We start from the raw sequence: 57671 nt of genomic DNA, 5'->3' as shown, positions 1-57671 counted from the left end.
GGCACGTACTTCCCGATCGGCGGCATCATCGCCAACGCGATTTCCAACCCGCCCGGCTCGCGCGCCTGTGACGAGGGCGGCAACTGCGGCGTGCCCGGCCTGGTGGCGATGGCGCAGTCAACCAATGCCTCGGCCCATAATGTGAACGCAATTCAAACAGGCCAGATGGAAGCGGGCCTCTCCGGTGCTGCAACCCTGCATTTCGCCTATCACGGTACGGGCAAATTCGAAGGCAACGCCAAGCCCGATCTGCGGGTCATTGCCAACCTGTTCCCGGAAGACCTGCATCTGGTGCTGCCCGACGGCCACAAGCTGGACGGTCTCGCCGACCTGAAGGGCAAGCGCGTGGGCATTGCCCAGGCCGGTTCCGGCACCCAGATCGCGGTGGAGCTGATCCTGGACGACCACGGTGTCAACCGCGACAACATCGACGAGGCCGAACTGAACAACGCCCAATCCGCCGAACGTATCGCCGACGGTCAGCTGGACGCCTATTTCTATGCTGGCGGCACCCCGATTGCGGCGATGATCCAGCTGGACAACACCAAGGGGATGGAGCTGCACAACTGGTCGGCGGAAGAGATCAAACAAGCCAACACCACTGTGCCCTACTACATCCCGTCGACCATTCCGGCAGGCACCTATCCGGGTGTGGACTATGACGTGAACACCGTGGCGGTTTCCGGCATGCTGGTCACCAATGCCAATATGGATGAAGAGCTGATCTATGGCATCACCAAGGCGATGTGGTCCGACACGGCCCGTAAGCTGCTGGACAACGGCCACCCCAAAGGCAAGGCGATCACCCTGGAAACCGCGCTGGAAGGCGTGGAGGGCATCGGTGTGCCGCTGCACCCGGGGGCGGAGCGGTTTTACCGCGAAGTTGGCATGCTGAAGTAACGCCTCCCCCCCCTGAACTGCGGCAGCAAGGTCCGCCATGCTGCCGCCCTTTGATTCCCGGCTCCCCTGCCCGCCTGCAACCTGAAAAGGCGCGGATGCATGCGGCACGCGCCGTTGACACTACTAGACTGGAAACCCCGATGTCACTGGACACTCACCTTGACACTAAAGCGCTGGAAGAGCTGGAGAAACAGTATGACTCCGCTCTGAACACGCGCAGCAACGGACCCAGGCTGACGGGGTTCATCTATTGGGCCAGCATTGCCTTTGCGCTGTATCACCTGTGGACGGCCGGGTTCGGCACTCCGGTGGACCATGTGCATATGGGCATTCACCTAGCAGGGCTGTTTCTGTTCATCTTTGTCGGCTTCCCGCTGATCAGGTCCGCCCGCAGCCTGGAATGGCGCGGCCCCAACCCGCTGCGCCCCGGCAACGTGCCGCTGTATGACTGGGCACTGACCGGCTTCAGCATGGCTGCCGCACTGTTCCTGTGGGTCAGCTGGCGCGGTTTTGACATGTTCGGGTTCGACATTGCCGAACAGGCGCTGCGGCAGGGCAACCCGTCCAGCCTGGATGTGTTCTTTGGTTCGGTGCTGATCCTGACGGTGCTGGAGATCGCGCGGCGCACCATCGGCTTTGTGCTGCCGCTGATCATCCTGGTGTTCATGGTCTATGCGCTGTTCGGCCCCTATATGCCGGCGCAGATCCTCAAGCATCCGGGCGTCAACTGGCAGCAGTTCGTCAACAACATGTACTTCCCCTCCGAAGGCATATTCGGCGTGACGCTGTGGGTGGTGTCCACCGTGGTGTTCCACTTTGTGCTGTTCGGCGTGGTGGCGCAGCGGATGGGGCTGGGGCAGTTCTTTGTCGACAATGCGATGATCATGGCAGGCCGCTACACCGGCGGCCCGGCCAAAGTGTCGGTTGTCTCCTCGGCTTTCTTCGGCACGATCTCGGGGTCTTCGATTGCCAACACCGTTTCCACCGGCTCGCTCACCATCCCCAACATGAAGAAAATGGGCTATCCCGGCCATTTCGCAGGCGGGGTCGAGGCCGCGGCCTCGGCAGGCGGGCAGATCACCCCGCCGATCATGGGGGCGGCGTCTTTCCTGATGGCCGAGTATCTGGAGGTGCCTTACACAACCATCGTGATTGCAGCGATTGTGCCGGCGATGATGCATTACATCGGGGTGATCTCGATCGTGCATTTCACTGCCAAGAAGCTGGGCCTGACCGCCTATCCCAAGGAACAGCTGCCGAAGTTCCTGGCCGTGTGGAAAGACGGCTGGTACACTATTGTGCCGCTGATAGCACTGCTGTTGGTGCTGTTCTCGGGATATTCGCCCAACATGGCGGCCTTTATCGGCCTCAGTCTGTGTGTCGTGGTCGGGTTCTGCGCCTTTGACAAACCGGCAACCTTGCTGGTGCCGCTGGCCTTGCTCGGGTTCATATTCTGGAAGGCTTCGCCTTATTCCGGCGAGGGCTACACACCGGTGATGGCCGGGATGCTGGCGGCGCTGACGTTCATCGGCTGCCTGCACCGCAACGAACGGCAGAGCTTCCGCGACCTGTTCGACAGCTTCCATGTCGGCGTGCAATACGCGCTGGCGGTCGGCGCGGCCTCGGCTGCTGTGGGCATCGTGGTGGGTGTGATCAACACCACCGGCGTCGGCTTCCGCCTCGGCTTCATGGTCACCGGTGGAGCCGAGGATATGGCAACGGCGATTGCGCCGCTGCTGGATTGGACCAGCATCGGGGCGTTCAGCCAGCCGTCGATCCAGCAGTTCCTGTCGCTGGTGCTGATCGCAATGGCCTGTATCCTGATGGGGGCCGGCCTGCCGACCACTGCGCTGTACATCATGCTGGTCGCGGTTGCGACGCCGGCCCTCAGCCAGCTGGGCGTGCCGCCGCTGGCGACCCATATGTTCGTGCTCTACTACGGTGTGATTTCCGAGATCACCCCGCCGGTCTGCGCCTCGGCCTATGCGGCGGCGGGGATTGCCGGCTCCAACCCGTTCCGCACCGGCCTCAATGCCTTCACTCTGGGGCTGGGCAAGCTGATGGTTCCGATGGTGTTTGTCTATGCGCCCACCATGCTGATCGTGCTGCCGGAGCATTTCACCCTGCTGAGCTTCACCCAGGTCACAGTGACCTGCGCGGCTGGCGTTTTTGCCATCGCCACCGCCGTGTCGGCTTACTTCCTGGCCCCGCTTAGCGGCATCTGGCGGCTGCTGATGGCCATCGGCGGCCTGTTGCTGGTGGCGCCCTCTGGCGGTTCCGACCTCACGGCCCTGGTGGTGATGGCGCCAGTGCTGGTGCAGCAGCTGGGCCAGCAGCGCAAACTGCAGACTGAGACGGCGCGATGAGCACTTCAGCCACCCCCGATGTGACGGTCCTGGGGGCGGGGATCGTCGGCATCTGCTCGGCCCTGTCCCTGGCCGGGCGGGGCCTGCGGGTCCGGCTGATCGACCGGGACGCACCCGGTCAGGCGACCTCTTACGGCAATGCCGGGATCATCTCCCCCTGGTCGGTGGTGCCGCAATCGATGCCGGGGCTGTGGAAGAAAGTTCCGGGCTGGCTGCTGGACCCGCTGGGGCCGGTCACGGTGAAGCCCGGCTACCTGCCCAAGATGGCGCCCTGGGGACTGCGGTTCCTGTCGGAGGGGCGCGCGGGCCGGATCCAGCGGATCTCGGAGGCGATGGGGTTCCTGTGCGGGGATTGCGTGGACAGCTACCGTCTGCATCTGGCGGGCACCGGCCATGAGGATCTGGTGCAGGACAGCTATTACATCCACGCCTCCCGCAATCCGGAAGAGGCTGATCTGAACAGCACCGGCAACCGGCTGCGGGCGGCACAGGGGGCGGAGATGGAACGCATCGGCGCCGCCGAGCTACGCGCACTGGAACCGGCGCTGACGCCTGAGTTCCAGGCCGCGGTGCTGATCAAAGGCCAGGCACGGGCGACGTCACCGGGGCGGATCGGCACTGTTCTGGCGGAAAAGTTCCAGTCCATCGGCGGCGAAATCCTGACCCGGACCGTGCGGGGCATCCTGCCGTCCGAGACCGGCGGCTGGACTTACACCACCGGCGCGGGCCAGGAATGGACGCCCAAGCTGGTGCTGGCGATGGGGGTCTGGTCCGGTGAGCTGCTGAAACCGCTTGGCATCAGCATCCCGATGGAATCCGAGCGCGGCTACCATGTGTCGTTCCGGAACCCGGGGGTCGCGCTCAATCATTCGGTCATGGATATGGATATGAAATTCGTGGCCTCCTCGATGTTGGAAGGTCTTCGGGTCGCCGGTACTGCGGAATTTGCAGGCCTCGATCAGCCCGTGAACCAGAAACGGCTGGACGGGCTGGTGCAGCTGGCCCGCGCGCTGCTGCCTGATCTGCAGGCGGGCGATCTGGACACCTGGTCCGGCCAGCGCCCCAGCCTGCCCGACAGCCTGCCCTGCATCGGCGAGGTGGAGGGCTTCCCCGATCTGATCGCCGCCTTCGGCCACAGCCACTATGGCCTGATGATGGCGCCGAAAACCGGGCGGCTGGTGGCGGATATCGTGAGCCGCACCGCAATCAACGCAGACCTCTCGCCGTTCCGCACGCGGCGGTATGAAAGGATCAGGACATGACCATTCACCCCGGCGGGCAGAATATCTGCGGCGTCTCCATCGGCGTTCTGGCGCTGGAAAGCTATTTCCCCAAACCCCCCGGCCATATCAAGAACCCCTCCAGCCTCGGCTTCACCACGCTTTATGAGATGCTGGACGGGATCACCGTTCCGAAACTTCTGGCCAACCCGACGGGTGAGATGAAGGACCGGCTGATCGGCGCCGCCAAACGGCTGGAAGACAAAGGCGTGCGGGCGATCACCGGCTCCTGCGGGTTTCTGGCGATTTTCCAGCGGGAGATCGCGGCGGCGGTGAACGTGCCGGTGTTTGTCTCCTCGCTGATCCAGGTGCCGCTGGCGCATCAGATGACCGGGCGCCCGGTTGGTGTGATCACCGCCTCCGCCGCCAGCCTGACCCGGGCGCACCTGCAAGGCGCGGGTGCAGAACACACGCCGATAGTGGTGCAGGGGCTGGATGAGGCTGAGGAGTTTACCACCGTGATCCTGCGCAATGAACGCACCGCGATGGATCTGGCCAAGGTCGAAGCGGAGCTTCTGGCCGCAGCCAGGGGTATGATCACGCGCAACCCGGAGATCGGCCCGATCGTGCTGGAATGCACCGATCTGCCGCCTTATGCCCATGCCCTGCAGGCCGAGCTGAAACGGCCGGTGTTCGACATCATCACGCTGTCGGAGATGGTGCACCGGGCGGCCCTGCGCGCGCCGTTTCCAGGGTTCATCACCTAAATTTGAGCTAGGATTGTTTCCACCAACCAAGGGCAGCGTCCGACCCAGGGCTCCGGCGAAGCGCCTTCCATTGGGGAGGGTCGGGCGCTGCCCGGCGGTGGCGCCGGGCGGTTCCTTCCTCTATCGCAGGCTCAAGCGGCAGCCACAGAATTTTCCGCTTCTCAGCCTGTGAATTTATTGCATGCTCCCGCCTCGCAACAGCCCTACTGTAGCGGCAAATTGAACTCTTGCCCGGTTGGACATGCTATGACCCAGATCACCGACACCCTGTTGGACAAAATCCGCGCCCGCTTTACCCAAGTTGACACCTGCCCGCAGCAGGGCAGCCGCATCTTCTTTGAAAACGCCGGCGGCGCGCTGACGCTGAACTCGGTGGTGGAAACCTCCGCCCGCTATGCCGCGATCGCCGACAACCAGGGCCGCGACAACCCCGGCAGCCACGAGCTGGTGCGGGTCATCGCCAAGGCCAAGGACGATATGCGCGTTTTCATGAACGCGGCGGGCGGCCAGTTCTTTGCCGGCGAAAGCGGCACCGAGCTGTTGTTCCGCCTGATCATGAACGCCTGTCTCGGCTCGCCTGAGGGCGGCACCGTTCTGGGTTCGACGCTGGAGCATCCGGCCACCCGCTCCGCCTGTGCCCGCTGGGCCGGGGTGGCGCGGCAGAACCATGTGCTGATCCCGCATGACAACGCCACCGGCACCATCACTGCAGAGGCCTACGCCCAGGCGGTCACCCCGGAAACGGTTGTCGCCACCATCGTCCATACCTCCCCCGTGACGGGGATGGGCGTCGACCTTGCCGCCTGCGCCGCCGCCATCCGCGAGGTGGCGCCGGACTGTCTGATCATCGTCGACGGCATCCAGCATGCCGCCCATGGCCGCATTGACCTGACGGCCTACGGCGCCGACGGCTATGTGATCTCGCCCTACAAGATGTTTTCGCGCCACGGCTACGGGCTGGCCTGGATCTCCGATCGGCTGACCAAGCTGCCGCACAATTCGCTGATCGACGGACCGGAGGACAACTGGGAAATGGGCACCCGCGACACCGGCAGCTATGCAACTCTCTCCGATGTGGCCGATTACCTGGAATGGCTCGGCGGCGAAGTCAGCGGTGCCACGGACCGGCGCGAAAAATTCGTGGCCGCGGGCGAAGCAATCCATGCCCATGAAAAGGCACTGACCGATGCAATGATCCATGGCACCGGCAACCTGCCCGGCCTGGCGGAGATAGAGGGCGTCACCATTCTGGGCGGCGCAGATAACCCGGCGCGCGAAGGGCTGGTATCGCTTGCTGTGGATACTGTGCCATCGGTGGAGGTGGTGAAGCGCCTGAACGAGCAGGGCATCCGCACCCATTTGCGCAAGGCGGATCACTACTCGGGCAATATCCTGACACCGCTTGGCATGGAGGCTTGCGTCCGCGTCTCCATGTGCCACTACAACAGCATCGGTGAAGTGGCGAAGTTCCTCGCCGTGATGAAAGAGATTGCAGGTTAGCGTCTCCCAATTTTGCTGAGGGCAGCGCATTCCCAGGGGAGGGCCAGACGCAGCCCGGCCTCTCTTTCAGCAGGAAGTGCCCCGCGCTCCGATGACCCATCGAATCCGGGGCCATTGGGTTTGAATTCTTCACGGGTCATCCCATCCGCTCGCAGCTAGGGTCGCCACGACAGAATTGGCGGCTCTCCCCAGCCTGCGGGGCGAGCCGTGCCAGAGGCGCAGGCAAGGGAAACAGACGCATGAAAACCCATGCACAGGCAGTTGTCATCGGCGGGGGCCTGGTCGGCTGCTCGATCCTCTACCATCTGGCCAAACTCGGCTGGACCGATGTTGTCCTGCTGGAGCGCGACGAGCTGACCGCCGGCTCCACCTGGCACGCCGCGGCCAACATCCACGGGCTGCACGACAACAACAACGTGACCCGCGTCCAGCACTATACCATGAACCTGTATAAGGAGCTGGAAAAGGAAACCGGCCAGGGCTGCGGCGTGTTCCAGCCGGGTTCGCTGTATCTTGCCAAGACCGAACAGCGCGAGCATCAGCTGCGCCTGCAGGAGGCCAAGGCAAAATACTACGGCCTGAACTTCCATGAGGTCAGCCGTGAACAGGCCAAGGAGCTGCACCCGCTGGCCCAGTTCGACGACATCCGCTGCATCATGTTCGAACCCGATGGCGGCAATGTGGACCCCTCGGGCGTCACCATGGCCTATGCGGCCGGCGCCCGCGCCATGGGGGCGCAAATCGAACGGTTCTGCCCGGTGATCGGCACCGAGCAGCAGCCTGACGGCAGCTGGATCGTGAAAACCGAAACGGGCGACATCCACACCCAGTGGGTGGTGAACGCAGGCGGCCTCTGGGGCCGCGAGGTGGCGGCGATGGCGGGGCTCACCCTGCCGCTGCAGCCAACCGAGCACCAGTATTTCGTCACCGAATCCATCAGCGAGGTTGCCAATCTGGGCCGCCGCCTGCCCTCGATCGCCGACCGCGACGGCGAATACTATTTCCGCCAGGAAGGCAACGGCTTCCTGATCGGCGCCTATGAAAAAGACATGCGCTTCTGGGCCGAAAACGGCACCCCGCTGGACTTTGCCCATGAGCTGTTCCCGGACGATCTGGACCGGATCATGGAAAACGTGATCCGCGCCACCGAGCGGGTGCCCTGCGCCGAAACCGCGGGTGTCAAACGCGTCATCAACGGCCCGATGATCTGGTCGCCCGACTCCAACGCCATCTGGGGTCCGGTGCCGGAGCTGAAGAATTACTTCTGCTGCACCGGCATCATCCCCGGATTCTCGCAGTCCGGCGGCCTTGGCCTGCTGGCAGCCCAGTGGATGATCGAGGGCGAGCCGCAATACGACATGTTCGCCTGGGATCTGGCGCGCTTTGGCGACTGGGCAGACAAGGCGTTCACCAAATCCCGCGTCGCGGACCAGTACGCGCACCGTTTCGCCATCCATTTCCCGAACGAGGAACGCAGCGCCGGCCGCCCGGCCCGTGTGCGCCCGGTGTATGAGCTGCAAAAGGAACTGGGCTGCGTATTCGGTCTGAACTGCGGCTGGGAGCATCCCTTGTGGTTCTCCGGCACCCCCGGCACCCAGGACACCAACAGCTTCAACCGCCAGAACTGGTGGGAGCCGGTGGGCCGCGAAGTCAGCATGCTGCGCGAAAACGTCGGCGTGATCGACATCTCGAACTTCGCCAACTACGTTATCAAAGGCCCCGGCGCGTTTGACTGGCTGGACAAGCTGGTCGCCAACAAGGTGCCCACTGAGGTTGGCCGTTCCTGCCTGACCCCGCTGATCTCGGTCCGTGGCGGCGTGGCCGGCGACTTCACCATCACCAAGGTGGCGGATGACGAGTACATGATGGTCGGCTCCGGCATGGCGGAACGCTATCACCAGCGCTTCTTCAACATGGTGGAGCTGCCGGAGGGCACTACATTCGAGGTCGCCACCAACCGCATCGCGGGCTTCAACGTCGCCGGTCCAAAATCGCGCGGCATGCTGCAGCGGCTGACCAATGCCGATCTGTCGAACGAATCCTTCCGCTTCATGCGCTCGCGCACCATCGACGTGGCGGAGGTGGAATGCCTGGCGATCCGCGTGTCCTTCACCGGCGATCTGGGCTGGGAGCTTCACTGTGCCGAAGAGGACCAGGTCAAGCTCTACGCGGCCCTTCTGGAAGCCGCAAAAGAGTTCGGCGGCGGTCCGGTCGGCGGCCGTGCGCTTGGCTCCTTGCGGATCGAAAAGGGCTATGGCTCCTGGGGCCGCGAATACAGCCAGGAATACTGGCCGCAGGAGGTTGGCCTGGCCGGGCTCATCAAGCTGGACAAGGACTTCCTCAACAAGGACGCCTATCTGAAAGTAAAGGACAACGCCCCGCGCGAGATGCTGTCGGCCTTTGAGATCGACGCGGTGAATGATGCCGATGCCTCCGGCGGCGAGCCGATCTTCACCCCGGACGGCCAGCCGGCAGGCCGGGTCACCTCGGGCGCTTATGGCTATTCGGTCGGCAAGTCGCTGGCGCTGGGATATGCCAACCCGGCGGTTGCCAAGCCGGGCGATGAGGTCGAGGTCTTCATTCTCGGCAAACCGCACAAGGCACGGATCCTGGAAGCGGCCCCCTTCGACCCCAAGGGCACACGCCTGCGGGCCTGAAACCACACGGGTCAGGTAAACCAAAACACCAAGGGCAGCGCCCGGTCCTGGGTGGGTGCGAAAGCGCCCTCCCACGTTTGCCAGAGGCAAACCTGCGGTTTGACGGGAGGATCGGGCGCTGCCCGGCCTTGGTCCGGGCGGTGCTTTCCTGTCAGTGCAGAGTTATACCGGCTGCATCCCAGCCGTCAGCCAAGCTGCAAATGCCACTTCATCCACATCTCCGGTGGCGAGGTCTTCCATCATCCGGACACCCTCCACCGGATCGGGGCGGAACTGAAAGCCGTTCAAGCGCAAGAAGGTGACGGCAGTCACAAAAGCCGTGCGCTTGTTGCCATCCACGAACGCATGCGCCTTGGCGATCCCGAACGCATAGGCCGCAGCGACCTCGGCAACGCCGGCGTCCGAATAGGCCGCAAGGTTCATCGCCCGGGCGCAGCCCATCTCCAAAAGCGCCTTGTCCCGCATCCCCGCCGCGCCCCCATGGCGGGCAATCTGCCGGTCATGAAAGACAATCACGGCTGCCAGCGGCACCCATTTATATGTGCTCACGCCAAGGCCTGAAGCAGGTCGCGGTTCTCATCCATCACAATCTCAGCCGCGGCCAGCGCCTCGGCCACCGAGGGATCATGCGCCATGACCCTGAGGCTGCCGTCATCGCCGCGCACCACAAACAGCGTGTCGCCTTCCTTGGCGTCCAGCATGGTGAGCATCTCTGTCGTCAGGGTGATGACAGCAGAGTTCCCGACTTTTCTGATCTTGGTTTCAATCATCGATGCGCCTTCCGTATATATGCATGTATATACGCGCAGACGGACAGGAAATCAATGCGAACTGCCGTTTCCGCCTGCCCTCACAGCTCCATCTCCGCCGCCGCCTTCAGCAGCCAGGTCTTGAAATGCTTAACCGAAGGCGTCGCCGCCTTGTCCTTGAAGGTGGCGAAATAGGTCCAGGGGCAATCTAGATCAAAGTCGAACGGCTCCATCAGCCGCCCGGCCTCCACATGCGAACGCACCAGCGATTTCGGCAGCACCACACAGCCAAGCGCATTGACCGCAAATTCCAGCCCCATGTTGGACGAATTGGTCTGCAAGCCGCCCTTCAGCTCGATCCCGGACAGCCCGTAATGCTTGGCGATCTTTTCCCAATAGACCGGGCGGCCCAGGATGTGGATCAGCTTGGCCTCCGCCAGCTGTTCCGGTCTGCTCAGCGGCTCACCGGCTACCCGGAACTCCGGCGAGCAGACAAGCGCCAGCTTTTCATCCCACAGCTTGACCGCCGGCCCCATCACATCGTCGACATGGTTGATGGTGATCGCAATGTCCGAAACGTTGGTCTCAACATCGACCCAGATGGTGCTGTGAATGGTCAGATCGATATCGGGGTGCGCCTTGGTGAAATCCTCGATCACGTCGATCAGCCATTTCTCCGCCAGGCTGACCGGGCAGGAAATCACCACTTCCCGTTTGTGGCTTTGCGAGATCAAGAGCTGGGTGGCGCTGTCGATCTCCTGCAGCGCGTGACGCACCGAGGGCAGATAGGCCTCGCCCACATCTGTCAGCGACAAGGACCGTGGATGGCGCACAAACAGCGGCCGGCCGATGAATTCTTCCAAGCTGCGCACATGGTTGGAGACCGCCGACTGGGTGCAGTTCAACTCATCCGCCGCCGAGGTGAAGCTGAGGTAGCGCGCCGCGGCCTCGAACGAGCGCAGGAATGTCAGATGAGGCAGGTTTTTCATGGAACGGTCCGCTGGCGGTTTCGGGGCCATGATCCCATGCTTTGGAATGGGCTGCAATTCCCAGAAGTTAGCGGCCCGGAGAGGTCAGAAAGCGACGCCAAGCGCAGCATTCACGAAATATTCCGCTCCTCAGACCCCCTTTAATTTGTGTGTCACCTGCCGCCATCGAGCCTAGCCTGTTGCGGAAACCGCCCTGCGAGAGAACCGCCATGACCGCCACATTCGACCGCGCCGCCGATTTCACCTTCGGCCTTACCCCCGGCGACCTGCCGGAAACCACCCGCCAGGCCGCGGCGCTGATGTTTCTCGACACCCTGGGGATCACCATCGGCGCCACCCCGATGGAGGCCGGCCGTATCGCCCGCGAAACCGCGGTGGCGCTCTATGGCTGCGGTGAGGACAGCTACGCTGCGCGGATGCTGTTCGATGGCCGCAAGGTCAGCGTGGCCGGTGCCGCCTATGCCGCCGCCACCGCCACCGACAATCTCGACGGCCACGACGGTTACTACCCGACCAAGGGCCATATCGGCGTGGTGGTGATCCCGGCAATTGCCGCACTGGCGGAAACCGTGCCGGATTTTTCGGGACCTGAAGCGCTGGCCATCACCACGCTGGGCTATGAGCTGGCGGGCCGCGCCGCCCTGTCGCTGCACGCCACTGTCAGCGATTACCACACCTCGGGCGCATGGAACGCGCTGGGGGTGGCGGCGATGGCGGCCCGGATGCGCGGCCTCAGCCGGACGCAATTGCGCGAGGCGCTGGGGATTGCCGAGTTCCACGGCCCGCGCAGCCAGATGATGCGCGAGATTGCCAAACCCTCGATGCTGCATGACGGCTCCGGCTGGGGTGCGATGGTTGGGATGTCGGCGGCGGTCTTGGCAGAGAAAGGTTTCACCGGCGCCCCGGCGATCACCCTTGAGGAAGACCGGGTGGCGGAACACTGGGAGGACCTCGGCAGCTTCTGGCAGATGGAGCATCAGTATGTGAAACCCTACCCGATCTGCCGCTGGGCCCATGCGCCGATCGACGCGCTGCGGCAGGTGATGCTGCAGCACGATCTGAGCCACGAACAGCTTGCCAGGATCCGCATCAATACCTTCCACGAAAGCGCCTGCCTCTACCCCGGCATGCCTTCGACCACCAGCCAGGCTCAGTATTCACTGGGCTTTGCGGTGGCGGTGCAGGCCGCCTATGGCCGCATCGGGGTCGGGCATATCTCGGGCGCAGGTCTGGCCGACCCGCTGGTGGCCTCGATCCACGAGCGGATCTCCGTGTCCGAAGCCGCGCGCCATTCGGTGCGCTTCCCCGCCTGCCGGGTGGCTGATGTGGTGGTGACGCTGACCGACGGCCGGGTGATCGAATCCGGCGATGTGCATGCGCGCGGCGGCCCCGAGGCGCCATTCTCTCAGGAAAGCGTGGTTGGCAAATTCATGGAGTTCGCGGCGCCTTCGCTGGGGGATGCGCGGGCCGGCGAAATCCGTGATGCAGTGCTGGGGTTCACCAGCGGAGACAGCAGTTTCTCCGATCTCGGCCGTCTGATCTACGACGCGCCGGAACATTAAGCCTGCAAGCCAACCTGAAAGGCGAACGATATGGCACGCGACAGACGCGGCGGCGGACGCCGCGGGAAATCCAGCCGATCCGGCGGCAGCATCGAACAGCTGCCGTGGCAACAGGTGAAGAACACCTATCCGCCATCTGGACACCTATCTGGCCAATCTGACCTATTCGGACCTGGCCTTCCACTGTTCTGCCATCGGCCGCGGCCGGGCGCTGGACGGGATTGGCATGATGGCGATTTCCCGCGGCCAGGCGCCGGACCAGATCAAGGAGGATCCGGGCATCATCACCATCAACTCGGTGAACTCGCCGCGGCTGTTTGACGATGCGATGGGCAATGGGCTGATTGCCATGGCGGAAGACGGGCAGCCGGTGACGGTGACGCCGTTCACCCTGATGGGGGCGATGACCCCGGTGGACCTGCAGGCGGCCTATGAAACCATGATGGCCACCTGGGGGGCCGTTCTGGGCGGCGCCAATACCGTCTATCACGCGGCCGGCTGGCTGGAGGCGGCCAAGCGGAAGGAAGAAATCGGCTCCGGCGACCCCTGAGAGGGCAGGTACGAGGGGCCGGCCCCTCGCCCTCCCCGGAGTATTTTCACCCAGAAAGAAGCACCCCTTTCCAAACCGGCGCGGGCGGTGCAGAGCGGACCAATCAACGCGGTCCGAAATACTCTGCCAGATGGTCGATCAAAGCGCGGATCCGCGCTGTCAGATGGCGGCTGGACGGATAAACCGCGTAGAGCGTGATCGGATCGGTTTCCTGTTTTTCGAACAGCACTTGCAGCCTGCTGTCCTGCAGAAACGGCAGTGCAGTATAGTGCGGGCAGCGGGCAATCCCGAGGCCGCTGGCGGCCATATGAGCCACAGCGCGCGGTGAATTGGCACGAAAGGTGCCGCCGACATTGATGGTCCGCTGCCGGTCCTTGCGTCCGAAGGTCCAGGCATCCGGCTGCAGCGAGGTCATCTGCAGCAGGCAGTTGCGGGTAGCCAGCGCCTCGGGTTCGGCGGGGGTTCCCTGCGCCGCCAGATAGGCCGGCGACGCCACCACCACCAGCCGCATGGCACAAAGCTTGCGCGCGACCAGCGTCGAATCCTTGAGGGCCCCAAAACGGACCGCCAGATCCACGCCTTCCTCCAAGATAGGCAGGTGGCGGTCGGACAGCAGCAGTTCAACCGCCACCTTAGGATGCATCTGCTGGAACGGCTGCAAGGCTTCGACCAGCTCCCGGCTGCCAAAGCCGGTAGGTGCAGTGATCCGGACCGGGCCGCCCAGTTCCTGCTGCCGCAGCTGCACCACGTCCTCCAGCTCGTCGAACTGATCCAGCAGCGGCAGGCAGCGCTCCAGATAGGCGCGGCCCGTGTCGGTAAGGGTTACCTTGCGGGTGGTGCGGTTCAACAGCTGCGCACCCAGCTGTTCCTCCAGCCGGGCCACATATTTGCTGGCCAGTTTGGTGCTGATCCCCAGCTGCAAGGCGCCGCTGGTAAAGGAGCTTTGCGCCGCAACAGCCGCAAAGGCGCGCATGCAGTCCAATTTGTCCATCGCGCCCCTCCCGGTGCCTTATGTTATGAACACAGCATACATAATCATTCGCCGAAGTGGAGTATTATCGCCCCCGTGTTCGGCCACTATCTTGCCGGTGTCATCAATAACGCACGGCACATGCCGTACAGAAGGATCCCAGACATGCCGCATTCCATCCGCATTCACAGCTTCCCCCTCTCCGGCCACGCCCACCGGGTGGAGCTGTTCGCCAGTCTCGCCGGCATCGCCCATGAGGTGATCAACGTCGACCTTGCCAGCGGTGAACACAAACTGCCCGCGTTTCTGGCGCTGAACCCCGCAGGCCAGGTTCCGGTGATCGAGGACGGCGCAACCGTCTTGTCCGATTCCAACGCCATCCTGGTCTATCTCGCCCGCAAATACGCGCCGTCCTGGCTGCCATCCGATCCGGTTCTGGAGGCGGAAGTGCAGAAATTCCTGACCCTGGCGGCGGGCGAAATTGCCTTCGGCCCGGCTGCAGCACGGCTGATCACCGTCTTCAACGCGCCGCTGGACGCGGAGTTCTGCGCCACCGTCGCCGCCCGTGTGCTGGGTAAGATCGATGCCCATATGGAGGGCCGCGGCTTCCTGGCCGGCGACACCCCCACAATCGCCGACGTGGCGGTCTACTCCTATCTGGCCCACGCGCCCGAGGGCGGAATCCCGCTGGAACCCTACCCGAATGTGCGCGCCCTCCTGGCCCGCATCGAAGGTCTGGAAGGCTTCAAGCCGATGCCCGCCACCAAGGTTGGCCTGGCGGCCTGATCCCTTGCGCGGCGGCGGCTCTGGCCGCCGCCTGTTTCCTTGAGACAACAGGAGGTGTCCATGACTCCCTTTGACGCAGACAGCCCCTCGCCTTTTCATGAAGGCGAGCAGGAAATGCAGCGCCGCGCAGGCAAGCGTGATGCAATGGAAGCCTTCGCCCGCCGGGTGATCCGCCCCTTCATGCCGGACCAGCACCGCGCGTTCTATGCGCAGCTGCCGTTTCTGGCGGCAGGCGCGGTGGACCATCAGGGCTGGCCCTGGGCGACCCTGCTGAGCGGTCCGCCCGGGTTTGCTGCCACGCCGGATGCGCAGCATATGCATGTATCACTAAGCGGCGGCACGGAGGATCCCGTCCATGCTGCCATCCGCAAAGGCGTTCCATTTGGGATTTTGGGGATCGAACTGCACAGCCGCCGCCGCAACCGGGTCAACGGGCGCGTCATTGCCGCCGCGCGCAACGGGTTTACTCTGCGCGTCGATCAGTCCTTTGGCAATTGCCCGCAATATATCCAGCTGCGCGAATTGAAACCTGCAGAACCGCGAATAGCTGCCAAGCCGCAGCGCTTTGCCAGGTTTGACAGCGCCCACACCGCTCTGATTTCCGATGCCGACATGTTCTTTGTTGCCAGCCACGTGCCTGCGGCGGCGCACCCGGAACGCGAAGGCGTCGATGTCTCGCACCGGGGCGGGCGGCCCGGCTTTGTCCGCGTCGACGGCAACACCCTCGTCATCCCCGACTTCCCCGGCAACAACCATTTTAACACCCTGGGAAATTTCCTGCTGAACCCGCGCGCGGGCCTGGCGTTTGCGGACTTCACAACAGGCAGCCTGCTGCTGCTGACCGGCACGGTTGAGCTGCTGGGCGAAGACCACCCTGAGATCACCGCCTTTCAGGGCGCTGAGCGCGGCTGGCGGTTCACCCTGCACCAAGGCATCTGGCTGGAGGGTGTTCTGCCCTTCCGCGCCGAGCGCGGTGATTTTTCACCCAACGCGATGATGACGGATACTTGGCCCGAGTCTGAGGCCCGCAAAACCCTGGAAACACAACGCAGCGCCTGGCGCCGCTTTCAAGTTGCGCGGGCCGAACAGGAAAGCACCGCGATCCGCTCCTTTTATCTGCAGCCTGAGGACGGCGGTCCGCTGCTGCCGTTTGAGGCCGGCCAGTTCCTGACCCTCCGCGCCGCGCCGCCCGGCGCAGAAAGGCCGCTGGTGCGGACTTACACGGTCTCCTCAGCCCCTGGCGAAGGCCACTACCGCATCTCGGTCAAACGCGAGGAGAACGGCACCCTGTCCCGCCTGCTTCATGACACCCTGCAGCCCGGCACGGTGATTGAGGCCAAGGCCCCGCGCGGCGCCTTCTTTCTGGACCCGTCGCAGATGCGTCCGGCAGTGCTGATCGCCGGCGGCGTGGGGATCACGCCAATGATTGCCATGGCCCGCCACGCCTTGCGCGAAGGGCTGCGCACCCGCCATCAGCGCCCGCTTATCCTTTTGCACGCGGTGCGCAGCGTCCAGGACCGCGCCTTTGCCAGTGAACTGCGCAGGCTTGAGCAGGCCGCCGGCGGCATGTTCCGGTATGTTTCGCTGATCAGCAAACCTGCCGCGGATGAGGTGGCAGGCAGGGATTTCGATCTGACAGGCCGCGTCAATGCCGGAATCCTGCAGCGGCTGCTGCCGCAGCAAGGGGCTGATGTCTACCTCTGCGGTCCCGGCGGGTTCATGCAGGCCGCCTATGACAGCCTCCTCAGCCTTGGTGTCCAGGACGCAGACATCCACGCCGAGGCCTTCGGGCCATCCGCATTGGCGCGCACCGCAGATACCCCGCGCCTAAAGGATACCGTGCCAGAAGCCGCAACCGCCATCGTCCGCTTCACCAGATCCGGATTTGAACAGCCGTGGACCCCCGCAGATGGAACCCTGCTTGAGCTGGCCGAAACCCATGGGCTGACGCCGGAATTCAGCTGCCGCGCTGGTAACTGCGGCAGCTGCAGCACCCGGATCGGCGCAGGCAAACTGTCCTACCGCCGCGCGCCATCGGCTGCGCCTGCGAAGGGGGAAACTCTGATCTGCTGCGCCGTCCCTGCGTCAGACACAATCGAGCTGGATTTGTGACCCTGACCCGCTGCTGCCGCCTCTGCCCTCTATCATCCGGCACTTCGTGATGACCGGCCCGTACGGGCAGCAGCCCGTTGCAGACGGCGCCTGCCTGCTCAGATATGACCCGCTCATTCTGCCGCTGGGGCGCCAGCTATGGCCTGAAAGTGCCGCTCTATTCCGCGCCCTCCGCGAATACGGCTTCATCGCGCTCCTCAGCTTGCGGCTGGATCGATGCCGCGGATGCGCTGCGCCCGAAGGCGGTCACCGCCATGTTCATCCGGCACGGGTAATCACCCTATGAGGCCGGCACCCGCGCGCGGATCCTGTATTTCATGCAATGCGGCTGTCACACGCTGGAGGTCCGCGAGCCGATGCAGGAACGCAGCGCCTGGCCGGAGGAATTTACCTCGGCTCCCCGGGGCAGAGCCTGATCCAGCGGCAGTGACGGCGGCCCGGGCGTTCGCAGAAGGGTTACTGAAGCGCTGAGAGCGCAGCCCTTGCTGCAAAGGAAGGAGCGAGGGGCCGGCCCCTCGCGCTCCCCGGAGTATTTCGGACCAGAAAGAGACAGTCGGCGCGGCCGCAACCAGATCGATGCCCGCCACCTCGCCGCGCGTGGCGAGCCCCTGCAGGTCCTTCTTCACGCCGTGTTCAATGTTGGCGTGGCTTTCCTCGGTCTTGGTGTGGATGATATCGGCGCCGCCCAGATCGACGATGCGCACGTTATCGCCCCGGTAGGTCGCGTCATCCTCGTGGTCAGAGGCACCGGCACGGCCGGAGCTGAACAGCGTCGAAGCTTCGCGCACCGCTTGCGGGCCAAAGCGGGCGCTGAAGCGGAATTGGCATCCGAAATCAAACGGCGCGCCGGGGATCGCAACATCGGCGCTGATGTTATCCCGATCCTCGACATAGGGTTTTTTGCCAAAGGTGGCGATGCCGGAAAAGGCCAGGTTCAGGCGGCCGGCTTCGTAACCGTGTCCAGACATAGGCGTCTCTAAATAGGCTTCTCCATAACGCGTCTGGCGGCTGCCGCCTGCCGGCCCGCCGCATCCGCAGGCTGGACAAGGTTCCACCCGTTGCCGCAGTATCCGGGTATTGGCCCGCCGTGCGGAACCATTGCGCACGGCCGCACGTTCTCATTGGGGACAGCATCTTGCCCGCCCCTGCGGCTCCAAAGGAAGTGACCACACCGTGAATGCAATGCCCGGTACAAAGGCGCATTCTCTATAGGCAAAAACCAGGCCCGCGGATCCAACCGCGCCGCCAAGCCCCCAAAGGAGCGACGGAAAACATGTCCCAGATATCCAGCACCGTCTTGGCGCTGCTAGAATTCCTGTCATATGCGTTCATCTTTGTCCTTGGCGCCGGCGTTTTGTGGCTGGTGGTGATCTACATCCGCGACAAGACCCAGACCGACAGCACCCTGCGCCGCAATTACCCGGTGGTGGCCCGCTTCCGCTATTTCTTTGAACATATGGGCGAATTCTTCCGGCAGTATTTCTTTGCCCTGGACCGCGAAGAAATGCCGTTCAACCGGGCCGAACGCTCCTGGGTCTACCGGGCCGCCAAAAATGTGGACTCCACCATTGCCTTCGGCTCCACCCGGGATCTGCGCCCGGCCGGAACGGTCTATTTCGCCAATTGCCCCTTCCCGGCGCTGGCGCAGGACACCACGCCCCCCGTTGCCGTGACCATCGGTCCTTACGCGCGCCACCCCTACACTACGGATTCGATCTTCAACATCTCCGGCATGAGCTTTGGCGCCATCTCCGTGCCTGCTGTCCGCGCGCTGTCGCATGGCGCCAGAAAGGCCGGCATCTGGCTCAACACCGGCGAGGGCGGGCTGTCGCCCTATCATCTGGAGGGCGGTGCCGACATCGTGTTCCAGATCGGCACCGGCAAGTTCGGCGTGCGCAAACCCGAGGGCGGCTTTGACGAGGACAAGCTGCGCGCGGTTGCGGCGCATGACACTGTCCGCATGTTCGAGCTGAAGCTCAGCCAGGGAGCCAAGCCTGGCAAGGGCGGCATTCTGCCCGGCGCCAAAGTAACCCCGGAAATCGCCGCCATCCGCGGCTTGATCCCCGGCGAAGACGCCATCAGCCCCAACCGCCATCCGGAGGTCAGTACGGTGAGCGACCTCCTGGACATGATCGCCTATATCCGCGAGGTAACCGGCAAGCCAGTGGGCTTCAAGGCGGTGCTGGGCGCCTATGGCTTTATCGAGGGCCTGTGCCAGGAAGTGCTGTCGCGCGGACCGGAAAGCGCCCCGGATTTCATCACCATCGACAGCGCCGACGGCGGCACCGGCGCCGCCCCGATGAGCCTGATAGACAATATGGGGATGCCGCTGCGCGAAAGCCTGCCGCTGACGGTGGATATCCTGACCCGCTATGGGCTGCGCGACCGGATCAAGGTCTGCGCCAGCGGCAAGCTGATCAACCCCTCCGAGGCCGCCTGGGCGTTCTGCGCCGGCGCCGATTTTGTCAACTCCGCCCGCGGCTTCATGTTTGCGCTCGGCTGCATCCAGGCGCTGCAGTGCAACAGGAACACCTGTCCCACCGGCATCACCACCCATGACCCCAAGCTGCAATTCGGACTGGACCCCGCCAGCAAATCCGAACGCGTCGCCTACTACGCGAAAAACATGAAAAAGGAGGTCGGCATCATCGCCCACAGCTGCGGTGTCGCGGAACCGCGGCTGCTGCAGCGTTACCACGCGCGCATCGTGCTGGATAACGGCCGCTCCGTCTCGATGGATGAACTGTTTCCGGTGCCGGCACAGCAGCACGCCACGCAATAAGCCGCCCTCCCCTGCACTCTCAATCAACAGGAGCCCCCATGCACGAGACCCGCTCTGTACCCCATTCCCCCGCCAAAGCCTCCGACCTGCTGGTCGACGCGCTGGAGGCCGAAGGCGTCGAATACGTCTTTGCCGTCCCGGGCGAGGAGAACCTCGACCTGCTGGAATCCCTGCGCACCTCGAAGATTGAGCTGGTGCTGACCCGCCATGAACAGGGCGCCGCCTTCATGGCCGCCACCTATGGCCGCCTGACCGGCAAGGCGGGCGTCTGCATGGCGACGCTGGGCCCCGGCGCCACCAATTTCGCCACCCCTGCGGCCTATGCCCATCTGGGCGGCATGCCACTGATCATGATCACCGGTCAGAAGCCGATCAAAAAATCGAAACAGGGCCGGTTTCAGATCATCGACGTGGTGGGCCTGTTTGAGCCGATCTGCAAGATGTCCAAGCAGATCGTGCACGGCAACACCATCCCGGCGCTGATCCGCGAGGCTTTCCGCACCGCCGAGGAAGAACGCCCCGGCGCCGTCCTGCTGGAGCTGCCGGAGGACATCGCGGCGGAGGAAACCGATGCCTCCGTCATCCCGCCGCACCCGCGCCATTACGCGGTGGCGGGTGATGAGGTGCTGAATGAGGCCGCAGAGATGATCCGCAGCGCCAGGATGCCGCTGTTGCTGCTGGGGGCCGGCGCCAACCGCCGCAAGGCGCGCTCTGCCCTGTGCGGTTTCACCGACCTGATCCAGATCCCCTTCTTCAATACCCAGATGGGCAAGGGCGTGGTCGATGAACGCTCGGACCTGTTCCTGGGCACCGCCGCGCTGTCGGACGGCGACTATTTGCACTGCGCCATCGAACGCGCCGATCTGATCATAAACGTGGGCCACGACGTGGTCGAAAAACCGCCCTTCTTCATGGAGGAAGGCGGCACCAAGGTGATCCATGTGAACTACAAGGCAGCGCAGGTCGACCAGGTCTATTTCCCGCAGCTGGAGGTGGTCGGCGACCTGGCCCAATCGATCACCCGGCTGGGCAAGATGCTGGGCGGCCCGTTGGACTTTGACCGCAGCTACTTCCAGCGCATCAAGCAGGAGACCGAGAAACACCTCTCCAACCGCGCCGGCGATGCGCGTTTTCCGGTGATCCCGCAGCGGCTGGTGGCGGACACCCGCAAGGTGATGGACGACTGCGATATCATTGCGTTGGACAATGGCATCTACAAGATCTGGTACGCCCGCAATTACAAGGCCTATGACTCCAATACCGTGCTGCTGGACAATGCGCTGGCGACCATGGGGGCGGGCTTGTCTTCTGCGATGATGGCGGCCAAGCTCAACCCGGGCCGCCGGGTGATGGCGATCTGCGGCGACGGCGGCTTTATGATGAACAGCCAAGAGCTGGAAACCGCCGTCCGTCTCGGACTCAACCTGGTGGTGACGGTGCTCAACGACAGCTCTTACGGCATGATCCGCTGGAAGCAGTCGCACGCAGGCTTTGCCGACTGGGGACTGGAATTCGGCAACCCGGATTTTGTCCAGTACGCCAATAGTTACGGCGCCACCGGCCACCGGATCGAGCGCACCGAAGACCTGGTGCCCACGTTCGAGAAAGCCTTTGCCGCGGGCGGCGTGCATCTGATTGACGTGCCGGTGGACTACAGCGAAAACCAGCGCGTGCTGATTGATGAACTGGCTGAAAAGGTGTGCCTGATATGACCGGAACCGTAGAAGTCGTGAACCCCTTCAGCCTGGAGCGCATCGGCTCGGTCGACGTCTCGGGCTGGGACCGGATCGACGCACTGCTGGACACCGCGCATGGTCTGTTCCGCCAGCGGGATGGCTGGCTGCCGGCCTATCAGCGCATAGAGATCCTCAGGAAAACCGCCCGGCTGATGGAGGCGCGGTTTGGCGAACTGGCCCTGCTGATCGCCAGCGAGGGCGGCAAGCCGCTGGTGGATGCCAAAGTGGAGGTCAAACGCGCCATCGACGGGGTGGAGCTGTGCGTGCATGAGATCGGCCGGATGACGGGCAAGGAAATCCCGATGGACCTGACCGAGGCCGGATCGGGCCGCATCGCCTTTACCCAGCGCGAGCCGATCGGCGTGGTCGTCGCCGCCAGTGCCTTCAACCACCCGCTGAACCTGATCGTTCATCAGGTGGCGCCCGCGGTGGCCACCGGCTGCCCGGTGATCGTCAAACCGGCGCAGGACACGCCGCTGTCCTGCCAGGCCTTTGTCGCGATGCTGCACGAGGCCGGGCTGCCGCCGGACTGGTGCCGCGAGGTGGTCTGCTCCAACGCAGTGGCGGAAACGATGATCACCGATGCGCGCGTCGGCTTCTTCTCTTTCATCGGCTCCGCCCGCGTCGGCTGGATGCTGCGCTCCAAACTCGCCCCCGGCACCCGCTGCGCGCTGGAACACGGCGGCGCCGCGCCGGTGATCGTGGCCGGGGACGCGGACATCGACGCGATGATCCCGGCGCTGGCCAAGGGCGGCTTCTACCACTCCGGCCAGGTCTGTGTCTCGGTGCAGCGGGTCTTTGCCCCCGCCGCCAAGGCGGAGGAAATCGCGCAGAAACTGGCCGGGGCGGCCAGGGCATTGACGGTTGGCGACGCCACCGATCCGAATGTGGATTGCGGTCCGCTGATCCGCCCGGCCGAGGTCGACCGGGTGGAGAAATGGGTGCAGGAGGCACTCGACGGCGGTGCCAAGCTGCTGACGGGCGGCAAGCGCCTGGGTGAGACCACCTATGCCCCCACCGTGCTGCTGGACCCGCCCGCGGACGCCCGCGTCTCAAAGCAGGAAATCTTCGGCCCGGTGATCTGCGTCTACAGCGCGGACAGCATCCCAAAGGCAATTGAGACCGCCAACAGCCTGCCCTTGGCCTTCCAGGCCGCGGTTTTCACCCAAAGCCTGGACACCGCGATGCAGGCGGTGCGGCAGCTTGATGCCACCGCGGTCATGGTCAACGACCACACCGCCTTCCGCGTCGACTGGATGCCCTTCGCAGGCCGCCGTCAGTCCGGCTACAACACCGGCGGCATCGGCTATACCATGCATGACATGACCCAGGACAAGATGGCGGTGATCAAGCTCTGACCCGGGCGCGCCGGGCGCAGGCAGCGCCCGGCAATCCTCCGGCCCGCCCCTTTTCTGCCTTTCGGCCACAGGGGCCAGCCGCTATGACCGCCGCATCCCAGCAAATATGAGGCACTGAACCATGACCATCACCCGTTCCGGCACAACCGCCCGCTCCAGCAAAATCGTCAAGCACAACGGCGTTGTCTACCTCAGCGGCCAGGTCTCCGAGGCCGATACCGCCGCCGAACAGACCCGCGAAATCCTCGCCAAGGTCGACACCCTGCTGGCCGAGGCCGGCAGCGACAAAACCCGCCTCTTGCAGACAGTGATCTGGCTGTCGGACATGAGCTATTTCGCCGAGCTGAACGAGGTCTGGAACGCCTGGGTTCCCGAAGGCCACGCCCCGGCCCGGGCCTGCGGCGAGGCCAAGCTGGCCCGCGAGATCCTGAAGGTCGAAATTATCGTCACCGCCGCCTGCGACTGATCCGGTTGCCGTCCGGCTAATGCACTGCGCCGGGCCTCTTTGAGGCCCGGCGCTTTTGCTTTCATCCCTGTAATCCAGGTCAGGCAGGCAGATCCCGGGTGATCCCGGTGTCCTCCGGTCCGGTGGCAAGCACCTGGATCGGCGCCGCCGAGGGATCGTCCCGCAGCGATTTATACAGCCCCCAGACCATCGCGATGATCAGGAATGAAATCGGGAAGGCGGTGGCAATCAGGGCCGTCTGCAGCGCGTTCAGCCCGCCCGACATCAGCAGCACGATGGCGGTTGCGCCGATCCCCGCGCCCCAGATGATGCGGAACTTGTTCGGCGGGTTTTCATCGCCCATCGACAGCATGGTGGTGATCACCAGGGTGCCGGAATCCGCCGAGGTCACAAACCAGCTGACCAGCAGCAGGGTTGCCAGCAGCGACAGCGGCCAGGCGGTCCAGCTCAGATCGCCCATCCAGGAGGTCGCTCCGAGATTGCCGATGGTGCCATACAGCGCTGCCGGCAGTTCCCAGTTGCGCACGGTGGCAATCACCCCTGCGCCGCCGTCGGACGCCGGGCCGGCGCCCATGTGCATCTCCTGCCAGATTGCGGTGCCGCCGAAGATGCACAGCCAGAAGAACACCGCGGCGGTCGGCACGCACAGCACCCCGACCATGAACTCGCGGATGGTGCGGCCATAGGAAATGCGGGCGATGAAAATGCCCACCAGCGGCGCCCAGGCGATCCACCAGCCCCAGTAGAAGATGGTCCAGCCGCCCTGCCAGGCGATGTCCGCCTCTTCGGTGGCGGTCCAGAAGCCCATCGGGATGAAGTTCCACAGGTAATCCCCGACAGAGGTGATGTAGAAGCCCATCAGCCACTTGCCCGGGCCGATCACCACAAAGGCGGCCAGCAGCGCGACCGACAGCCAGATGTTCCATTCCGAGATCAGCCGGATGCCGCGGGCAACGCCGGACACGGTCGATGCGGTAGCGATGACGGACACGATGACGATCAGCACGATTTTCAGGGTCAGCGTCACCTCCAGCCCGAACAGCACGTTCAGCCCGGTGGCAATCTGGGTAGAACCCAGCCCCAGCGAGGTGGCAATGCCGAACACCGAGCCGAACACCGCCAGCAAATCGACCGCATGCCCCCAGGGGCCATAGATCCGCTCGCCCAGGATCGGATACAGCGTTGAGCGCATGGTCAGCGGCAGCTTCTTGCGGAACCCGAAATAGGCCAGGCAAAGCCCGACCAGCACATACAGCGCCCAGCCGTGGAAGCCCCAGTGGAAAAAGGTCACCCGCATCGCGTCCTGCGCCCGCAGCATGTTCATGTCCACATGGCCCGCCATGTCGGCATGCGGGTTGTTCGGATAGCCGAAGGCGCCGGAGTTGTCGAAATAGAAGATCGGCTCTGCCACCCCGAAAAACAGGATGCCGACACCGATGCCGGCCGAAAACAGCATCGCGAACCAGCTGAAGTTGCCGAATTCGGGGCGCGAGTCGTCGTCGCCCAGCCGCAGTTTTCCGAACCGCGAGAACATCAGGCCGAAGCAGAAGAACATGCCGGCAATCAGCACCGCGATATAGTACCAGCTGAACCAGCCTTCGATCCAGCCGCGGACGGATTTGTACAGGCCGGCCGCCAGCTCGACATTCAGCGCCGTGAAGATCACAAATGCGGCGATCATCCCCATCGCCGCCAGCCCCATCCCCGGATGAAGACCGGCAAAGAAGCCGGACTTCGCCACCAGGTGGCTGTTGGAATTGCTCTCAGACATTCGGTCCTCCCTTTGACCCTATAAGATTTGCCCCCCGGGGCAGGCCGCACCGGGGGTGCTGCCCGGCTCGCCGGGCAGAAATTTGTTCATCGTGTCCTGCCGTCCGCCGTATGGGCCTTTCCCGCGGCAGGCGGCTCTGGCTGCGGGCCGGAGCGGGGAGGGTGTCCGGCCCGCAAAGGGGGGATTCCGGCCGCCCGGCAGGCGCGAAACGCTGTTCCGCCATGCTGTGCAGCTGAACAGCCTGAAGGCTGCCGGTCCCCATCTCAGCCCCTCAGCCGCGCTGGCCGACGTGGCGCCCGGCGCCCTCGGGCAGCGGCAGCCCGGCATGGGCCGCTGCATAAGACGCCAGCTGGTCCGCCACCGCATCGGACGGCAGCGAGGTGCCGCGGGCGTTGAGGTCCATGTGCAACAGCAGCGTTTCCACCGTCGCCGCCAATTGCCCTTCGGGGCCGAACAGGCGGTGGAACAGGTGCATTTTCTTGCCCTCGCCCGTCAGCACCTGGGTGGTGATGGTCAGCGCATCGCCCGCGTGCAGCTCATCAAGAAAGCGCACGTGGTTTTCCACGGTGAAATAGCTGCCCCCCGCGGCGATATAGTCCGCATCGCAGCCGATCAGCTCCATGAACCGGTCGGTCGCCTGGGCCGAGGCCTCGGTGTAATGCGCCTCGTTCATGTGACCGTTGTAATCGGTCCAGCTCTGCGGCACCGGACGGCTGACGGTGACCGGCAGGTCGACGGCCTCCGGCGTAGGCAAAATAGCTTCATGCGCAGTGATGACACCGCCGGCACCGCTGCCGGATTTCTTCAGCGCCCGCATCATGCCGACCAGGTTGTCATCCCGCAGCCGCTCCAGATCGCGGATCGGCATATGGCCCGATTGCGCATCCGACTGGCCGGCGATCAGGTCGACCAATTCATCGGTGAATTCCGGCACATCCATCAGCTTGGTCCAGGGCCATTCCAGCGCCGGGCCGAACTGCGCCATGAAATGCTTCATGCCCGCTTCGCCGCCGGCAATCCGGTAGGTCTCGAACAAGCCCATCTGCGCCCACCGCAGGCCAAAGCCCATGCGGATCGACTCGTCCAGCTCCTCGGTGGTGCAGATGCCGTCCTTGATCAGCCACAGGCCTTCGCGCCAGACCGCTTCCAGCAGGCGATCGGCGATATGGGCGTCGATCTCCTTGCGCACGGTCAGGGGGTACATCCCTACGTCCCGCAACAAGTCCGAGGCTTGCGCGCAGGTGCCCGCATCGCCCACCAGCTCGACCAGCGGCAGCAGGTAGACCGGGTTGAACGGATGCGCGACGACGGCGCGGGCGCCTTCGGCGTTCAGCTCCGACGGCTTGAAGCCGGAGGTGGACGAGCCGATCACCGCATCCGCCGGGGCATGCGCCTGGATCTGCGCGTGGATCTTGTGCTTCAGCTCCAGCCGCTCGGGCACGCTTTCCTGAATCCAGGCAGCATCCGCGACGGCCTCGGCCATATCGGCGTGAAAGGTCAGCGCGCCTTCGGGCGGCAGTGCCTTGTCATAAAGCGAGGGCAGCGAACGGCGGGCATTGGCCAGCACTTCGCTGATCTTGCGCTCGGCGTCCGGGTCCGGGTCGAACACCCGCACGTTCCAGCCGTTCAGGAGGAACCGCGCGGCCCAGCCGCCGCCGATAACACCGCCGCCGATGATTGCTGCTGTTTTCATGATCTATCCTCTCGGAATTTCTTCTGGCCCGTGCCCAGCACGGGCCGCGCCCGCCCCTCCCCCGGGAGGGCGCAGTGCGCCCACCCAGGCTCGGCCGCGGCCCGATTTTGAGTTACTTTGCCACCGGCGCGCGCTTGGTGAGGCCCAGCTTCTCGCGCACCGCGTCGGGGCCGATGATCTTGGCGCCAAGGCCCTCGATCACGCCCACAGCACGCTCCACCAGCTGCGCGTTGGTGGCCAGCACGCCTTTCTCCAGGAACAGGTTGTCCTCCAGGCCGACGCGCACGTTGCCGCCCGCCAGCACCGACTGCGCCGCATAGGGCATCTGGTCACGGCCCAGGGAAAACGCCGACCAGGTCCAGTCCGAGGGCACATTGTTGACCATCGCCATGAAGGTGTTGAGGTCGTTCGGTGCGCCCCACGGAACCCCCATGCACAGCTGCACCAGCGCGTTCGGTTCCAGAATACCCTCTTTCACCAACTGCTTGGCAAACCAAAGGTGGCCGGTGTCGAACGCCTCGATCTCCGGCTTCACGCCCAGATCGGTCATCATCTGACCCATTGCCCGCAGCATGCCCGGGGTGTTGGTCATCACGTAGTCGGCCTCGGCAAAGTTCATGGTGCCGCAGTCCAAGGTGCAGATTTCCGGCAGGCATTCGGCGATATGGGCCATCCGCTCGGTCGCGCCGATCATGTCGGTCGCACCCGCGTTCACCGGGAACGGGCTCTCGACGCCGCCAAACACGATATCGCCGCCCATGCCGGCAGTGAGGTTCAGCACGACGTCCACTTCCGAGTCGCGGACGCGCTCGGTCAGCTCCCGGTACAGCGCCAGATCGCGCGAGGGCGCGCCGGTTTCCGGATCGCGCACATGGCAATGCACCACCGCAGCGCCGGCCTTGGCCGCTTCGATAGCGGAGTCGGCAATCTGCTTGGGGCTGCGCGGCACATGGGGGGATTTGTCCTGGGTGCCGCCTGAGCCGGTCACGGCACAGGTGATGAAGACGTCTCGGTTCATGGTCAGGGGCATTTACTGGGCTCCTTTGGGGGTCAAGCTTGCAATTCGGGGTGATCCGCAAACAGCTCCAGCGCCTGCGGGTTGGCGAGGCCGGAGAGGTTGCGGACAGGGTGTTTGTTCACCACATCGCGCACCGCCAGCTCGGCGGTCTTGCCGGATTTGGTGCGCGGGATGTCAGCGACGGCGATGATCTTTGCAGGCACATGCCGCGGCGAGGCGTTCTTGCGGATTTCCGTTTTGATACGGAGGGTTAGTTCATCGTCCAGTGCGACGTTCTCGGCCATGACCACAAACAGCACCACCCGCACGTCGTTTTCGAAATTCTGGCCGACAACCACCGCGTCCGACACCTCGCCGATCTTGTCGAGCTGGCGGTAAATCTCCGCCGTGCCGATCCGCACGCCGCCAGGGTTCAGAGTTGCATCCGAACGGCCCAGCACCACAAATCCGCCATGCCCGGTGCGGATGGTGAAATCGCCCTGGCGCCAGATATCCGGATAGGTCTCATAATAGCTGGCGCGATAACGCGCATTGCCGGGATCGTTCAGGAACCGCACCGGCATCGACGGATGCGCGTTGCGGCAGACCAGCTCGCCCGCGACGCCCTCAACCGGCTCGCCCTGGTCGTTCAGGGTGGCCGCATCCAGCCCCAGCATCGGCGCCTGAATTTCGCCCTGATAGACCGGCAGCACCGGGCAGCCGCCGATGAAACAGCCCAGAATATCGGTGCCGCCGCAGATCGAGGCCAGCTGCACATCCGCTTTCCAGTCGGCATAAACATGGGCAAAACCGTCCGGCGACAGCGGCGAGCCGGTCGACAGCACCACCCGCAGCGCGTCAAGGCTGTGGGTCTCCACGGGCCGGTTCCGGCCTTTCAGCGACGCATCTATGTATTTGGCGGAGGTGCCGAAATGGGTGACCTGCTCGGCCTCTGCCAGGTCGAACAGGCGGCGGATGCCGGGATATGCCGGGTTGCCGTCAAACAGCACGATGGCGGCCTCGGACGCCAGCGCCGCCACCTGCCAGTTCCACATCATCCAGTTGCAGGTGGTGTAATAGAACATCCGGTCGCCGGGGCGCAGGTCGCAGTGCAGCTGCTGCTCCACCAGCATCCGCAGCAGGGTTCCGCCGCCGGAATGCTCGATGCACTTGGGCTTGCCCGTGGTGCCGGAAGAGAACATCACATAGAGCGGATCGCGGAACCCCATCGGGCGGCAGTCCAGCGCCGGGGCATCACCCTGTTTGAAAGCCTCGTACGCGGTCATACCGTGCGGCAGATCCGCGGCTTCCCCGGCGTAGGGCCAGACCACGATCTGCTCAATCGACGGCACGCGGGCGGCGACCCCGGCGATGGCGTCACGGGTGTCAAACGTCTTGCCGTTATAGAAATAGCCGTCGGCGGCGAACATCAGCTTGGGTTCGATCTGACTCAAACGATCCACCACCACATCCGGCCCGCTTTCCGGCGCGCAGGAGGACCAGACCGCCCCCAAGGATGCCGTGGCCAGCATCGCCGCCACGGTCTGCGGCATGTTCGTAACATAACCCGCGACATGATCGCCTGCCGCAATCCCCGCCTCCTGCAGGGCGGCAGCAAGCTGTTCGACCTCGCGCTTCAACTCCGCCCGGGTCCAGACCATGCGGCGGCCGTCCTCGCCAATGAAAACAATGGCCTCGCGTCCATCGGCGTTCTTCAGGAAGGTGTTCACGATGTTCAGCCGCGCTTCAGGGAAGAACCGCACCTGCATCGGGTCCGCCTCCGGCAGCAGCGGCACCGCCCCCTTGTCCCCAACCAGCCCGCAGAAATCCCAGGCCAGCGGCCAGAACTCCTGCGGCCGCGCAACCGACCAGGCGTGCAGATCCGCGAACGTATCCAGCGCCGTGCCGGCAGCGGCCGCGGCTTGCGCCATGAAATCACACAGCAAAGGTTTGCGGCGCGCCGAAAGATCCGGCTGCCAAAGTAGAGGAGCAGTTGTCATGGGACTATCAGTGATTAGAGAGCGGTCGTCGGTTCAGTATCGGCGGATCGTCAAGAGGCTTGACTTTCCGCGTCAATAGCGCAGGAAATGCCGCCACGCTTATACAGTTCCGGTCAAATAACATACAGATGCCGCCAAAACCGCCACCGATCTTTGAATTTTTGCTGTTCGACGGGTTTTCGAACATGGTGCTGGCCAGCGCCATGGAACCCCTGCGCGATGTGCGGATGAACGCAGGTCAGGAAACGGCGGGCTGGCGGGTCACCACGTTGGACGGGGCACCCGTCCGCAGTTCCAGCGGACTGCAGATCACACCCGACGGCGGTTTCGACGCAGGCGCGGGCAACCGCACCCTGGTGCTGGTTGCAGGCTACCGCGTGCGTGAACAGCTTAGCCCGGCGCTGCTTGCAAAACTCAGGACCGCCACCCGTCAGGCAAAGCTGGTTCTGGCACTGGACACCGCCGCCTGGCTGCTGGCTGCCGCTGGGGTGCTGGATGGCCATACCGCAACGATCCACTGGCAGGAACTGGACGCCTTTGCCGAAGCCTTTCCCAAGACCGAAGTGTCGACCGCGCGGTTTGTGCGTTCAGGCCCGTTCATGACGTGCGGCGGGGCCAGCACCGCGCTGGATCTGATGCTGAACCTCATTCAGGATCTCTATGGCTCGGCTGCGGCCTTTGGCGCCTCGACCATGTTTGTTTACGACCCATCGCGCCAGTCGGAACTGAACCGCGGCGCTGCCCGGCTGGAACAGAAGGGCTCGCCCAAGGTGCTGAAAGCCGCAAACCTGATGGCAGAGACTATCGAGGCGCCATTGAATAGCGCTGACCTGGCAAAGCGGGTGTCGCTGTCCGAGCGCACTTTGGCGCGGGCGTTTCAGCGCGAATTGGGAATGACGCCGGGCAAATACTACAAGATGCTGCGGCTTCAGCACGCCCGTTACCTGTCCGAGGAAACCCACCTGAGCCTGGAGCAGATCGCGCTGCGCTGCGGTTTTTCTTCCGCCTCCTCGCTGGGGCGATCGTACAGCGGGCTCTACGGCCGCACCATCCGCGAGGCGCGGACCCAGGAACGGCCTTGGGTGGCATCCGGCCAAAACGCCAAGGGCCGCTAGGACACAGCAGCCGGCAGCGGTGCTCAGACCAGCCCCATGGCGATGGCGGAGTGCGGTTTGATGCCGAGATCGGCAAAGCCTGCCATGGCCTCACCGGCGGTATTGTCCTGCCGCATCAAGACGACCTGCGCCTGGGTCAGCGGCGGATTGCGCATCAGCCAAAGCACAGCCGCCGCCGCCCGCCACAATGCAAAAGGCACCGGCAGCAGCAACCGGCGGCGGCCGGAACGGGCCGCCAGGCGCTGCAGGATGCCGCGGTAGGTGAAGATATCCGGCCCGCCCAGCTCAAACACTTTTCTGCGCGCGCGCGAACCATCAAGCAACCGGCAGACGGCCTCGGCCACATCGCCTGCCCAGACCGGCTGCAACCGCGTGCGCCCGGTGCCGAACAGCGGGATTACCGGCAGGCGGTCAACGAGTTTTTGCAGGTCGCCGAAAAAGGCACCGGAGCGGCTGAACATCACGCTGGGACGCAATACGATGGCGCCGGGGCAGATACTGCGGACGGCGGCCTCGCCTTCGGCACGGGCGCGGACATAGGACGAGACTGAATGCAGGCTGGCGCCGATCCCGGAAATGTGGATCAGGCGCTGACCGTCGTTCAAGCGTACCAGCCGGGCAATTCTTTGGGCCCCATCGGCGTGCACGTCCTGGAAACTCTGGCGGCGGTTTTCGGTGTAACAGCCGATGCAATTGACCACGGCGCCAAAGCCCGCCAGGGCCTGTGCCAATCCGTCCGGGTCTGACAGATCCGTCTTGACCAGCCGGATGCCGTTGCTGACGGAGCCGCCCTGCGCTGCCGCAGCCTCCGGGAACCGTGTGCCGATGCTGACCCGGCAGCCGTGCTCCTGCAGCCGTTGCACCACCCGCCGGCCAAGAAACCCTGTGCCGCCAAGTACAATCACAATCCGGGCACTGGTCGTCATAGGCAGGCGCTCCTCATCAGGCCGGGTACAACAGGCCGGCCCCGCAGGGTCCCGCCATGCGCGGCGGCCGCCCTTGGCGCGAATGGCACCGGACGGGAACAACCCTTGGCCTGCCATCACATAGCGCGGCGGCCCCTGCGGGCCAGTTGCAGCCAATCCGGCTGCCGCGCTATCGGGTTTGCGGTCTCCGCCGGACCCGGCGGCCTACCCCTTCAACCGGGCCTTGTCCGGAGCAAACGGCGGCTCCTCCGGGATCCGCACAGGCAGCGGCGTTCCCGGCGGCACCTCATCGGGGGAGCACGAGGGGGGCAGACAGCCCCCTCGTTTCCCGGCTCATTTCTTGAGGTTGGTCCAGATCTGATCGTAAACCGCCTGGGTCTGCTGATCGCAGACTTCAATAAACACGCCCTCGCCCGCGTCTGCATGGGGGTTCTTTTCCGGCTGGGCGGCCAGCGCCGGGTCCAGGAATGCGCTGACCCCAGCCACACCGGCATTGTACTGCGCATAATTGGTGACGACGGCGATGTTTTCCGGCTCCAGCAGGAAATCCATGAATTTCAGCGCATTGTCCCGGTTGGGCGCGTCCTTCAGCAAAACCACATTGTCCATCCAGGCGACATAGCCCTGGGTCGGATAGGCATATTCCACATTGGCCCCTTCCTCGCGCGCCTTGGCGGCAAAACCGTCATAGATCTGCCCCACGGCAGCATCCCCCGACACCAGCACTTCCTTCGCCGTGTCGGAATTGAAGGACGCCCAGTGCTGCTTGGCCTGCTGCAGCATCGCGTTCAGCGCCTTCAGCTGCTCGCGGTCGGTGGAGCACTGCGGGATGCCCATATGCAGCGAAGCCATTGCCATCACCTCGCCCTGGCTGTCCAGCATGTTGATCTTGCCCGACAATTCCGCCGGTGGCTCAAACAGGATACTGGTGGTCTGGATATCCCCGTCATAGGCATCCCGGTTCACCGCAAAGGAGGTCGAGCCCCATTGATAGGGGATCGAGGACGCGCGGCCCGGATCAAAGCCCGGATCGGCCCATTCCGGCGCGATATTGCCTTTGTTCTTCAGCTCGCCTTCGGCGATGGTGTCCAGCAGCCCCTCGCCCGCCATGATGCTGACCATGTAATCACCCGGCACCGCCAAGTCATAGGTGCCCATACCGCCGGCCTTCAGCGTCGCCAGCATGGATTCATTGGAATCATAGGTGTCCATTGTCACCTCGATGCCGGTCTCAGCGGTGAATTTCTCCAGCAGCTCCTGCGGCATGTATTCGAACCAATGGTACAGCACCAGCTTGCCCTCGGCGGCGGCGGCATTGGCGGCCAGGCTCAGCGCAAGCACCGCGGCGCTGGATTTCAGCAGGGTTTTCATGATGTTCCTCCCAGGTTGGATTATTTTGTGTTGTCGGATTTGCTGACGAAGTAGCTGATGGTGACCATCACCACCGAGACGCTCAGCAGCATGGTCGAGATCGCCATGATGTTGGGCTTGATGCCCTGTTTGACCGAGCCGAAAATGGCCGTCGGCAGGGTCTCAACCCCCGCGCCTTTGACGAAATTGGTGATGATGAAATCATCCAGGGACACGATGAAGGCGAGCAGGAACCCCGAAATGATGCCCGGCGCCATCAGCGGCATCAGAATTCTGGTGAAGGCCTGCCGCCGGGTGGCGTAAAGATCCATTGCCGCCTGCTCGAAACTGTCCTCGATCCCCTGCATCCGGGCCGAGATCGGCAGGTAGGCGAAGGGGATGCAAAAGGCGATATGCGCCACCAGAATGGTCATGTAGCCGCGGGTGAAGCCGATGGCGTTGAAGAAGATCAGCGTTGCCACCGCGGTCACGATCTCCGGCACCATCAGCGGCAGGCTGATCAGGCCGAAAGACACCGTGCGCAGTTTGAAAGTGCCGCCGCGCACCATTGCCGTGGCCGCCAGCGTGGCAATTGCCGTGCTGGCCGTCGCCGCGATGATGGCGATGGTGAAGCTGTTGAACGCGGCAGTCTTGAACTTGCCGCTTTCCGGTCCGGTGAACACATCGGCGTACCAGCGCAGCGAGATGCCCTCCCAGTTGGTGATCGATTGGGAAGCATTGAAGCTGTAGATGGTGACGATCACCAAAGGGGCATAAAGCACCACCAGGCACAAGAGAGTGATCGCGCGGAAGCCTGTGTAGGTCTTTATATCGTTGTTCACATGCGCCATGGCTCAGCCCCCTGCCTTGTCTGCTTTGGCCTGCTGGCGGGCCGAGAACATCAGGATGATCAGCACCATGGTCAGCAGCACCATTGATGCAGCGGCGCCGAACGGCCAGTTGCCGGCGTTGCCCTTGAACTGTTCCTCGATCAGCGAGCCGATCATGAAGTTTTTGGCACCGCCCAGAAGATCCGGTGCCAGGAACGACCCCATCGAGGGCACGAACACCAGGATGCAGCCCGCCACCACGCCCGGTTTCACCGCCGGCAGAACGATCCGGCGCAGGGTGGTCCATTTGCTGGCGTAAAGATCCGCCGCCGCCTCGGACAGCGAGAAGTTGTAGCGCTCCACCGCCGCATAGACCGGCAGCACCATGAACGGCAGATAGGAGTAGAACAGCCCCAGCTGCACTGCAAAGTTGGTGTTGACGATGTGGATCGGTGAATCAATCAGCCCGGTGCCGATCAGGAAGTCATTCAGCGGGCCTTGGTCCCGCAGCAGGAATTTCATCGAAACGGTGCGGATCAGCAGGTTCACCCAATAGGGAATGGTGATCAGGAACACCCACATCGGCCGCGCATTTTCCGGCCGGGTGGCAATGAAATAGGCGGTCGGGAAACCGATCAGCAGGCTCAGCAGCGTTGCCGCCCCCGCCTGCCAGATCGAGCGCCAGAAGATGGTGATATAGGTCCATTCGATCGCGGGCGGTTCATCCCCGAACAGCCCGCGGTCAAAAAAGAACTGGTCATAGGCCGCCAGGCTGAACTCCCAGATCACCCCGCCGCGGAATTCCTTGGTCAGGAAGGAATAGACCAGCATCATGCAGACGGGGCCCAGCACAAAAATGCCAAGCACCGCCCAGGACGGCAGCAGCAGCCAGCCGCGGGCGTCCTTGTAGGTGTCTGCGCGGGCCGAGCCGCCGCTTGCTGCGCCTGCTGCCATCAGTCCATCAGGAGGCGCCCGGCCCCCAGCTCCATGTTGACGAAAATCTCGCTGCCCGGCTCAAAGATCCGCTTGTTTCCGCGGTCGGAATTGGAGGTCCGCACGATGAATTGCGGCCCCTCGGCCAGATCGACCAGCGTGCTGATATCGGTGCCGACAAAGATGTTCTCGGCGACCCGGCCCCTCAGGCTTTCGGCCTCCACCGGGGCGTCGGACATGAACAGCCGCTCGGGCCGCACCGACATATGCACTTTGGCACCGGTCCCTATGCCCTCGACCGAATTGCAGGACAGCGCCTGGCCGCCGCCCAGATGGCAGGTCGCGCGGCCGTTCATCACCTGATCGACGGAGACCTCCAAGAGGTTGGTTTCACCGATGAAATCCGCCACAAACATATTGCGCGGCTGCTCATAGATCTCGGTCGGGGTGCCCAGCTGCTGCAACTCGCCCGCCGACATCACCGCGATGCGGTCGGACATGGTCAGCGCCTCTTCCTGATCATGGGTCACAAAGATAAAGGTGATCCCGGTTTCCCGCTGCAGGTGCTTCAGCTCCAGCTGCATCTGCTTGCGCAGTTTCAGGTCCAGCGCCGACAGCGGCTCATCCAGAAGCAGGACTTTGGGCTGCGGCGCCAGCGCACGCGCCAGCGCCACACGCTGCTGCTGACCGCCTGAGAGCTGGGACGGTTTGCGGGCAGCGAACTGCGACAGCTGCACCAGCTCCAGCATTTCGCCTGCGCGGGTACGGGCCTCAGCCTTGGACTTGCCGCGCATCTCCAGGCCAAAGGCGACGTTGTCCAGAACCGTCATATGCGGAAACAGCGCATAATTCTGGAACACCGTGTTCACAGGCCGCTGGTGCGGGGGGAGTTTGGCGATCTCCTCGCCAAACAGCAGGATCTCGCCTTCGGTCACATCCTCGAACCCGGCGATCATCCGCAGCAGCGTGGTCTTGCCGCAGCCCGACGGCCCCAGCAGGGTGAAGAACTCATTGTCCTCGATGGTCAGCGAGATCCGCTTGAGGGCGGTGAAATCACCATAGCGCTTGACCGCATTGCGCACATCAATTGCGTTTGTCGTGTTGCCGGGCACTTGCGCCTCCCCCTCTGCCGCGTGTCGTTTGATCCAGCATAGGCAGCGGCGGGGGCGGGACTAAGAATTGACTTCCTCAGCAAATGTTAGTCTGCGCCTAATCTTTCAAACTCATTCAGAATCAATAACTTAGAACCGAAAGGATGAAGCTTCCCAGGCGGGGGAACCGCAGCGCACCACAGGGAAACCGGGATGCCCCGGAGGACCGCATCCGCACGGCGCCAAGGGAAACAGGAAAATTGTCAGCTGACAACTCCGCTGAAACTCAAGGCCTATCCACCATCAGAACAAAGCCAGAGCATCCTGCGCCGCCCCTGCCCTTACTGGGTCAGACCGCCGAGGATGCGGTCCATCATCGCGTCGCAGGCTGTCAGCTGGCGCAGCTCCAGATATTCGTCGGGCTTGTGCCCCTGCCCCGCCATCGAGCCGGGACCGCAGACAACGGTCGGCACGCCCAGCTGATGGAAAAACCCGGCCTCGGTGCCAAAGGCGACTTTTGTGGTGCGGTTGCTGCGGGTAAGCGTCCGGGCATAGCCGACGACCGCACTGTCCGCTGGCACATCCAGGCCGGGATAGGCGTTGTATTGCTCCACCTCGATGCGGGCGTCCTGTGCCGGATAGCGGCCGGAAACCCGGTCTGCCGCATCCCGGATACGGGCCAGAATGTCCGCGCCCCGGTCAGCGGCCAGATGGCGGTACTCAAAGGTCAGCTCAGCCCGGTCCGGCACGATATTGAGCGCGGTGCCGCCGGACATTTTCCCCGCGTGTACAGTGGAATAGGGCACGTCATAGGCTGCGTCCCGCGGGCCGTTGGCGGCGAAATCCGTCTGCAGCGCGCGCAGTTCGGCCAGAAAGTCCGCCGCCAGGTGCAAGGCGTTGGTAAAATCCGGCGCCAGGGCGGAATGGCCGCTCTGGCCATGGCAGACCGCACGCAGGGCAGCCTTGCCCTTGTGGCCGATGGCCACCTGCATTTCCGTCGGCTCTCCCACGATACAGGCGCGCGGGCTGCCGATCAGCGGTGCCAGCCGCTCCAGCATCTGCTGAATCCCGGCGCAGCCGACTTCCTCGTCATAAGAAAGCACAATTTTCAGCGGCTCGTTCAAATTTGCTGCTGCCGCCCGGTCCGCCAGCGCCAGCACACTGGCCGCATAGCCCTTCATGTCAGTGGTGCCGCGGCCGTAAACGCGGTCTTCCCCGCGGGTCAGGCGGAAAGGATCGCGGGTCCAGACCTGGCCGTCCACCGGCACCACATCGGTATGCGCCGATAGCAGAACCCCCTGCCCTGCCGGGCCTTTTTCGGCATAGAGCCCCGTTTTGGTGCCATCCGGCGACGGCAGCCGCGTCACCGCAAAGCCGCGCTCCGCCAGAAAGGCCCCGGCATAGGCGGCCAGCTCCAGATTGGAGTTGCGGCTGACCGTGTCAAACGCGATCAGCCGCTCCAGGATCTCCAGCGTCCGTGGCGTGTCAGTCAAGCCGGAACCCGATTTTGAGCCCGACCTGGTAGTGCGCCACCTTGGCGTTCTCGACATGGCCGCGGATCTCGCCGACTTCGAACCAGCTGATGTGGTCGATGGTCTTGGACGCCTTGGCAATCGCGCCGCTCACCGCATCCTCGATGCTGCTGGCGGAGCTGCCCACCACATCAACCGTCTTGTAAATTGCATCACTCATCACTTTTCTCCTCACTCTGCGGCCAGCTCGGTGATCTCGCGGCGGAACGGCAGCGCATCACCGATATCCGGCCCATCCAGCTCCCGCGCATAGCGGTGGCCTGCGTAAGTAGCCCACGCAATCGGCCCCGGCGCGTTCGCATCGCCGATCAGTTTGACCGATTTGATGCCCGCATCCAACCATTCTGCCTCGCGGGAGAGGAGATTTGCGTAAAGCCCATCGTTACCAATGCGCGAAGCGACCATGACAACCGCGTCCGCCTCGATATTCCAAGTGCGGTCCGTATAGGTGCAGTTGGAGACCACATGACCGGCGTGAATTTCACTAATGCCCTGATTAAGAACGATTTCCACTCCGGCGTCGACCAGCCTCGGATGGATCGCCACCTGCTCCAGCGTGTTGTTGGTCCAGTCGCTGACATAGGCCGAGGGTGTAACCAGCGTCACCTGCGCGCCTTTTGACGCCAGCAGCTCGGCCAGAACCCCGCCCATGTAATAATGGTCATCATCATAGACCACAATGCGGCCTTCGGGGATGGTGCCGTCCATCAGGTCATCGGGGGTATAGACCCTTGCGCCTGCGGCAATCGGCATCGGCACCACATGCTGGCGCGCCACCCCGTCGGCACGCCATTTTGCACCGGTTGCGATGCAAACGTTTTCAAAGCCGAATTCCAGAATGCTGTCCGCATCCAGCGGGCTTTCGCGGTAGATCTCCACATTCGGGCGCTGGCTCAGCTGGTAGTCGCGGTAATCCACCACCCGGCCCCAGGCATTCAGTCCCGGCAGCTGGCGCTCGCGCGTCACCCGGCCGCCGATCACATCCTTGGCTTCGGCCACGGCCACGTCATAGCCGCGGCGGCAGAGCGCCCATGCGGCCTCCAGCCCAGCCGGGCCGGAGCCGACCACCAGCACGTTGGAGCTGTCGCCCTTGGTGTTCATCTTTTCCGGATGCCAGCCCTTGCGCCATTCCTCCATAAAGGTCGGGTTCTGGGTGCAGCGGCTGATCGACATTGTCATGTCGCCGGTGATGCAGATGTTGCAGCCGATGCATTCTCGGATATCCTCGATCCGGCCTTCCTCGATCTTTTTCGGCAGGAACGGATCGGCAATCGAAGGCCGCGCGCAGCCGATGAAATCCAGCGTGCCGGATTTCACCATCTTGGCCATCACGTCCGGGCTGGTGAAGCGGCCAACGCCGACGATGGGCTTCTCCGTCAGTTCATGAATGCCGCGCACCAGCTGTTCCTGCGCGGCTTCCTCCTTGAACCGGCTGGGGCCGGAGCAATCCTCCCAGGTGCCCTGCGCCAGATCCCAAAGATCCGGCAGGTCCTTGTTCATCTCGATATAGTCGCGCACCTCGGCGTTGGAAAAGCCCAGCTCGCCGATGGTCTCGTCCAGCGATACCCGCAGGGTGATCGCCATGCTGTCGCCGACCGCGTCGCGCATGTCCGCGACCACCTCCTGGCTGAACCGGGCCCGGTTCTCCAGACTGCCGCCATATTCATCCGAGCGCTGGTTGGTGGCACGGCTCAGGAAGTGCTGGAAGATGCCGAACCCATGCGCGCCGTATAGGCAGATCAGGTCAAAGCCTGCCTCTTTCGAACGCTTCGCCGCATTCACGAACCAGCGGCGCAGATCCCTGATGTCCTGCTTGTCCAGCGCGCGGGCCTGCACCGGGTCATTGGTGAAGGTGCGGATCGGCAGCGCCGAGGGCGCCAGCGGCACCTCCTTGGAATAGAGGTTCGGGCCGTTGATCCCGGAATAGGCCAGCTGAATGCCGGCCAGCGCGCCGTGCGTCTTCATCCGCTCCGACATCTTCCTGAGCTGCGGGATATCCTTGTCCTCCCACAGGCGCAGTTCGATAAAGGGGGTGATCTCGCTGGTGTGGTGCATCTCGCATTGTTCGGTGAAAATCACCCCCCAGCCGCCTTCGGCCTTGATGCCGCGCATCGCTGCCGCCGCCGAGGGATCGCGGTAACCGCCGCCGTTGCAATGCGGCACCTGGTAAAACCGGTTCTTGGCGGTAAGCGGGCCGATCTTCATCGGCTCGAACAGAATGTCATAGCGGGGATCGCGCAATTTCCATCTCCTTCGTGCGAGAGTGCCAGAAGGGTACAGGACTGGCGCAGGTGCGAAAGGTCAGCTTGCGGAAGCATTGATTAGCCTGCCGCTAAGCCGCTGGCCTAACCCTGCGGTCCGGCGTTCAAACCGGGCAAGGCACCTTCCTTCACCAGCTCTGCGCAATGCTCGACAAAGGAGCGGATGGTGATTGAGTTTTCCGAATCCGGCGCCATCAGCAGCCCCATCCGCATCGGGCGCAAATCACCCTTCAGCGGGATGAACTTCAGCGTCTTGCCGTCGGGGGACTGGTCATTGATCGGACGGATATTGGCAATCGAATAGCCGTATCCATTGGCCACCAGGCTGCGCATCACCGCGATGTCGCGGGTGCGTTCGGCCACGTTGGGCTTGATCCCGGCCTCATGAAAGAACGACAGGAAGTACTCGGCGCTGAACGGCAGATCCAGCAGCACCATCGGATGCTCGCGCAGCTCCTTCACCGTGACCTCCGGCAGGTCCGCCAGCGGATGGTCTTCGCTCACCAGCGCATAAGGCGGCAGCTCCGCCAGGGTGACAAACCGCAGATCCGCCGGGATATCCAGATTGTAGGTCAGCGCAATGTCCAGCTCCGCCCGCCGGATGCCGCTGAAAATTGCCGCCTGATCCAGCTCGATCTGGCGCACATGCACGTCCTTGTAGCGGTCCTCGAATCCCCGCCGCACCGAGGGCAGCACCACCTGGGCAAAGGTCAGCAGGCAGCCAATCGCCAGCGGCCCCCGCACTTGGCCGGAGATATCGCCGGCAATATCCATCAGCCGGTCCGCCTCGCGCAGGACGCTGCGGGCCTGCTCCAGCATCAACCGCCCCGCCTGGGTCAGCGCCAGGCCTTGCGCGTGCTGGCGCACAAACAGCGGCAGCCCGAATTCCTGTTCAAGCTGCGCAATCGCCGCCGAGATCGACGGCGACGACACGTTCACTTTCTCCGAGGCCAGCGCGATTGAGCCCGCCTCCCCTACCGCAACGAAATACTCCAACTGGCGCAGCGTGTATCGGACTGGCAAGGACAGGCTCTCCCGGGGCTTGGCGGATCAGGTCTTGTACTTGATCCAGGTGGTTTTCAGCGCAGTGTACTTCTCCAGCGAGTGCAAGGACAGGTCCCGCCCGAAACCGGACTGTTTCATGCCGCCGAACGGCGTCTGCGCCGACAGCGCATCGACCGTGTTGACCGACACCGTGCCAACCTGCAGGCGGTCCGCCACCCGGCAGGCGCGGCTGAGGTTATCGGTCCAGACCGAGGCCGCCAGCCCATAGATCGAGTCATTGGCCATGGCGACGGCCTCTTCCTCGCGGTCAAAGGGAATAACCGACAGCACCGGGCCAAAGATCTCATCCCGCGCCAGCGGGTCGACGTGGCTGACGTCATCAAAGATCGTCGGCTGCACGAAACATCCCTTGCCATCCACGGTGATCCGTTCGCCGCCCGCCACCAGATTGGCTGATGCCTTGCCTGCCTCGACAAAACGCAGGATGCCCTCGGTCTGTTTCTCATCGACGATGGCCCCCATTTTCGATGCCGGGTCCAGCGGATCGCCCGGCTGGGTGGCTTCGGCGCGGGCGATCAGCTTGTCGACAAATTCCTGCTGAATCGAACGTTCCACATAAAGCCGCGAGTTGGCAGAGCAGACTTCGCCCTGGTTGAAGAAGATCCCGAAGGCCGCCATATCCGCCGCCGCCTCCAGATCCCCGCAATCGGCAAACACCAGATTGGGGCTCTTGCCGCCGGTCTCGGGCCAGACCTGTTTCAGGTTCGACTGGCCGGAATACTGCATGAACATCTTGCCGATGGCAGTCGATCCGGTGAAGGCGAGGCAATCCACATCCATATGCAGCCCCAGCGCCTTGCCCGCAGTGGCGCCAAAGCCCGGCACCACGTTGAAAACGCCGTCCGGCACGCCGGCTTCCGCCGCCAGCTCCGCCAGCCGCAGCGCCGACAAGGGCGACTGCTCCGCCGGTTTCAGCACCACGGAGTTGCCCGCGGCCAGCGCCGCCGCGGCCTTCCAGGTCGCCATGTCCAGCGGGAAGTTCCAGGGCGTCACCGCGCCCACCACCCCCAACGGCACCCGGCTGACCAGCGCCAGATCGCCCGGCCCGGTCGGCGCCACCTCGTCATAGATCTTGTCGATGGCCTCGGCATGCCACTGGAAGAAATGCGCCGATCCGGGCGCATCCACCGTCACTGCGTCTGTCACCAGCTTGCCCATGTCGAGCGAATCCAGCAGCGCCATCTCCTCCAGATTGGCGCGGATCAGATCCGCCAGTTTCAGCAGCACCGCCTTGCGGTCCCCCGGCGCCAACCGCGACCAGCGCCCGTCCTCAAACGCCCGGCGCCCGGCGGCCACCGCGCGGTCCACATCTTCGCCGCCGCATTCGGCCACCTGCGCCAGAACCCCGCCCGTCGCCGGGTTCACGCTGGCAAAGGTTTTCCCCGACGCGGCATCCGTGAATTTGCCATCAATGAAAGCCTGCCCGCGGAAAGACAGCGCCGCGGCCCGGCTTTTCCAGCCGTCATAGGTGTAGTCCAGCATCTCTTTTCCTCCCTGATCCGCCGCGCTCATTCGTCGCCGGGCACGCCGTAGGACGGCGCCGCGCGCGGGTCGAGTGCGCGCTGGACATAGGCTTCCAGCTGCGGCTTGTAGATTTCCCAGGCGGCGGCGATGTTCTCGATCGGGCAGTCCTCGGTCCAGTCGCAGCGCAGATCGGCCACCGGCCAGCTCACCTTGTCGACGATTTTCATGCCGGCCGAATGCACCGGCCCGGCCTCGCCGCCCGCCGCCAGACCGGCCCGCATCGCCGCAATCAGCCGGTCGCCGAGATGGCCTTCGGCGGCCTGAAACCCGTCAACGATGGCCTGGCACACCCTGTCATTGGCCAAGAGGTTGCCGCCCGAGGCCGCGTCCTTGCCTTCGGCCTGGGTCCAGATGCCCAGTGAATTCGGCCCCGAATGAATCGCGGTGCCGCCGATGCTGTCCACCGCCAGCACCTGCCGGTAGTCGATAAAGCGGCCGATCTCGCGCACCTTGGCCACCGCCGCGGCGGCAGTCATGCCCTGCTCCATCAGATCCAGCGCCAGCGGGCCGAGGCTGGGATCAGTCACATTCTGGCTCGCCACCGCGCCAACGCCTGCGCGGGCAAAGGCACAGCGCGCCGCCACCGCCGGCGAAGAGGACGAAATCGCCACCCCGAACATGCCAGTCTCTGCGCACCGCGCCACAAGCGAAAATGTCATTGCCGAATTCCCTGCTGCTTCTTTCTGGTCAAAAATACTCCCGGGGGAGCGCGAGGGGGCAGGCAGCCCCCTCGTTTGCACCCTCAATCCGGGATCACCGCCGTGCCGTCGATCTCCACCAGCCAGTCGGGCCGCGCCAGCGCCTGCACCACCAGCCCGGTCGAGACCGGATGCACACCCTTGATGTATTCGCCCATGGTGCGGTAGACCGCCTCGCGGTGGCGCACGTCGGTGATATAAACCACCACTTTCACCAGATGCTCCATCGAGCCGCCCGCTTCTTCGATCAGCTGCTGGATGTTCTGCATCACCTTATGGGTCTGCTCGGCCGGATCGTGGCTCTCGATGTTCTTTGCATCCTCCAGGTTCTGCGGGCACTGGCCGCGCAGGTAGACGGTCTTGCCGCCGCTGGTCACCACTGCCTGGCACAGGTCGTTGTCGAGGTTCTGTTCCGGGTAGGTGTCAGAGGTATTGAACTTGCGGATGCGGGTATGGGCCATTGTGTCCTCCTGGCGTGGCGGGATATCGGCGCCGCCGGGGCATCGCCCGGCGGCAGGGGTCAGACAGCGTCCGCGCGGGGCCCGCCGGGGCGGCGGTAGCCCTCATAGTGGCGCTGGATTGCAATCTGGTCGGCCACATGCTTGGCATCATGCCAGACCCCCCAGATAAAGGTCGAGCCGCGCCGCGTCTGCCAGGGCAGGCCCAGAAAATAGATCCCCGGCTCTGCCGACACGCCGCGCTGATGCTGCGGGCGGCCTTGCGCGTCAAAGGCATCGACCTGCATCCAGCTGAAATCCTGGCGGAAACCGGTGGCCCAAAGGATCGTGCTGATGCCTTCCTTTGCCAGATCCAGCGCCCGGACCGGATCGGTCAGGCATTCGGGGTCCGGGAACGCCCGGCGCGCGTCCGGTTCCTCTGGCAGATCAATCCCGGTGCGGGCCACATAGGCGTCGGCCAGATCCAGCAACTTCAGGTAATCGGCGTCGCCGCTGGCGATGTTGTCCTGCAGGTCGCCGGCAAAATTCAGCACCCCGGCCTCATAGGATTCCGTCAGCCCCAGAAGGGTCACGCCCTCGCCGGCCAAGCGGCGGAAATCCATAGTCCGGCCGCCGTAGGCGCCGCTGACCGAGATTGTCACATGCTCCTTGCCCGGCTCCATCGCGGCTTGGTCCCACAGGCCCAGAACTCCCAGCCACCAGACAAAATCGCGGCCCCTGTAGATCCGCGGCGGGCGGTCATGCGGGCCGACCGACAGATACACCTTGCGGCCCGCCCGGTTCAGCTCATCGGCGATCTGCGCGCCCGAGGATCCGGCCCCGACCACCAGCACCGCGCCCTCCGGCAGCTGGTCCGGGTTGCGGTAATGAAAGGAGTGCAGCTGGGTCACATCCGCCCCCTCCGGCACCACCGGCGGGATCACCGGTTGCTGAAAGGCGCCGGTGGCGGCAACGATCCGCTGCGCCTCGATCACCCCGTCCGAGGTCTCGACGCGGAACCCGCCCTGCCCTTCGATCCGGGCGGCGCTGGTCACCTCGACCCCGGTGCGGACGGGGGCCTTGATCCGTTCGGCATATTCGGCAAAGTACTCCGCCACCCGCTCCTTGCCGGCAAAGGCCTCCGGATCGGTGCCGGTGAATTCGAGATTGGGAAAGCGGTCATGCCAGGCCGGGCCGTTTGCCACCAGCGAATCCCAGCGCCCGGTGCGCCAGGCCTCGGCGATGCGGTTCTTTTCCAGCACCAGATGCGGCACGCCATGGCCGGTCAGATGCTCGCTCATGGCAATGCCCGCCTGGCCCGCACCGACAACCAGCGTGTCTATCTTTTCAATCGCCATCCCGAAACCCTCTCCTGACACTGCGGCCTGGGCTGCCCCTGCCGGTCTTCCCCATCAGAAATTCCACATTCGGGGGCCCGGAAAAAGAAATCTATGGCTTACCTCTGCTTCGCGTGCGGCTAAGCAGGGAATTTCCGATTTCTTGCAGTGCTTTGCCAGACAGCAGCGGGCAACTACAAGCCGCCCCGCCGCATGAGCGGCAGAGCGGCTGAGGGCACGCTTTGTTTGAAAACCTGCGCGGCGCCGGTCAGCGCATCACAAAGGGATCGGGGATCGGATCGTCGCTGGTGCGCAGCCACACGGCCTTGACCCTGGTGTAATCCAGCGCCGCCTGCAGCCCGCCCTCACGCCCGTGGCCGGACAAGCCGTGACCGCCAAAGGGCGCAATCGGGCTGACCGCGCGGTAGGTGTTGACCCAGACGATGCCCGCCCGGATGCCGCGGATCATCCGGTGCGCCCGGGTAAGGTTCTGCGTGAACACGCCCGAGGCAAGGCCAAAGGCGGTGTTGTTGGCAATTTCCAATGCCTCGGCCTCAGTCTCGAAGCTGACCACCGACAGGACCGGGCCAAAGAATTCGCTGCTGAGGCAGGGAGCCTCCGGCGCCTCCGAGCAGTCCAGAATGGTGGGCGGGAAATAGAAGCCCTCCCCCTCCACCGCCGCGCCGCCGGTAACCAGCTTGGCGCCCGCCTGCAGCGAGGTCTGGATCAGCCGCAGCGCATGGTCGCGCTGCTTCAGGGTGCACAAGGGGCCGACTTCGGTGGCCATATCCTGCGGCGCACCGATCACCACGGCTTCGGCCTTTTCCTTCAGCCGGGCCAGAAAGGCATCCTTGATCCCCTTCTGGATCACCAGCCGCGAACCGGCAACGCAGCTTTGCCCTGTCGCCGCAAAGATCCCCGAAACCTGCGCGTTCACAGCGCTTTCCAGATCGGCGTCGTCAAACACGATAAAGGGCGACTTGCCGCCCAGCTCGAGCGAGGTGGAGGCCAGATTTTCCGCCGAGTTGCGCACGATATGGCGCGCCGTCTCCGGCCCGCCGGTAAAGGCGACATGGGCGACCGATGCGTGGCTGGTCAATGCAGCCCCGGCCTCCGGCCCGCCGGTGATCACGTTCAGCACGCCTGGCGGGAACCCTGCCTGGTCAAAGATGCGGGCAAATTCCAGCATCGGCGCCGGCGCCTCTTCCGACGCCTTCACCACCACGGTGCAGCCCGCCGCCAAGGCCGGGCCGATCTTCACCGCCGACAGGAACAGCTGCGAATTCCACGGCACGATGGCGGCCACCACGCCGACCGGCTCGCGCCGCAGCCAGACCTCCATATCGGGCTTGTCGATCGGCAGATGCGCGCCTTCGATCTTGTCCGCCAGGCCGGCGTAATAGCGGTAGTATTCCGCCACATAGGCAATCTGGGCCGAGGTTTCGCGGATGATCTTGCCGGTATCGCGGGTTTCCAGTTCTGCCAGCCGGGGCGCGTTTTCCGCCACCAGATCGGCCAGCCGCAGCAGCAGCTTGCCGCGCTGGGTGGCGCTCATCCCCGCCCATTCAGACGAGAAAAACGCCGCCTCCGCCGCGCATACCGCCCGGTCCACATCTGCGGCGGAAGCGGCTGGCATCTGCGCCCAGGGCGTGCCGGTGGCCGGGTCAAGGCTGTCGAAGGCGGCGCCGGCATCCTCGAACGCGCCGCCGATATACTGCTGAAAGGTCTGCATGTTTCGGCTCCTTTACTGGAAGGCAGGCATGACTTCGGTAATGAACCGCTCAAGCGAGGCTTTCTTGCGCTCAAAGCTCATGCTGCTGTCGATCCAGAACGCATATTCATCATAGCCCAGAGCCTCATATTTTCTCAGCCGCTCGATCACCGCTGCCGGTTCGCCGATCACCAGATCGCGCTCCATCGCCTCGGGGGAATAGAACGGATGGGCGGCGATTTCCGCGTCGCTCAGCGGATCAATCAGGCCTTGGCTGACCTCCCGCTTGTTCATGAACCAGGCGCCGAAATAACAATAAAACCGGTTGAGTTCTTCCGCCCCGCGTTTCACATCCGCCGCGCTCTCGGCCACATAGGTGTGCTGCAGCAGCATGATCTTCGGCCGCGGCACCTCTGCGTGCTTCTCGCAGGCGGCGTTGAACTTGCCCATCAGATCTTCAATCTCGCCGTCGCCCTGCCACAGCGGCGTCACCTGGACGTTGCAGCCATTGGCCACCGCGAATTCATGGCTGTTCGGGTCGCGCGCCGCGACCCAGATCGGCGGACCGTTTTCCTGCACCGGCTTGGGCGAGGATGAGGTTTTCGGGAAAGAATGAAACTCCCCTTCCTGCGCATAATCACCCTGCCACAGACGCTGCACTGCCGGGATCAGCTCGCGCATCCGCTGGCCCGCCTCCCAGGCGTCCATGCCCGGCATCATGCGTTCGTATTCATAGGAATAGGCACCCCGCGCGATGCCCAGGTCCAGGCGGCCATTGGTGATGATATCGGTCATCGCCGCCTCGCCCGCCAGCCGGATCGGATGCCAGAACGGTGCAATCACCGTGCCGGTGCCCAGCCGCACATTCCTGGTCTGCCGCGCCACGTCGATCAGGTTCAGGAACGGATTGGGCGCGATGGTGAAGTTCATCCCGTGATGCTCGCCCGTCCAGACCGCATGCATGCCGCCGTCATCGGCGATTTTGCACAGCTGTATGAACTCGTCATAAAGCTGCTGTTGATCCTGATCGTCCGAAATCCGCTCCATATGCGCAAAAAGCGAAAACTTCATGAGCTGCTGCCCCCTGTCCCCACCGCGCGGACCTGGCCGCGGGTCTGGTTTCCATAATACACCCCGAAATTGCCCATCCGGCTTTCACTGGCGAACCGTTCCAGCATGGTGCAGACCGCCGCATCGGCGATGTCCATCAGCGTGGATTGGGTCAGCGGAGTGAATACCCCTTTGGCCGGCGTGCCACCTGCGGATTGGCATAGAAACGAGATGTGCTGATGTTCGCGCGCTTCGTCCTCGAATACCGAATAGATGAACCCCGGCTCCGCCGCGACGCCGGTTTCCGCAATCAGCCGGGCCAATGCCGCCGAGGCGCCCTCCTTGCCGACGCAGGTTTCCGGCAGGGTCAGCTTGCCCTGATCATTGCCCATCAGCAGCACCTTGCCCTCGTGTTCAATCAGGGCCGAGACGATCAGCTTGGCGCCCTGGCTCAGCGCTTCGGCCTCTGCCGCCGCGGTCACATAGGCGCCGCGGGCGTATCCCAGCCCCGGCGCAGGGGAGGTTTCAAACGCCTCCACCCGGCCGATCAGGATCAGGTGATCACCGGCCTCCACCCGATTATGCATGGAACAGTCGAACCAGGCGGAGACACCCTCGAACACCGGGCTGCCCTCTGGCCCCTTGCGCCATTCGACGGCGGCAAAGCGGTCCTCGACAGGCCGGGCAAAGCTGTTGGAGACGTCTTTCTGGTCCTCGGCCAGCACGTTGACGGCAAAGCCCCTTGCCTGCTCGAACGCGGTGTAATTGCTGGATGAATTGGCCAGGCACACCAGCACCAAGGGCGGATCCAGCGACACCGAAGTAAAGGAGTTGGCGGTAAAGCCGATGGGATGGCCATCCGCATCCTGCGCCGTCACCACGGTGACACCGGTCATGAAGGTGCCAAAGGCGTTGCGCAAGGCACGCGGGTCGATCTCGCTCATGACGGCTCCTTTTCCTTTGCAGTGCCCAGCCAGTCCCGCAGCGCTGCGTTGACCTCGGCGGGAGCGGTCAGGTTGACCATATGCCGGTGGCCTTCGATGACAACCGCGCGGCCTTGCGGCGCGGCATCGGCCATCATCTGCGCCATATCCGGCGTCGAGTTGGGATCACCATCGCCAGTCAGCGCCAGCAGCGGGCAAGCGATGCCGCCGAACCCGTCCGCATAGGTGCTGTCGCCACGGGCAAAGGCGGTGTAAGCCGCAGCGTAGCCTGCAAGGTTCACAGCCGACAGCCATTCCGCGACCTGTGCCCGCGCCGCCTGGTCCGCCGCACTTTTGCCGAACCAGCGGATCAATGGCGTTTCCAGATCAAAGCTGCCCGCGCGGATTTCCGCGGCGCGGGCCTCAACCGCCTGCCGTGCCCCGGCACTGCGCCGGAACACCCCGTTCAGCAGCGCGACACGGGCGGCGCCGTCAGGATGGCAGACCGCATAGCCGCCGGCAATCAGCGCGCCCATGGAATGACCCGCCAGGCTGACCGGCCCCAGCTGCATCGCCTGCAGAACCGCGTGCAGCCAGGCCACATAGTCCGGCAGCTCCGGCGCGCCGGGCAGTGGCGCGCTGCCGCCGTGGCCGGGCATGTCCAGCGCGATCACCTGATGGGTATCCGCCAGCGCCGCGATCTGCGGCGCCCAGGCCGCCGACTGCATGCCGACCCCGTGGATCAGCACCACCGGCGCCCGCAGCCCATCCCCTTGGCCCGCCCGTTGGCAGGTGACGGTGCCGTAAGGCTCAGACAGCGGCAGGGTTGTCGGCGTCATGGCCCAGTTCCTTCAGGTCCTGATAGCGGTCGCCGATGCGGTGATGCGGGCGGCCGCCGATCGAGGCGCCAAGCGCGATCACGATCTCGTCCGGCCCCGGCGCATCGGCCACCGACAGCTGGATGGTCAGGTAATGGCTGCGCCGCCCGCCGTCGTTCTTGTCCATCAGCGGGATCTGCAAGGGCGCATTGGCCGGTCCGCGGGTGTTGGTGAAGGCAAGGTAGGACTTCGCCCCCACCGCCTCGCGGAAGTGGTTGCCGAAGCGCAGCGTATGGATCAGGGCCGAGGCGTGCTCCACCTCGCCGTTCACCCCGACGATGGCGGATTTGCCATAACCCTCGACCTTATCGCCGCCGCCTGCGGCCTCCAGGATCATCGCTGTCAGCTTCTCGCCCAGACCCGGCGCGCAGTCGTGGATCGCCGGGCGCAGGTCCTCGACAAACCCCTGCCCCGCCCAGGGGTTTTTAATGACGGCCACCGCAGCGATCATCTTGAGCGGCGTCTTCGCTGCCTTGCCGCCCTCGATCAGGGTGTCCTCGACATGCAGCAGCGTCTTGCGGATTTCAGCGGGCATGGGCTGTGTCTTTCGTGTCTGATTCCAGTTGACGTAATATGGTATACCATAAGACAGTAAGTCAATGCAGACTTGTTCCGCCCAACCCCGGCTGCTATCGGAGGACCCATGAACAGCCCCGTGAACCGTCCCGTGATGAGCAGAATAGACCAGCCGCCGCAGACCCTGCGCGACATCGTGCAGGAGCGGATGCGCGAGGCGATCATCGCTGGCCAGTTCGCCCCGGGAGAGCGGCTGGTGGAGCGCCCCTTATGCGACCAGCTTGGCGTCAGCCGCACCGTGGTGCGCGAGACCATCCGCTATCTGGAAGCCGAAGGGCTGGTCGAGATCCTGCCCGGCAAAGGCCCGATTGTGGCGCAGCTCAGCTGGGAGGACGCGCGGCAGATCTACGACATCCGGCAGATGCTGGAGACCGCAGCCGCCACAGCCTGCGCCCGGAACATGACGCCCGGCCTCGCCGGGGCGCTGCAGGATGCTTTGAAGGTGCTGCAGGAAGCGGTTGCCGCTGGCATTCCCGGTCCGATGCTGCGGGCCACCACCGAATTCTACCGGATCATATTCGAGGGCGCAGGCCACAGCGTCGCCTGGGAAATCGCCCAGCGTCTGAATGGCCGCATCAGCCGGTTGCGCGCAGTGACGCTCTCGACTGAAGAGCGTCAGAAACCCGGCCCCGCCCATATGCAGGAGATCTGCGGGGCCATTGTGTCAGGCGATGCAAAGGCTGCGCGGACCGCGATTGAACGGCATCTCAACGACGCCAAACGCACCGCGCAACGGCTGCTGAAGGAAGAATAGCCGGTCTCCTGCGGGAAAACGGCCCCAAAAACCACGGTTGTTCATGGCTGAGATCCGCGCCGGATGTCAGCTTGCGGGCCGCTTGCCGGGGCGGCGGACGAGGCTCATACCCGCGGCGGCGGATCCAGGTCGGCGCGGAACGGCGCCAGGCTGTCGGTGAAAGCGTCCAGAAAATCCAGCGCCAGCAGCGACCGGCTGCCCGACACCGGGCGCAGGATCGACAGCCGGTGAGGCAGGTCCGGGGCGAAGGGCACGATGGCAATGCCCTGGCCGCGGAACTGTTCGGCATCCAAAGCGCTGACAACGGACGCCCCCTGCCCCTGGCCGACCATTATGCAGGCGGTGGAGAACTGGCGCACCTCGATCCAGCTGTTCAATTCCACCCCGGCTTCGGAAAATGATTTGTGCAGCTTGCGGAAAAACGGGCTGTCGCGCCTTGTGTGGATGATCTTGCGGTGCTGCAGGTCGCGGGGCGTGATAACATCCTGTTCTGCCAGCGGGTCATCCTGCGGCAGCACACAGACGGTGCGGATGGGCAGGTCGATGTTTTCCACCGCCGGATGGGCGGCAAACCCGTCGGTGATGCCGCAGTCATACTGCTCGCCGATGATCCATTCCAGGATCCGCTCGGGCCGGTCCGGCTCCAGCGTCAGCCGCACGCCGGGGCGGTGCTCCAGAAACCCGGCCAGCAGTTTCGGCAGCAGCGCTGTCGCGAACCCCGGCAGGCAGGCGATGCGCAGATGGCCGGCGGTGCGCTCGGTCAAGTCCCGGTTGAGTTCCTCCAGATGGTTCAGACTGTCGAACACCCGGCCCACCTCGGACAGCAGATAGCGCGCCTCGCTGGTGGGAATCAGCAGCCCGTCCTTGCGGGTAAACAGATCCACCGCCACTGTTTTTGAAAAATCAGACAGCAGCCGGCTGGCCGCCGGCTGGGAAATCCCCAAGCTTTCAGCGGCGCGGGTGACGGAGCCGGTACGGGCAACGGCCTGAAAGGCCTCGAGCTGGCGAAGTTTGAATTTCAAGGGGTTAGCCGCTTTCAAGAGAAGAACAATGCGCCACCGCATAACATCATGTTATGTTTTTTGTCAAAAAACTTTTGCTTGAATTATCTTTCCCGCCGGACACAAGGTATCGCCATAACCAACCTTGGGAGAGAAGCTCATGCCGATCAAATCTTTGCTCTGCGCCTCGGCCGTTCTGGCCGTTGCTGGCAGCACCGCATTTGCAGAAACCGAAATTCAGTGGTGGCACGCCATGGGCGGCACCAACGGCGAACGCGTCAACAAGATCGCCGAAGACTTCAACGCCACTCAGGACGACTACAAAGTGGTGCCCGTCTACAAGGGCAACTACACCGAGACGATGACGGCAGCGATTGCCGCCTTCCGCGCCAATGAACACCCGCAGATTGTGCAGGTCTTCGAGGTCGGCACCGCCACCATGATGGCCGCCAAAGGCGCAATCTATCCGGTCGAAAAGCTGATGAACGATGCCGGTGAGCCGTTTGACGGCGACGCCTTCCTGCCCGCCGTGGTGTCCTATTACGAGACCCCCGAGGGCGAGCTGCTGTCGATGCCCTTCAACAGCTCCTCTCCCGTGCTGTGGTACAACAAGGACGCGCTGGACGCAGCCGGCGCCGAAGTTCCCACCACCTGGGACGAGGTCAAGACCGCCTCCCGGAAGCTGGTTGATAACGGCATGAAATGCGGCGTGTCCTTTGGCTGGCAGTCCTGGGTGATGATCGAGAACTTCTCGGCCTGGCACAACCTGCCCACCGGCACCAAGGAAAACGGCTTTGCCGGCTTCGACACCGAGCTGACCTTCAACAACGCACAGGTTGCGGCGCGCCTGGATGACATCGCGTCGATGGGCCAGGACGGCCTGTTTGTCTACGGCGGCCGCCGCGGCGACAGCCTGCCGATGTTCACCAATGGCGAATGCGGCATGTGGATGAACTCCTCGGCCTATTACGGCTCGATCTCCTCGCAGGCCCAGTTCGAGTTCGGCCAGGCCATGCTGCCGTTGGATACCAGCATCGCGGATGCGCCGCAGAACTCGATCATCGGCGGCGCCACCCTGTGGGTGCTCGAAGGCCATGACGAGGCGGAATACAAAGGCACCGCCAAATTCCTGACCTATCTGTCCTCGCCCGAGGTGCAGTCCTGGTGGCACCAGGAGACCGGCTATGTGCCGATCACCACTGCTGCGTATGAGCTGTCCAAAAGCCAAGGCTTCTATGACAGCAACCCCGGCACCGACACCGCGATCAAACAGCTGAGCCTGAACACCCCGACCGCCAACAGCCGCGGTCTGCGCTATGGCAACTTTGTTCAGATCCGCGACGTGATCAACGAGGAGCTGGAAGCCCTGTGGGGCGGCGAGAAAACCGCGCAGGAAGCGCTGGATGCCGCAGTTGAGCGGGGCAACGACCTGCTGCGCCGGTTCGAGCGCACCGCCAACCCGTCCTAATCCATCCTGACGACCTGTCCCTGCCGCCCCTTCCCCGGGGCGGCAGGGCCGCTTTCCTGACTGGGGCCTTTCATGCTCAAACGGGTGCATTTCCCAACCTCGGCGCTGCCTTATCTGCTGGTCGCACCGCAAATCCTCATCACGCTGGTGTTCTTCATCTGGCCCGCCAGCCAGGCGATGTACCAGTCGTTCCTGATCGAGGACGCCTTCGGCCTTGGCACCGAATTTGTCTGGTTCGAGAACTTCGAAATCCTGTGGTCGGACAGACATTACCTGGCCAGTTTTCAGCGCACCGCGGTGTTCTCCCTGCTGGTGGCGGGGCTGTCGATGGGCGTGGCGCTCTTGCTGGCAGGCTTTGCCCAGCGGGTGGTGCGCGGCGCGATGTTCTACCGGACCCTGCTGATCTGGCCCTATGCGGTCGCCCCCGTTCTGGCCGGTGCCCTGTGGGTCTTCATGTTCAATCCCACCCTTGGCATCTTTCCCTATTTCCTGGAATTCGCAGGCATCACCTGGAACCATTACCTCAATGGCACCCAGGCGATGGTGCTGGTGATCCTGGCCGCGGCATGGAAGCAGGTGGCCTATAATTTCCTGTTCTATCTCGCCGCCATGCAGTCGATCCCTAATTCGGTGATCGAAGCCGCCGCCATCGACGGCGCAGGCCCGGCGCGGCGGTTCTGGACCATCATCTTCCCGCTGATCTCGCCTACCACGTTTTTCCTGCTGGTCATCAACATGGTCTACGCCTTTTTCGAGACCTTCGGCATCATCCACGCCGTCACCCAGGGCGGCCCCGGCACTTCCACCACCATTCTGGTCTACAAGGTGTTCAACGACGGCTTTGTCGGTCTCGACCTTGGCGGATCGGCGGCGCAGTCGGTGGTGCTGATGGTGCTGGTCATCGCCATGACCGTGGTCCAGTTCCGCTTTGTTGAAAGAAAGGTGGCATACTGATGGTCGAAAACCGCCCCCTGACCGCCTTCCTCACCCATCTGGTGCTGATCCTTGGCGTCATTGCCATCGCGCTGCCGGTGTGGATCACCTTTGTTGCCGCCACCCATGACCAGCTGCGGATGAACCAGGCGCCGCTGCCGCTGTGGCCCGGCGACCACTTCCTGGACAACATGAAGCAGACCCTGTTCGGCTCCGGCCTCAGCGGCACCGAAACCGCACCGGTCTGGCTGATGCTGCTGAACTCATTGGCGATGGCGCTGATGATTTCGACCGGCAAGATCGCGATATCGCTGCTGTCGGCTTTTGCCATCGTCTATTTCAAGTTCCCGTTCCGCATGACCTTCTTCTGGATGATCTTCATCACCCTGATGCTGCCGGTCGAGGTCCGGATCCTGCCCACGTTTGAGGTGGTCGCCAATCTGGGGATGCTGAACAGCTACTGGGGTCTGTCGATCCCGCTGATCGCCTCGGCCACCGCCACCTTCATGTTCCGCCAGGTGTTCCTGACGGTCCCGGATGAACTGCTGGAGAGCGCCCGCATCGACGGCGCCGGGCCGCTCAGGTTCTTCTTCGACATCCTGCTGCCCTTGTCGCGCACCAATATCGCGGCGCTGTTCGTGATCCTGTTTATCTTCGGCTGGAACCAGTACCTCTGGCCGCTGCTGATCACCACCGACACCTCGATGACCACCATCGTGATGTCGATCAAGCAGATGCTGGAAGCGGCCGAGCAAAGCCCGCAGTGGAACATCATCATGACCACGGCCCTTCTGGCGATGATCCCGCCGGTGTTCGTGGTGATCGCAATGCAAAAGCTCTTTGTGCAGGGCTTGACGGAAACCGATAAGTAAGGCGCCCCGAAATGGCTGATATTCAACTCACAGATCTGGTGAAATCCTACGGCCCGACGCAGGTGCTGCACCATGTCGAAGGCGGCATCAAGGATGGCGAATTCATCGTCATCGTCGGCCCCTCGGGCTGCGGCAAATCCACATTGCTGCGGATGGTGGCGGGGCTCGAAAGCGTGACCTCCGGCGAAATATCAATCGGCGGCCGCCGGGTGAACGAGCTGGAGCCTTCGGCCCGCGACATCGCCATGGTGTTCCAGAACTACGCGCTGTACCCGCATATGTCGGTGCGCCAGAACATGGCCTATGGCCTGAAGATCCGCAAACTGCCGAAGGATGAGATCAACCGCCGCGTCGAAGAGGCGGCGGAGATCCTGGAGATCAGACAATACCTCGACCGCAAGCCGCGGCAGCTGTCCGGCGGCCAGCGTCAGCGGGTTGCCATGGGCCGCGCCATCGTGCGCGATCCGCAGGTGTTCCTGTTCGACGAGCCGCTGTCGAACCTGGACGCCAAGCTGCGGGTGCAGATGCGGCTGGAAATCCGCAAGCTGCAGCAGCGGCTGGGGGTGACCTCGATCTATGTGACCCACGATCAGGTCGAGGCGATGACCCTTGGCGACCGGCTGATGGTGCTGAACGGCGGCTATGTCGAGCAGTTCGGCACCCCGATTGAACTTTACGACCGCCCGGCCTCGGTGTTTGTCGCCGGATTCATCGGCAGCCCGGCAATGAACTTCTTCCCGGCTGACCTGAACGGCGGCCAGGCCGCCCTGCCCGGCGGCGCGGTGCTTCCGGTCGTCTCTGCCCATTCCGGTGCTGCAACCCTGGGCCTGCGCCCCGAACATCTGACGGCGGACGAAAACGGCCCCATCGCGCTGCAGGTGGACCTGCTGGAGCAATTGGGCGCCAACACATTGATCCACGGACGCCTGCAGGGCACAGAACACGCGCTCACCGCCAGCGTTCCGGGCCATGCCGGTGACGGCATCGGCAGCATCCGCCGTTTTTCGGCCACGCCTGAACTCACCCACCTGTTCGACGCCGCCTCCGGCAAACGTCTGGCAGACTGATGGTCTTCCCCCAGATCCCTGCCTTTGCAGGCGCGCCGGGCGTGATCCGGCTGGTCGGCCACCGCGGCGCCCGCGGCGTGCTGCCGGAAAACACCCTGGAAGGCTTTGAATTCGCCCTGAAAACCGGGGTGGATCTGCTGGAACTGGACGTCACCGCCACCCGCGACGGGGTGGTGGTGATCACCCACAACCACCATCTGACCCGGTCGATGGTCCGCGATGCCAATGGCAACTGGCTGCAAGGCGCGGAACCCAAAGTTTCGGCCCTCAGCTATGCCGAATTGCTGCGTTATGATGTGGGCGGGCTGGATGGCGCCAGCGCCTATGGCCGGCGGTTTCCGGATCAGGCCTTCCTGACCGGCCTGCGCATTCCCCGCCTTGCGGATCTGCTGGCGCTGCTGCAGCAGCCGCAGCATCGGGGCGTTCATTTGCTTCTGGAGATCAAATCCGACCCCGACCTGCTGGCCGACACCGCCGCGCGCCAGGCACTGGTTGAGGCCGTGGTTTCCGATGTCCGCGCCGCCCGCATGCAGCCGCGCACGGTGCTGCACAGTTTCGACTGGGATCTGCTGGCCGACTGCCAGCGGATTGCCCCGGAAATGCCCGCCTCCTATCTGACCCAGCTGCCGGAGAACACCGATGACGCGGGCGAGGATTCCTCCAAGGCGGTGAACCCGGTGGCGGGCTGCACAGTGCTGGACCTGCCGGATCGCGTTGCCGCAGCCCGGGGGCGGTTCTGGTGCCCCTACTACCTGGACATCACACCGCAATCATTGGCCCGTGCCCGCGAACTGGGGCTGGTGACGATTGTCTGGACCGTCAACGCGCCCGAAGACATTGAGCGGATGATCGATCTGGGCGTCGACGCGATCTGTTCCGACTATCCGGGCCGGGTGCAGCGCCTGCTGCTGACCCGCGGGCTGCATTGGCGCAGCGATTGAAAAGGGCCGCTCTTCTGCGCGAAGAACGGCCCTGAAACATCATTTTCGGGGGCTGAAATCCGCAATGGATTTGAGCCTTTTTCAGGTCACCCCAGGATGCCGGGCAGGTTCAGCCCGTGTTCCCGTGCGCAATCCTTGGCGATGTCATAGCCCGCATCCGCGTGGCGCATCACGCCGGTCGCCGGATCGTTCCACAGAACCCGCCCGATGCGGCGTTCCGCGTCCTCGCTGCCGTCGCAGCAGATCACCACGCCGGAATGCTGCGAGAAGCCCATGCCGACGCCGCCGCCGTGGTGCAGCGACACCCAGGTGGCGCCCGAAGCGGTGTTCAGCAGCGCGTTCAGCAGCGGCCAGTCGGAGACTGCGTCCGAACCGTCCATCATCGATTCAGTTTCCCGGTTGGGCGAGGCCACCGAACCGGAGTCCAGATGATCGCGGCCGATGACAACCGGCGCCTTCAGCTCGCC

At 64.0% G+C, this 57671-nt stretch carries 49 protein-coding genes and 2 pseudogenes (2 of these 51 running past the window's edge); 22 read left to right on the top strand and 29 right to left on the bottom strand.

Translation table 11 applies throughout. The features are described from left to right. From METH_RS20975 to METH_RS20950, 6 genes are all read left to right on the top strand, one after another. Positions 1 to 900: the 3' portion of a TAXI family TRAP transporter solute-binding subunit gene (locus METH_RS20975; RefSeq protein ID WP_024092792.1), read on the top strand. 111 nt of this gene lie to the left of the window's left edge; 900 of the gene's 1011 nt are visible here — the last part of the coding sequence; the start codon falls outside the window, past its left edge; its stop codon occupies positions 898 to 900. 140 nt (positions 901 to 1040) lie between these two features. Next, on the top strand, positions 1041 to 3266 hold the full coding sequence (locus METH_RS20970) for a TRAP transporter permease (RefSeq protein WP_024092791.1): 2226 nt from the start codon (positions 1041 to 1043) through the stop codon (positions 3264 to 3266). After that, positions 3263 to 4528: an NAD(P)/FAD-dependent oxidoreductase gene (locus tag METH_RS20965; protein WP_024092790.1), complete on the top strand. Its 1266-nt coding sequence runs from the start codon at positions 3263 to 3265 to the stop codon at positions 4526 to 4528. Before METH_RS20970 ends, METH_RS20965 begins: the two co-directional genes overlap by 4 nt. Then, positions 4525 to 5253 (top strand): aspartate/glutamate racemase family protein, encoded by a 729-nt coding sequence (locus METH_RS20960; protein ID WP_024092789.1) that lies wholly within the window; start codon positions 4525 to 4527, stop codon positions 5251 to 5253. Before METH_RS20965 ends, METH_RS20960 begins: the two co-directional genes overlap by 4 nt. Before the next feature lie 246 nt (positions 5254 to 5499). Next, entirely contained in the window at positions 5500 to 6753 is a 1254-nt protein-coding gene (locus METH_RS20955; protein WP_024092788.1) for an aminotransferase class V-fold PLP-dependent enzyme, read from the top strand. Between the two features lie 239 nt (positions 6754 to 6992). Then, positions 6993 to 9410, top strand: a complete 2418-nt coding sequence (locus METH_RS20950) for a GcvT family protein (RefSeq protein WP_024092787.1) — start codon at positions 6993 to 6995, stop codon at positions 9408 to 9410. Positions 9411 to 9572: 162 nt separating this feature from the next. Here the strand turns inward: METH_RS20950 and METH_RS20945 are convergent, their stop codons facing one another. From METH_RS20945 to METH_RS20935, 3 genes are all read right to left on the bottom strand, one after another. Beyond that, positions 9573 to 9959 (bottom strand): type II toxin-antitoxin system death-on-curing family toxin, encoded by a 387-nt coding sequence (locus tag METH_RS20945; protein ID WP_024092786.1) that lies wholly within the window; start codon positions 9957 to 9959, stop codon positions 9573 to 9575. After that, positions 9956 to 10180 (bottom strand): AbrB/MazE/SpoVT family DNA-binding domain-containing protein, encoded by a 225-nt coding sequence (locus tag METH_RS20940; protein WP_024092785.1) that lies wholly within the window; start codon positions 10178 to 10180, stop codon positions 9956 to 9958. The genes METH_RS20945 and METH_RS20940 overlap by 4 nt, the downstream gene beginning before the upstream one ends. 80 nt (positions 10181 to 10260) lie before the next feature. After that, positions 10261 to 11148: a LysR substrate-binding domain-containing protein gene (locus tag METH_RS20935; protein WP_044008813.1), complete on the bottom strand. Its 888-nt coding sequence runs from the start codon at positions 11146 to 11148 to the stop codon at positions 10261 to 10263. A gap of 209 nt (positions 11149 to 11357) precedes the next feature. On the opposite strand from METH_RS20935, the gene METH_RS20930 reads away from it, so the two are divergent. Next, positions 11358 to 12710 (top strand): MmgE/PrpD family protein, encoded by a 1353-nt coding sequence (locus tag METH_RS20930; protein ID WP_024092783.1) that lies wholly within the window; start codon positions 11358 to 11360, stop codon positions 12708 to 12710. Between the two features lie 130 nt (positions 12711 to 12840). Then, positions 12841 to 13218: pseudogene (locus METH_RS20925) on the top strand (trimethylamine methyltransferase family protein); the annotation flags it as partial. Positions 13219 to 13363: 145 nt separating this feature from the next. Here METH_RS20925 and METH_RS20920 read toward each other — a convergent pair. Beyond that, on the bottom strand, positions 13364 to 14251 hold the full coding sequence (locus METH_RS20920; protein ID WP_024092781.1) for a LysR family transcriptional regulator: 888 nt from the start codon (positions 14249 to 14251) through the stop codon (positions 13364 to 13366). 144 nt (positions 14252 to 14395) lie between these two features. Here METH_RS20920 and METH_RS20915 point away from each other — a divergent pair, with 144 nt between their 5' ends. The 3 genes from METH_RS20915 to METH_RS24180 all read left to right on the top strand — a co-directional run bounded on the left by METH_RS20915 (position 14396) and on the right by METH_RS24180 (position 17403). After that, entirely contained in the window at positions 14396 to 15016 is a 621-nt protein-coding gene (locus METH_RS20915; protein WP_024092780.1) for a glutathione S-transferase family protein, read from the top strand. Between the two features lie 60 nt (positions 15017 to 15076). Then, positions 15077 to 17128, top strand: a complete 2052-nt coding sequence (locus METH_RS20910) for an FAD-binding oxidoreductase (RefSeq protein ID WP_024092779.1) — start codon at positions 15077 to 15079, stop codon at positions 17126 to 17128. A gap of 104 nt (positions 17129 to 17232) precedes the next feature. Beyond that, positions 17233 to 17403 carry a hypothetical protein gene (locus METH_RS24180; RefSeq protein WP_024092778.1) on the top strand — a complete coding sequence of 57 codons (171 nt, stop codon included), beginning with the start codon at positions 17233 to 17235 and terminating at the stop codon, positions 17401 to 17403. 303 nt (positions 17404 to 17706) lie between these two features. Here the strand turns inward: METH_RS24180 and METH_RS20905 are convergent. Continuing rightward, positions 17707 to 18096 (bottom strand): annotated as a pseudogene (locus METH_RS20905) (arginase family protein); the annotation flags it as partial. 305 nt (positions 18097 to 18401) lie between these two features. On the opposite strand from METH_RS20905, the gene METH_RS20900 reads away from it, so the two are divergent. The 4 genes from METH_RS20900 (at position 18402) to METH_RS20885 (ending at position 23470) form a co-directional block, all read left to right on the top strand. Further along, on the top strand, positions 18402 to 19910 hold the full coding sequence (locus METH_RS20900; RefSeq protein WP_024092776.1) for an FMN-binding glutamate synthase family protein: 1509 nt from the start codon (positions 18402 to 18404) through the stop codon (positions 19908 to 19910). A 38-nt stretch (positions 19911 to 19948) separates the two neighbouring features. Next, positions 19949 to 21622 carry an acetolactate synthase large subunit gene (locus METH_RS20895; protein ID WP_024092775.1) on the top strand — a complete coding sequence of 558 codons (1674 nt, stop codon included), beginning with the start codon at positions 19949 to 19951 and terminating at the stop codon, positions 21620 to 21622. After that, on the top strand, positions 21619 to 23004 hold the full coding sequence (locus tag METH_RS20890) for an aldehyde dehydrogenase family protein (RefSeq protein WP_024092774.1): 1386 nt from the start codon (positions 21619 to 21621) through the stop codon (positions 23002 to 23004). The genes METH_RS20895 and METH_RS20890 overlap by 4 nt, the downstream gene beginning before the upstream one ends. 121 nt (positions 23005 to 23125) lie before the next feature. Continuing rightward, positions 23126 to 23470, top strand: a complete 345-nt coding sequence (locus tag METH_RS20885; RefSeq protein ID WP_024092773.1) for a RidA family protein — start codon at positions 23126 to 23128, stop codon at positions 23468 to 23470. A gap of 79 nt (positions 23471 to 23549) precedes the next feature. On the opposite strand, the gene METH_RS20880 is transcribed toward METH_RS20885, so the two are convergent. From METH_RS20880 to METH_RS20865, 4 genes are all read right to left on the bottom strand, one after another. Continuing rightward, positions 23550 to 25241 (bottom strand): BCCT family transporter, encoded by a 1692-nt coding sequence (locus METH_RS20880; RefSeq protein ID WP_024092772.1) that lies wholly within the window; start codon positions 25239 to 25241, stop codon positions 23550 to 23552. A 271-nt stretch (positions 25242 to 25512) separates the two neighbouring features. Next, on the bottom strand, positions 25513 to 26934 hold the full coding sequence (locus tag METH_RS20875; protein WP_024092771.1) for a carnitine 3-dehydrogenase: 1422 nt from the start codon (positions 26932 to 26934) through the stop codon (positions 25513 to 25515). A 112-nt stretch (positions 26935 to 27046) separates the two neighbouring features. Beyond that, on the bottom strand, positions 27047 to 27964 hold the full coding sequence (bcoG, locus tag METH_RS20870; protein ID WP_024092770.1) for a 3-dehydrocarnitine:acetyl-CoA trimethylamine transferase BcoG: 918 nt from the start codon (positions 27962 to 27964) through the stop codon (positions 27047 to 27049). A gap of 20 nt (positions 27965 to 27984) precedes the next feature. Next, complete coding sequence (locus tag METH_RS20865; RefSeq protein WP_044008796.1) at positions 27985 to 29931, bottom strand: acetoacetate--CoA ligase; 1947 nt, start codon at positions 29929 to 29931, stop codon at positions 27985 to 27987. Positions 29932 to 30059: 128 nt separating this feature from the next. Between METH_RS20865 and METH_RS20860 the strand changes: the two genes are divergently transcribed. Next, positions 30060 to 31046 carry a GlxA family transcriptional regulator gene (locus METH_RS20860; protein WP_024092768.1) on the top strand — a complete coding sequence of 329 codons (987 nt, stop codon included), beginning with the start codon at positions 30060 to 30062 and terminating at the stop codon, positions 31044 to 31046. A 23-nt stretch (positions 31047 to 31069) separates the two neighbouring features. On the opposite strand, the gene METH_RS20855 is transcribed toward METH_RS20860, so the two are convergent. The 18 genes from METH_RS20855 to METH_RS20770 all read right to left on the bottom strand — a co-directional run bounded on the left by METH_RS20855 (position 31070) and on the right by METH_RS20770 (position 50127). Further along, a complete protein-coding gene (locus METH_RS20855; RefSeq protein ID WP_024092767.1) occupies positions 31070 to 31972 on the bottom strand; it encodes a complex I NDUFA9 subunit family protein in 903 nt (300 codons plus the stop codon). Between the two features lie 333 nt (positions 31973 to 32305). Next, positions 32306 to 33343 carry an extracellular solute-binding protein gene (locus tag METH_RS20850; RefSeq protein ID WP_024092766.1) on the bottom strand — a complete coding sequence of 346 codons (1038 nt, stop codon included), beginning with the start codon at positions 33341 to 33343 and terminating at the stop codon, positions 32306 to 32308. 20 nt (positions 33344 to 33363) lie between these two features. Further along, a complete protein-coding gene (locus tag METH_RS20845; RefSeq protein WP_024092765.1) occupies positions 33364 to 34173 on the bottom strand; it encodes an ABC transporter permease in 810 nt (269 codons plus the stop codon). Positions 34174 to 34176: 3 nt separating this feature from the next. Then, complete coding sequence (locus METH_RS20840) at positions 34177 to 35106, bottom strand: ABC transporter permease (protein WP_024092764.1); 930 nt, start codon at positions 35104 to 35106, stop codon at positions 34177 to 34179. Further along, on the bottom strand, positions 35106 to 36197 hold the full coding sequence (locus tag METH_RS20835; protein WP_024092763.1) for an ABC transporter ATP-binding protein: 1092 nt from the start codon (positions 36195 to 36197) through the stop codon (positions 35106 to 35108). Before METH_RS20835 ends, METH_RS20840 begins: the two co-directional genes overlap by 1 nt. A 320-nt stretch (positions 36198 to 36517) precedes the next feature. After that, complete coding sequence (gene argE, locus METH_RS20830; RefSeq protein WP_024092762.1) at positions 36518 to 37669, bottom strand: acetylornithine deacetylase; 1152 nt, start codon at positions 37667 to 37669, stop codon at positions 36518 to 36520. Beyond that, on the bottom strand, positions 37662 to 37868 hold the full coding sequence (locus METH_RS20825; RefSeq protein ID WP_024092761.1) for a dodecin: 207 nt from the start codon (positions 37866 to 37868) through the stop codon (positions 37662 to 37664). Before METH_RS20825 ends, argE begins: the two co-directional genes overlap by 8 nt. An 11-nt stretch (positions 37869 to 37879) precedes the next feature. Next, positions 37880 to 39949: an oxidoreductase gene (locus METH_RS20820; protein ID WP_024092760.1), complete on the bottom strand. Its 2070-nt coding sequence runs from the start codon at positions 39947 to 39949 to the stop codon at positions 37880 to 37882. A 104-nt stretch (positions 39950 to 40053) separates the two neighbouring features. Next, positions 40054 to 40992 carry a LysR substrate-binding domain-containing protein gene (locus METH_RS20815; protein ID WP_044008795.1) on the bottom strand — a complete coding sequence of 313 codons (939 nt, stop codon included), beginning with the start codon at positions 40990 to 40992 and terminating at the stop codon, positions 40054 to 40056. 27 nt (positions 40993 to 41019) lie between these two features. Continuing rightward, complete coding sequence (locus tag METH_RS20810; RefSeq protein ID WP_024092758.1) at positions 41020 to 42516, bottom strand: aldehyde dehydrogenase; 1497 nt, start codon at positions 42514 to 42516, stop codon at positions 41020 to 41022. A 26-nt stretch (positions 42517 to 42542) separates the two neighbouring features. After that, positions 42543 to 43217 carry a DUF1028 domain-containing protein gene (locus tag METH_RS20805; protein ID WP_024092757.1) on the bottom strand — a complete coding sequence of 225 codons (675 nt, stop codon included), beginning with the start codon at positions 43215 to 43217 and terminating at the stop codon, positions 42543 to 42545. An 83-nt stretch (positions 43218 to 43300) separates the two neighbouring features. Then, positions 43301 to 43717, bottom strand: a complete 417-nt coding sequence (locus METH_RS20800) for a RidA family protein (protein ID WP_024092756.1) — start codon at positions 43715 to 43717, stop codon at positions 43301 to 43303. A gap of 59 nt (positions 43718 to 43776) precedes the next feature. After that, positions 43777 to 45051 carry a flavin-containing monooxygenase gene (locus METH_RS20795; protein WP_024092755.1) on the bottom strand — a complete coding sequence of 425 codons (1275 nt, stop codon included), beginning with the start codon at positions 45049 to 45051 and terminating at the stop codon, positions 43777 to 43779. Between the two features lie 247 nt (positions 45052 to 45298). Continuing rightward, positions 45299 to 46762 (bottom strand): aldehyde dehydrogenase, encoded by a 1464-nt coding sequence (locus tag METH_RS20790; protein ID WP_024092754.1) that lies wholly within the window; start codon positions 46760 to 46762, stop codon positions 45299 to 45301. 12 nt (positions 46763 to 46774) lie between these two features. Next, positions 46775 to 47812, bottom strand: coding sequence for an LLM class flavin-dependent oxidoreductase (locus METH_RS20785; RefSeq protein WP_024092753.1), 1038 nt, complete (start codon positions 47810 to 47812; stop codon positions 46775 to 46777). Continuing rightward, positions 47809 to 48735, bottom strand: coding sequence for a flavin reductase (locus METH_RS20780; protein WP_024092752.1), 927 nt, complete (start codon positions 48733 to 48735; stop codon positions 47809 to 47811). The genes METH_RS20785 and METH_RS20780 overlap by 4 nt, the downstream gene beginning before the upstream one ends. Beyond that, positions 48732 to 49553, bottom strand: coding sequence for an alpha/beta fold hydrolase (locus METH_RS20775; protein WP_024092751.1), 822 nt, complete (start codon positions 49551 to 49553; stop codon positions 48732 to 48734). Before METH_RS20775 ends, METH_RS20780 begins: the two co-directional genes overlap by 4 nt. Then, positions 49525 to 50127, bottom strand: a complete 603-nt coding sequence (locus METH_RS20770; RefSeq protein WP_024092750.1) for an amino acid synthesis family protein — start codon at positions 50125 to 50127, stop codon at positions 49525 to 49527. Before METH_RS20770 ends, METH_RS20775 begins: the two co-directional genes overlap by 29 nt. A gap of 108 nt (positions 50128 to 50235) precedes the next feature. Here METH_RS20770 and METH_RS20765 point away from each other — a divergent pair, with 108 nt between their 5' ends. Further along, positions 50236 to 50922, top strand: coding sequence for a GntR family transcriptional regulator (locus METH_RS20765; protein WP_024092749.1), 687 nt, complete (start codon positions 50236 to 50238; stop codon positions 50920 to 50922). A gap of 104 nt (positions 50923 to 51026) precedes the next feature. On the opposite strand, the gene METH_RS20760 is transcribed toward METH_RS20765, so the two are convergent. Beyond that, entirely contained in the window at positions 51027 to 51944 is a 918-nt protein-coding gene (locus METH_RS20760; protein WP_044008811.1) for a LysR substrate-binding domain-containing protein, read from the bottom strand. A 139-nt stretch (positions 51945 to 52083) separates the two neighbouring features. On the opposite strand from METH_RS20760, the gene ugpB reads away from it, so the two are divergent. The 5 genes from ugpB (at position 52084) to METH_RS20735 (ending at position 57204) form a co-directional block, all read left to right on the top strand. Next, positions 52084 to 53391, top strand: coding sequence for a sn-glycerol-3-phosphate ABC transporter substrate-binding protein UgpB (gene ugpB, locus METH_RS20755; protein WP_024092747.1), 1308 nt, complete (start codon positions 52084 to 52086; stop codon positions 53389 to 53391). Between the two features lie 72 nt (positions 53392 to 53463). After that, positions 53464 to 54345: a sn-glycerol-3-phosphate ABC transporter permease UgpA gene (ugpA, locus tag METH_RS20750; protein ID WP_024092746.1), complete on the top strand. Its 882-nt coding sequence runs from the start codon at positions 53464 to 53466 to the stop codon at positions 54343 to 54345. Then, the gene (ugpE, locus tag METH_RS20745; RefSeq protein WP_024092745.1) at positions 54345 to 55196 is read left to right on the top strand and encodes a sn-glycerol-3-phosphate ABC transporter permease UgpE; all 852 of its coding nucleotides are present in this window, start codon (positions 54345 to 54347) and stop codon (positions 55194 to 55196) included. The genes ugpA and ugpE overlap by 1 nt, the downstream gene beginning before the upstream one ends. Before the next feature lie 11 nt (positions 55197 to 55207). Next, the gene (locus METH_RS20740; RefSeq protein ID WP_024092744.1) at positions 55208 to 56263 is read left to right on the top strand and encodes a sn-glycerol-3-phosphate import ATP-binding protein UgpC; all 1056 of its coding nucleotides are present in this window, start codon (positions 55208 to 55210) and stop codon (positions 56261 to 56263) included. After that, a complete protein-coding gene (locus METH_RS20735) occupies positions 56263 to 57204 on the top strand; it encodes a glycerophosphodiester phosphodiesterase family protein (protein WP_024092743.1) in 942 nt (313 codons plus the stop codon). Before METH_RS20740 ends, METH_RS20735 begins: the two co-directional genes overlap by 1 nt. An 86-nt stretch (positions 57205 to 57290) precedes the next feature. On the opposite strand, the gene hutU is transcribed toward METH_RS20735, so the two are convergent. Then, a protein-coding gene (gene hutU / locus METH_RS20730; protein WP_024092742.1) for a urocanate hydratase crosses the window boundary here: on the bottom strand, positions 57291 to 57671 show its 3' portion. 1302 nt of this gene lie beyond the right edge of the window; only the last 381 of its 1683 coding nucleotides appear in the window; its start codon lies beyond the right edge, outside the window — the gene reads right to left on this strand; its stop codon occupies positions 57291 to 57293.

The sequence above is a fragment of the Leisingera methylohalidivorans DSM 14336 genome (assembly GCF_000511355.1).
Lineage (GTDB): Bacteria > Pseudomonadota > Alphaproteobacteria > Rhodobacterales > Rhodobacteraceae > Leisingera > Leisingera methylohalidivorans.
This window is presented reverse-complemented; position numbering and strand designations above follow the sequence as displayed.

Bases quoted from the DNA above. Each gene is read 5' to 3' on its own strand.
- METH_RS20970 (WP_024092791.1), top strand. From the start codon at position 1,041: ATGTCACTGGACACTCACCTTGACACTAAAGCGCTGGAAGAGCTGGAG.
- METH_RS20965 (WP_024092790.1), top strand. From the start codon at position 3,263: ATGAGCACTTCAGCCACCCCCGATGTGACGGTCCTGGGGGCGGGGATC.
- METH_RS20960 (WP_024092789.1), top strand. From the start codon at position 4,525: ATGACCATTCACCCCGGCGGGCAGAATATCTGCGGCGTCTCCATCGGC.
- METH_RS20955 (WP_024092788.1), top strand. From the start codon at position 5,500: ATGACCCAGATCACCGACACCCTGTTGGACAAAATCCGCGCCCGCTTT.
- METH_RS20950 (WP_024092787.1), top strand. From the start codon at position 6,993: ATGAAAACCCATGCACAGGCAGTTGTCATCGGCGGGGGCCTGGTCGGC.
- METH_RS20940 (WP_024092785.1), bottom strand. From the start codon at position 10,180: ATGATTGAAACCAAGATCAGAAAAGTCGGGAACTCTGCTGTCATCACC.
- METH_RS20935 (WP_044008813.1), bottom strand. From the start codon at position 11,148: ATGAAAAACCTGCCTCATCTGACATTCCTGCGCTCGTTCGAGGCCGCG.
- METH_RS20930 (WP_024092783.1), top strand. From the start codon at position 11,358: ATGACCGCCACATTCGACCGCGCCGCCGATTTCACCTTCGGCCTTACC.
- METH_RS20920 (WP_024092781.1), bottom strand. From the start codon at position 14,251: ATGGACAAATTGGACTGCATGCGCGCCTTTGCGGCTGTTGCGGCGCAA.
- METH_RS20915 (WP_024092780.1), top strand. From the start codon at position 14,396: ATGCCGCATTCCATCCGCATTCACAGCTTCCCCCTCTCCGGCCACGCC.
- METH_RS20910 (WP_024092779.1), top strand. From the start codon at position 15,077: ATGACTCCCTTTGACGCAGACAGCCCCTCGCCTTTTCATGAAGGCGAG.
- METH_RS24180 (WP_024092778.1), top strand. From the start codon at position 17,233: ATGACCCGCTCATTCTGCCGCTGGGGCGCCAGCTATGGCCTGAAAGTG.
- METH_RS20900 (WP_024092776.1), top strand. From the start codon at position 18,402: ATGTCCCAGATATCCAGCACCGTCTTGGCGCTGCTAGAATTCCTGTCA.
- METH_RS20895 (WP_024092775.1), top strand. From the start codon at position 19,949: ATGCACGAGACCCGCTCTGTACCCCATTCCCCCGCCAAAGCCTCCGAC.
- METH_RS20890 (WP_024092774.1), top strand. From the start codon at position 21,619: ATGACCGGAACCGTAGAAGTCGTGAACCCCTTCAGCCTGGAGCGCATC.
- METH_RS20885 (WP_024092773.1), top strand. From the start codon at position 23,126: ATGACCATCACCCGTTCCGGCACAACCGCCCGCTCCAGCAAAATCGTC.
- METH_RS20880 (WP_024092772.1), bottom strand. From the start codon at position 25,241: ATGTCTGAGAGCAATTCCAACAGCCACCTGGTGGCGAAGTCCGGCTTC.
- METH_RS20875 (WP_024092771.1), bottom strand. From the start codon at position 26,934: ATGAAAACAGCAGCAATCATCGGCGGCGGTGTTATCGGCGGCGGCTGG.
- bcoG (WP_024092770.1), bottom strand. From the start codon at position 27,964: ATGCCCCTGACCATGAACCGAGACGTCTTCATCACCTGTGCCGTGACC.
- METH_RS20865 (WP_044008796.1), bottom strand. From the start codon at position 29,931: ATGACAACTGCTCCTCTACTTTGGCAGCCGGATCTTTCGGCGCGCCGC.
- METH_RS20860 (WP_024092768.1), top strand. From the start codon at position 30,060: ATGCCGCCAAAACCGCCACCGATCTTTGAATTTTTGCTGTTCGACGGG.
- METH_RS20855 (WP_024092767.1), bottom strand. From the start codon at position 31,972: ATGACGACCAGTGCCCGGATTGTGATTGTACTTGGCGGCACAGGGTTT.
- METH_RS20850 (WP_024092766.1), bottom strand. From the start codon at position 33,343: ATGAAAACCCTGCTGAAATCCAGCGCCGCGGTGCTTGCGCTGAGCCTG.
- METH_RS20845 (WP_024092765.1), bottom strand. From the start codon at position 34,173: ATGGCGCATGTGAACAACGATATAAAGACCTACACAGGCTTCCGCGCG.
- METH_RS20840 (WP_024092764.1), bottom strand. From the start codon at position 35,106: ATGGCAGCAGGCGCAGCAAGCGGCGGCTCGGCCCGCGCAGACACCTAC.
- METH_RS20825 (WP_024092761.1), bottom strand. From the start codon at position 37,868: ATGAGTGATGCAATTTACAAGACGGTTGATGTGGTGGGCAGCTCCGCC.
- METH_RS20810 (WP_024092758.1), bottom strand. From the start codon at position 42,516: ATGCTGGACTACACCTATGACGGCTGGAAAAGCCGGGCCGCGGCGCTG.
- METH_RS20805 (WP_024092757.1), bottom strand. From the start codon at position 43,217: ATGACATTTTCGCTTGTGGCGCGGTGCGCAGAGACTGGCATGTTCGGG.
- METH_RS20800 (WP_024092756.1), bottom strand. From the start codon at position 43,717: ATGGCCCATACCCGCATCCGCAAGTTCAATACCTCTGACACCTACCCG.
- METH_RS20795 (WP_024092755.1), bottom strand. From the start codon at position 45,051: ATGGCGATTGAAAAGATAGACACGCTGGTTGTCGGTGCGGGCCAGGCG.
- METH_RS20790 (WP_024092754.1), bottom strand. From the start codon at position 46,762: ATGCAGACCTTTCAGCAGTATATCGGCGGCGCGTTCGAGGATGCCGGC.
- METH_RS20785 (WP_024092753.1), bottom strand. From the start codon at position 47,812: ATGAAGTTTTCGCTTTTTGCGCATATGGAGCGGATTTCGGACGATCAG.
- METH_RS20780 (WP_024092752.1), bottom strand. From the start codon at position 48,735: ATGAGCGAGATCGACCCGCGTGCCTTGCGCAACGCCTTTGGCACCTTC.
- METH_RS20775 (WP_024092751.1), bottom strand. From the start codon at position 49,553: ATGACGCCGACAACCCTGCCGCTGTCTGAGCCTTACGGCACCGTCACC.
- METH_RS20770 (WP_024092750.1), bottom strand. From the start codon at position 50,127: ATGCCCGCTGAAATCCGCAAGACGCTGCTGCATGTCGAGGACACCCTG.
- METH_RS20765 (WP_024092749.1), top strand. From the start codon at position 50,236: ATGAACAGCCCCGTGAACCGTCCCGTGATGAGCAGAATAGACCAGCCG.
- ugpB (WP_024092747.1), top strand. From the start codon at position 52,084: ATGCCGATCAAATCTTTGCTCTGCGCCTCGGCCGTTCTGGCCGTTGCT.
- ugpA (WP_024092746.1), top strand. From the start codon at position 53,464: ATGCTCAAACGGGTGCATTTCCCAACCTCGGCGCTGCCTTATCTGCTG.
- ugpE (WP_024092745.1), top strand. From the start codon at position 54,345: ATGGTCGAAAACCGCCCCCTGACCGCCTTCCTCACCCATCTGGTGCTG.
- METH_RS20740 (WP_024092744.1), top strand. From the start codon at position 55,208: ATGGCTGATATTCAACTCACAGATCTGGTGAAATCCTACGGCCCGACG.
- METH_RS20735 (WP_024092743.1), top strand. From the start codon at position 56,263: ATGGTCTTCCCCCAGATCCCTGCCTTTGCAGGCGCGCCGGGCGTGATC.